Origin of the sequence: Micromonospora sp. DT46 (genome assembly GCF_049841735.1) — a bacterium.
In the GTDB taxonomy this organism is placed as follows: domain Bacteria; phylum Actinomycetota; class Actinomycetes; order Mycobacteriales; family Micromonosporaceae; genus Micromonospora; species Micromonospora reichwaldensis.
The window spans coordinates 457880-514264 of record NZ_JBNCKW010000002.1 but is presented as its reverse complement, the minus strand read 5'-3'; the positions used below and the strand labels follow the sequence as shown (position 1 = coordinate 514264).

Annotated in this window: 52 protein-coding genes and 1 pseudogene (2 of these 53 only partly in view); 30 read left to right on the top strand and 23 right to left on the bottom strand. The window is 73.8% G+C overall.

The genetic code is table 11. The features are described 5' to 3' along the window. On the bottom strand, positions 1–555 hold the 5' portion of the coding sequence (locus ACLQ20_RS06690; RefSeq protein ID WP_151453380.1) for a hypothetical protein. 255 nt of this gene lie to the left of the window's left edge; only the first 555 of its 810 coding nucleotides appear in the window; its start codon is at positions 553–555; its stop codon lies off the left edge, out of view. A 74-nt stretch (positions 556–629) separates the two neighbouring features. Between ACLQ20_RS06690 and ACLQ20_RS06685 the strand changes: the two genes are divergently transcribed. Together ACLQ20_RS06685 and ACLQ20_RS06680 are read left to right on the top strand one after the other, a co-directional pair. Then, entirely contained in the window at positions 630–1574 is a 945-nt protein-coding gene (locus tag ACLQ20_RS06685; RefSeq protein ID WP_327029667.1) for a Ppx/GppA phosphatase family protein, read from the top strand. Between the two features lie 89 nt (positions 1575–1663). After that, positions 1664–2470 (top strand): sugar phosphate isomerase/epimerase family protein, encoded by an 807-nt coding sequence (locus ACLQ20_RS06680; RefSeq protein WP_192581301.1) that lies wholly within the window; start codon positions 1664–1666, stop codon positions 2468–2470. 113 nt (positions 2471–2583) lie between these two features. Here ACLQ20_RS06680 and ACLQ20_RS06675 read toward each other — a convergent pair whose 3' ends face one another. From ACLQ20_RS06675 to ACLQ20_RS06665, 3 genes are read right to left on the bottom strand one after another with little or no spacing between them, the layout of a single operon-like run. Then, positions 2584–3156 (bottom strand): CGNR zinc finger domain-containing protein, encoded by a 573-nt coding sequence (locus ACLQ20_RS06675; RefSeq protein WP_151453382.1) that lies wholly within the window; start codon positions 3154–3156, stop codon positions 2584–2586. A 19-nt stretch (positions 3157–3175) separates the two neighbouring features. Beyond that, positions 3176–4342 carry a glutathionylspermidine synthase family protein gene (locus ACLQ20_RS06670; RefSeq protein WP_358120665.1) on the bottom strand — a complete coding sequence of 389 codons (1167 nt, stop codon included), beginning with the start codon at positions 4340–4342 and terminating at the stop codon, positions 3176–3178. Position 4343: 1 nt separating this feature from the next. Further along, the gene (locus ACLQ20_RS06665; RefSeq protein WP_225852019.1) at positions 4344–4613 is read right to left on the bottom strand and encodes a hypothetical protein; all 270 of its coding nucleotides are present in this window, start codon (positions 4611–4613) and stop codon (positions 4344–4346) included. Positions 4614–4744: 131 nt separating this feature from the next. Between ACLQ20_RS06665 and ACLQ20_RS06660 the strand changes: the two genes are divergently transcribed. Then, entirely contained in the window at positions 4745–5665 is a 921-nt protein-coding gene (locus tag ACLQ20_RS06660) for a proline dehydrogenase family protein (RefSeq protein ID WP_151453384.1), read from the top strand. A gap of 1 nt (position 5666) precedes the next feature. On the opposite strand, the gene ACLQ20_RS06655 is transcribed toward ACLQ20_RS06660, so the two are convergent. Further along, positions 5667–6065 carry a VOC family protein gene (locus tag ACLQ20_RS06655; RefSeq protein WP_327029664.1) on the bottom strand — a complete coding sequence of 133 codons (399 nt, stop codon included), beginning with the start codon at positions 6063–6065 and terminating at the stop codon, positions 5667–5669. 76 nt (positions 6066–6141) lie between these two features. Here ACLQ20_RS06655 and ACLQ20_RS06650 point away from each other — a divergent pair, with 76 nt between their 5' ends. The 8 genes and pseudogenes from ACLQ20_RS06650 to ACLQ20_RS06615 all read left to right on the top strand — a co-directional run bounded on the left by ACLQ20_RS06650 (position 6142) and on the right by ACLQ20_RS06615 (position 12731). Further along, the gene (locus ACLQ20_RS06650) at positions 6142–6939 is read left to right on the top strand and encodes an alpha/beta fold hydrolase (protein WP_132230795.1); all 798 of its coding nucleotides are present in this window, start codon (positions 6142–6144) and stop codon (positions 6937–6939) included. After that, entirely contained in the window at positions 6932–7510 is a 579-nt protein-coding gene (locus ACLQ20_RS06645) for a TetR/AcrR family transcriptional regulator (protein WP_327029663.1), read from the top strand. Before ACLQ20_RS06650 ends, ACLQ20_RS06645 begins: the two co-directional genes overlap by 8 nt. Before the next feature lie 602 nt (positions 7511–8112). Beyond that, entirely contained in the window at positions 8113–9384 is a 1272-nt protein-coding gene (locus ACLQ20_RS06640) for a hypothetical protein (protein WP_358120654.1), read from the top strand. 56 nt (positions 9385–9440) lie between these two features. Continuing rightward, positions 9441–9605 (top strand): annotated as a pseudogene (locus tag ACLQ20_RS06635) (ABC transporter ATP-binding protein); the annotation flags it as partial. Positions 9606–9879: 274 nt separating this feature from the next. Beyond that, the gene (locus tag ACLQ20_RS06630; protein WP_007465625.1) at positions 9880–10089 is read left to right on the top strand and encodes a helix-turn-helix domain-containing protein; all 210 of its coding nucleotides are present in this window, start codon (positions 9880–9882) and stop codon (positions 10087–10089) included. 216 nt (positions 10090–10305) lie between these two features. Beyond that, on the top strand, positions 10306–10407 hold the full coding sequence (locus ACLQ20_RS06625; RefSeq protein ID WP_007465623.1) for a 30S ribosomal protein bS22: 102 nt from the start codon (positions 10306–10308) through the stop codon (positions 10405–10407). Positions 10408–10527: 120 nt separating this feature from the next. Then, positions 10528–11601 carry an NAD-dependent epimerase/dehydratase family protein gene (locus tag ACLQ20_RS06620; RefSeq protein WP_151453389.1) on the top strand — a complete coding sequence of 358 codons (1074 nt, stop codon included), beginning with the start codon at positions 10528–10530 and terminating at the stop codon, positions 11599–11601. 272 nt (positions 11602–11873) lie between these two features. After that, on the top strand, positions 11874–12731 hold the full coding sequence (locus tag ACLQ20_RS06615; RefSeq protein WP_151453408.1) for a lysophospholipid acyltransferase family protein: 858 nt from the start codon (positions 11874–11876) through the stop codon (positions 12729–12731). Between the two features lie 72 nt (positions 12732–12803). Here the strand turns inward: ACLQ20_RS06615 and ACLQ20_RS06610 are convergent, their stop codons facing one another. The 3 genes from ACLQ20_RS06610 to ACLQ20_RS06600 all read right to left on the bottom strand — a co-directional run bounded on the left by ACLQ20_RS06610 (position 12804) and on the right by ACLQ20_RS06600 (position 15940). Continuing rightward, positions 12804–13679 carry an HAD family hydrolase gene (locus tag ACLQ20_RS06610; RefSeq protein ID WP_225852020.1) on the bottom strand — a complete coding sequence of 292 codons (876 nt, stop codon included), beginning with the start codon at positions 13677–13679 and terminating at the stop codon, positions 12804–12806. A gap of 126 nt (positions 13680–13805) precedes the next feature. Continuing rightward, a complete protein-coding gene (locus ACLQ20_RS06605; RefSeq protein WP_425854558.1) occupies positions 13806–14690 on the bottom strand; it encodes a DUF5667 domain-containing protein in 885 nt (294 codons plus the stop codon). A gap of 290 nt (positions 14691–14980) precedes the next feature. Continuing rightward, positions 14981–15940: an ECF subfamily RNA polymerase sigma factor, BldN family gene (locus ACLQ20_RS06600; RefSeq protein WP_151453392.1), complete on the bottom strand. Its 960-nt coding sequence runs from the start codon at positions 15938–15940 to the stop codon at positions 14981–14983. 554 nt (positions 15941–16494) lie between these two features. On the opposite strand from ACLQ20_RS06600, the gene ACLQ20_RS06595 reads away from it, so the two are divergent. The 3 genes from ACLQ20_RS06595 to ACLQ20_RS06585 are packed head-to-tail and all read left to right on the top strand — an operon-like array spanning position 16495 to position 19145. Continuing rightward, positions 16495–18228, top strand: a complete 1734-nt coding sequence (locus tag ACLQ20_RS06595; RefSeq protein ID WP_425854556.1) for an AMP-binding protein — start codon at positions 16495–16497, stop codon at positions 18226–18228. Beyond that, positions 18221–18472 carry a glutaredoxin family protein gene (locus ACLQ20_RS06590; RefSeq protein ID WP_121399981.1) on the top strand — a complete coding sequence of 84 codons (252 nt, stop codon included), beginning with the start codon at positions 18221–18223 and terminating at the stop codon, positions 18470–18472. Before ACLQ20_RS06595 ends, ACLQ20_RS06590 begins: the two co-directional genes overlap by 8 nt. Positions 18473–18494: 22 nt before the next feature. Next, a complete protein-coding gene (locus ACLQ20_RS06585) occupies positions 18495–19145 on the top strand; it encodes an HAD family hydrolase (protein WP_327029658.1) in 651 nt (216 codons plus the stop codon). Positions 19146–19251: 106 nt separating this feature from the next. Here the strand turns inward: ACLQ20_RS06585 and ACLQ20_RS06580 are convergent, their stop codons facing one another. Next, positions 19252–19905, bottom strand: coding sequence for a LuxR C-terminal-related transcriptional regulator (locus ACLQ20_RS06580; RefSeq protein ID WP_151453395.1), 654 nt, complete (start codon positions 19903–19905; stop codon positions 19252–19254). A gap of 24 nt (positions 19906–19929) precedes the next feature. Further along, positions 19930–21231 (bottom strand): sensor histidine kinase, encoded by a 1302-nt coding sequence (locus ACLQ20_RS06575; protein ID WP_151453396.1) that lies wholly within the window; start codon positions 21229–21231, stop codon positions 19930–19932. A 400-nt stretch (positions 21232–21631) separates the two neighbouring features. Here ACLQ20_RS06575 and ACLQ20_RS06570 point away from each other — a divergent pair, with 400 nt between their 5' ends. From ACLQ20_RS06570 to ACLQ20_RS06545, 6 genes are all read left to right on the top strand, one after another. After that, a complete protein-coding gene (locus ACLQ20_RS06570) occupies positions 21632–22402 on the top strand; it encodes a redox-sensing transcriptional repressor Rex (protein ID WP_151453397.1) in 771 nt (256 codons plus the stop codon). Next, complete coding sequence (locus ACLQ20_RS06565; protein WP_151453398.1) at positions 22399–23847, top strand: glutamyl-tRNA reductase; 1449 nt, start codon at positions 22399–22401, stop codon at positions 23845–23847. Before ACLQ20_RS06570 ends, ACLQ20_RS06565 begins: the two co-directional genes overlap by 4 nt. Then, the gene (hemC, locus tag ACLQ20_RS06560; RefSeq protein ID WP_151453399.1) at positions 23844–24839 is read left to right on the top strand and encodes a hydroxymethylbilane synthase; all 996 of its coding nucleotides are present in this window, start codon (positions 23844–23846) and stop codon (positions 24837–24839) included. Before ACLQ20_RS06565 ends, hemC begins: the two co-directional genes overlap by 4 nt. Then, a complete protein-coding gene (locus tag ACLQ20_RS06555) occupies positions 24836–26416 on the top strand; it encodes a uroporphyrinogen-III synthase (protein WP_151453400.1) in 1581 nt (526 codons plus the stop codon). The genes hemC and ACLQ20_RS06555 overlap by 4 nt, the downstream gene beginning before the upstream one ends. Positions 26417–26435: 19 nt before the next feature. Next, positions 26436–27419: a porphobilinogen synthase gene (hemB, locus tag ACLQ20_RS06550; RefSeq protein ID WP_358120637.1), complete on the top strand. Its 984-nt coding sequence runs from the start codon at positions 26436–26438 to the stop codon at positions 27417–27419. A gap of 771 nt (positions 27420–28190) precedes the next feature. After that, positions 28191–28757: a helix-turn-helix domain-containing protein gene (locus tag ACLQ20_RS06545; RefSeq protein WP_192581302.1), complete on the top strand. Its 567-nt coding sequence runs from the start codon at positions 28191–28193 to the stop codon at positions 28755–28757. A gap of 64 nt (positions 28758–28821) precedes the next feature. On the opposite strand, the gene ACLQ20_RS06540 is transcribed toward ACLQ20_RS06545, so the two are convergent. From ACLQ20_RS06540 to ACLQ20_RS06530, 3 genes are all read right to left on the bottom strand, one after another. Continuing rightward, positions 28822–32100: a lamin tail domain-containing protein gene (locus ACLQ20_RS06540; RefSeq protein ID WP_425854551.1), complete on the bottom strand. Its 3279-nt coding sequence runs from the start codon at positions 32098–32100 to the stop codon at positions 28822–28824. Between the two features lie 97 nt (positions 32101–32197). Further along, complete coding sequence (locus ACLQ20_RS06535; RefSeq protein WP_151453410.1) at positions 32198–33214, bottom strand: GNAT family N-acetyltransferase; 1017 nt, start codon at positions 33212–33214, stop codon at positions 32198–32200. 72 nt (positions 33215–33286) lie between these two features. Next, positions 33287–34918 (bottom strand): lytic murein transglycosylase, encoded by a 1632-nt coding sequence (locus ACLQ20_RS06530; protein WP_425854549.1) that lies wholly within the window; start codon positions 34916–34918, stop codon positions 33287–33289. A gap of 38 nt (positions 34919–34956) precedes the next feature. Between ACLQ20_RS06530 and ACLQ20_RS06525 the strand changes: the two genes are divergently transcribed. Then, on the top strand, positions 34957–35175 hold the full coding sequence (locus ACLQ20_RS06525; protein ID WP_151453404.1) for an FmdB family zinc ribbon protein: 219 nt from the start codon (positions 34957–34959) through the stop codon (positions 35173–35175). Positions 35176–35274: 99 nt separating this feature from the next. After that, positions 35275–38109: an ATP-binding protein gene (locus ACLQ20_RS06520; RefSeq protein WP_151453405.1), complete on the top strand. Its 2835-nt coding sequence runs from the start codon at positions 35275–35277 to the stop codon at positions 38107–38109. A gap of 79 nt (positions 38110–38188) precedes the next feature. Here ACLQ20_RS06520 and ACLQ20_RS06515 read toward each other — a convergent pair whose 3' ends face one another. Both ACLQ20_RS06515 and ACLQ20_RS06510 read right to left on the bottom strand, forming a co-directional pair. Beyond that, positions 38189–38725: a phospholipase gene (locus ACLQ20_RS06515; protein ID WP_151453406.1), complete on the bottom strand. Its 537-nt coding sequence runs from the start codon at positions 38723–38725 to the stop codon at positions 38189–38191. Positions 38726–38904: 179 nt separating this feature from the next. Continuing rightward, a complete protein-coding gene (locus ACLQ20_RS06510) occupies positions 38905–40569 on the bottom strand; it encodes a glycoside hydrolase family 10 protein (protein WP_151454950.1) in 1665 nt (554 codons plus the stop codon). Between the two features lie 311 nt (positions 40570–40880). On the opposite strand from ACLQ20_RS06510, the gene ACLQ20_RS06505 reads away from it, so the two are divergent. Then, on the top strand, positions 40881–42383 hold the full coding sequence (locus ACLQ20_RS06505; RefSeq protein WP_425854546.1) for an amino acid permease: 1503 nt from the start codon (positions 40881–40883) through the stop codon (positions 42381–42383). 126 nt (positions 42384–42509) lie between these two features. Here the strand turns inward: ACLQ20_RS06505 and ACLQ20_RS06500 are convergent, their stop codons facing one another. From ACLQ20_RS06500 to ACLQ20_RS06480, 5 genes are read right to left on the bottom strand one after another with little or no spacing between them, the layout of a single operon-like run. Continuing rightward, positions 42510–43526 carry a glycoside hydrolase family 43 protein gene (locus ACLQ20_RS06500; protein WP_425854544.1) on the bottom strand — a complete coding sequence of 339 codons (1017 nt, stop codon included), beginning with the start codon at positions 43524–43526 and terminating at the stop codon, positions 42510–42512. Continuing rightward, on the bottom strand, positions 43523–44413 hold the full coding sequence (locus tag ACLQ20_RS06495; RefSeq protein WP_425854543.1) for a carbohydrate ABC transporter permease: 891 nt from the start codon (positions 44411–44413) through the stop codon (positions 43523–43525). The genes ACLQ20_RS06500 and ACLQ20_RS06495 overlap by 4 nt, the downstream gene beginning before the upstream one ends. Positions 44414–44423: 10 nt before the next feature. Then, positions 44424–45389 (bottom strand): carbohydrate ABC transporter permease, encoded by a 966-nt coding sequence (locus tag ACLQ20_RS06490; protein ID WP_151454947.1) that lies wholly within the window; start codon positions 45387–45389, stop codon positions 44424–44426. A gap of 6 nt (positions 45390–45395) precedes the next feature. Then, positions 45396–46724: an ABC transporter substrate-binding protein gene (locus ACLQ20_RS06485; protein WP_327029649.1), complete on the bottom strand. Its 1329-nt coding sequence runs from the start codon at positions 46722–46724 to the stop codon at positions 45396–45398. Between the two features lie 57 nt (positions 46725–46781). Next, positions 46782–48296, bottom strand: a complete 1515-nt coding sequence (locus ACLQ20_RS06480; protein ID WP_425854540.1) for an alpha-N-arabinofuranosidase — start codon at positions 48294–48296, stop codon at positions 46782–46784. Between the two features lie 136 nt (positions 48297–48432). On the opposite strand from ACLQ20_RS06480, the gene ACLQ20_RS06475 reads away from it, so the two are divergent. Next, positions 48433–49440 (top strand): LacI family DNA-binding transcriptional regulator, encoded by a 1008-nt coding sequence (locus ACLQ20_RS06475; RefSeq protein WP_425854831.1) that lies wholly within the window; start codon positions 48433–48435, stop codon positions 49438–49440. Between the two features lie 29 nt (positions 49441–49469). Here ACLQ20_RS06475 and ACLQ20_RS06470 read toward each other — a convergent pair whose 3' ends face one another. The 3 genes from ACLQ20_RS06470 to ACLQ20_RS06460 form a co-directional block, all read right to left on the bottom strand. After that, positions 49470–50195: a methyltransferase domain-containing protein gene (locus tag ACLQ20_RS06470; protein WP_425854539.1), complete on the bottom strand. Its 726-nt coding sequence runs from the start codon at positions 50193–50195 to the stop codon at positions 49470–49472. 74 nt (positions 50196–50269) lie between these two features. Further along, positions 50270–50587 (bottom strand): hypothetical protein, encoded by a 318-nt coding sequence (locus ACLQ20_RS06465; protein WP_357579586.1) that lies wholly within the window; start codon positions 50585–50587, stop codon positions 50270–50272. 38 nt (positions 50588–50625) lie between these two features. After that, entirely contained in the window at positions 50626–52263 is a 1638-nt protein-coding gene (locus tag ACLQ20_RS06460) for an ABC-F family ATP-binding cassette domain-containing protein (RefSeq protein ID WP_425854537.1), read from the bottom strand. Between the two features lie 75 nt (positions 52264–52338). On the opposite strand from ACLQ20_RS06460, the gene ACLQ20_RS06455 reads away from it, so the two are divergent. The 6 genes from ACLQ20_RS06455 to ACLQ20_RS06430 form a co-directional block, all read left to right on the top strand. Beyond that, the gene (locus tag ACLQ20_RS06455) at positions 52339–53109 is read left to right on the top strand and encodes an ROK family protein (protein WP_151457175.1); all 771 of its coding nucleotides are present in this window, start codon (positions 52339–52341) and stop codon (positions 53107–53109) included. Between the two features lie 98 nt (positions 53110–53207). Beyond that, on the top strand, positions 53208–53576 hold the full coding sequence (locus ACLQ20_RS06450) for a tetratricopeptide repeat protein (protein ID WP_327029645.1): 369 nt from the start codon (positions 53208–53210) through the stop codon (positions 53574–53576). A 222-nt stretch (positions 53577–53798) separates the two neighbouring features. After that, positions 53799–54053, top strand: a complete 255-nt coding sequence (locus ACLQ20_RS06445; protein ID WP_007465523.1) for a Smr/MutS family protein — start codon at positions 53799–53801, stop codon at positions 54051–54053. Between the two features lie 93 nt (positions 54054–54146). Continuing rightward, positions 54147–55409, top strand: coding sequence for a sensor histidine kinase (locus ACLQ20_RS06440; RefSeq protein ID WP_151457177.1), 1263 nt, complete (start codon positions 54147–54149; stop codon positions 55407–55409). A gap of 35 nt (positions 55410–55444) precedes the next feature. Beyond that, a complete protein-coding gene (locus ACLQ20_RS06435) occupies positions 55445–56089 on the top strand; it encodes a response regulator transcription factor (protein WP_192581575.1) in 645 nt (214 codons plus the stop codon). 108 nt (positions 56090–56197) lie between these two features. Next, on the top strand, positions 56198–56385 hold the beginning of the coding sequence (locus ACLQ20_RS06430) for a hypothetical protein (protein WP_151457179.1). It continues 280 nt past the right edge of the window; the window shows 188 of its 468 coding nt (coding positions 1–188); the start codon lies at positions 56198–56200; the stop codon falls past the right edge of the window.

The following is a 56385-nucleotide window of genomic DNA, read 5'->3' as shown; positions in this document are numbered from 1 at the left end:
ACGCTTGACCCACTCCTGGTCGCGGCGGATCGGCAGCTGCCAGCAGACGTCGGGCTTGTATTCCAGCGGGTGCACCTCGTCGCGCAGCGCCTGCGCGTGCAGGGCGCAGCCGGCGCCGCCCGGGAAGCCGGCGTCGTTGAGGAAGACGCACGGCCCGTCCGCCTCCTGGGTGGCGGTGCGGCGGGCGGAGCTCTTGCCGTCGATCGTGTCGTTCTCGGTCCAGTTCTTGAACCCGCGCCGGAAGTGCTGCCACGTCGCCGGGGTCAGCCGCTTGACCGCGGCCCGGACCCGCTGCTCGTCCTCGGAGTCGGTGAAGAACGCGCCGTGCGAGCAGCAGCCGTCGGCGGCCCGGCCGGCGACGATGCCGTGGCAGCCCCGGCCGAAGATGCACGTCCAGCGGGAGAGCAGCCACGTCAGGTCGGCCCGGATGAGGTGGTTGTCGTCCGCCGGGTCGGCGAACTCGATCCACTCCCGGGGAAAGTCCAGGGGCACCTCGCGGCTGCGGGGGTCGTCCGGGTCGTCCACCAGCACACGGAGTTCGATCTGGCCTGTCACCCGGCCCAGCGTACGCCCGGTGCCCCCACCGGTCCGCCGAGCCGCGCAATCCGGTTGGCCCTAGTGTCTTCAGCATGCGACTGGGTGTCCTCGACGTCGGTTCCAACACGGTGCACCTGCTGGTGGTCGACGCCCATCACGGGGCGCACCCCTGGCCGGCGCACTCGGAGAAGGTCGTGCTGCGGCTGGCCGAGCAGATCGGCCCGGACGGCGCGCTCACCGAGGCCGGCGCGGACGGCCTGGTCAAGGCGGTCGGCATGGCCAGGGCGGCGGCCGTGGGGCTGGGCGCCGAGGACCTGATCGCGTTCGCCACCTCCGCCGTCCGCGACGCCACCAACGCCGCCGAGGTGCTGGCGCGGGTGCGCGACGAGACCGACGTACGCCTGGAGGTGCTGCCGGGTGCGGACGAGGCGCGGCTGACCTTCCTCGCGGTGCGGCGCTGGTTCGGCTGGTCGGCGGGCCGGCTGCTGGTGCTGGACATCGGCGGCGGCTCGCTGGAGCTCGCGGCCGGCATCGACGAGGACCCGGCCGTGGCGGTCTCCCTGCCGCTCGGCGCCGGCCGGCTCACCCGGGACCGGCTCCGGGTGGCCCCCGACAGCGCGGCGCCGCCGCCGGCCGAGGCGGTCGACGAGCTGCGGGCGTACGTCGACGGGCTGCTGGAACCGGCCGTCGCGCAGCTGACCGCGGTGGGCTGGGAGCGGCCGGTGGCCACCTCGAAGACGTTCCGGACGCTGGCCCGGCTGGCTGGCGCGGCGCCCTCCGGCGCCGGACTGTGGGCGCCCCGCCGGCTCACCCGCGCCGGGCTGCGCCAGGTGCTCGGGTTCATCCGGCACATCCCGCCGGCCCAGCTCGCCGAGCTGGAGGGGGTCAGCGCCGGCCGGGCCCACCAGTTGCTCGCGGGGGCGGTCGTCGCCGAGGCCGTGCTGCGCCAGTTGGACGTGGACGCGCTGGACATCTGCCCCTGGGCGCTGCGCGAGGGCGTGATCCTGCGCCACCTGGACCAGCTCGGTCCGGTGTGAACCGCGAACGGTAGACGGTCCGGTGTGATCTGGGCGGTTTGCGGTCTCTCGTCACGAGGTGTCGATCGACCCCGGCTACCCTCGATGGTGTGACTTCCCGCGTCCCCGTGCTCCTGTCCACGTCCTCGGTCTTTCCTGAGCGGACCGCGGCGGCGTTCCAGTTGGCCGCCGCGCTCGGCTACGACGGCGTCGAGGTGATGGTCTGGACCGACGCCGTCAGCCAGGACGCCGGCGCGCTGCGCGGGCTCGCCGAGCACTACGGCGTCCCGGTGCTCTCCGTCCACGCGCCCTGCCTGCTGGTCACGCAGCGGGTGTGGAGCCCCGACCCGTGGGAGCGGCTGCGTCGCTCCGCGGAGCTGGCGGCGACGCTCGGGGCGCCCACCGTGGTGGTGCACCCGCCGTTCACCTGGCAGCGGGACTACGCGCGCAACTTCGCCGACGGGCTCGCCACGATCGCCGCCGACTACCCCGACCTGCGCTTCCCGGTCGAGAACATGTACCCGGTCCGGATGGCGGGGCGGCAGTTCGTGCCGTACGTCCCGGGCTGGGATCCGACCGAGACGGGGTATGACTCCTACACGCTCGACCTGTCGCACTGCGCCGCCTCGCACACCGACTCGCTGGCGATGGCCGACCGGATGGGGGCCAACCTGGCCCATGTGCACCTCGGTGACGGCACGGGTGAGGGCCGCGACGAGCACCTGGTGCCGGGGCGCGGCACCCAGCCCTGCGGCGAGCTGCTCTCCTCGCTGGCCGGGCGCGGCTTCACCGGCTCGGTCGCCGTGGAGGTCACCACCCGGGGCGCGAAGAGCCGCGCCGTGCGGGAGGCCGACCTGCGGGAGTCGCTGGCGTTCGCCCGCCAGCACCTCGGCACCCCGTCCCCGGTCGACGCCTGACCGCCGCCCCGTGCCCGGTGGCCGCCCGGAGGGCCGCCGCCCCGTGCCCGGTGGCCGCCCGGAGGGCCGCCGCGCGTGCCCGGCCGGCACCGGAGGGCCGGCCGGGCACGGTGTCAGACGGTCGTGCTGAGCGATTCCTTGCTGTTCACGCCGGCCTGCTCGCCGATGGCCGCGCGCTTGCGGGCGCGGTGGGCGGCCACGTGCGAGCGGGTGGCGCAGCGTTCCGAGCAGAACCGCCGGCAGCAGTTGGACGAGGTGTCCAGGTAGACGTTGCCGCAGCGGTCGTCGGCACACACCCCGAACCGGGCGCTGCCGTACTCGCAGAGCCAGACCGACAGCCCCCAGGCGGCGCCGGCCAGGTATTCGGCACTCACCGAGGCGCCCCGGCTGGTCACGTGCATGTGCCAGTCGCTGGAGTCGTGCCCGGAGATGCGGGGCTGCACCGGGAACGCCTCCAGCAGCGCGTTGAGCTCGGTCACCGCCTGGGCGTCCCGCCCGGATGTGCCGTACTCGAAGACGTCGCGCAAGCGCTTCTGCGCCCGCCGGAATGTCGCGAGGTCCCGTTCCGCCACCTCGTCGCGCATCCACGCGTTGTCGTCGGGGAAGAGGGCCCGGAGGTCGTCGAGGTCGTCCAGGCGGGCGTTGACGAGGTCAACGCCGGTCCGGGCGTACGCGTCGAAGTTCACGCCCACAACCGTAGACGACTCAGGGGACCCGTGGCGCGTCGATGTAGTGCGGCAGGAACCGCGCGTAGCCGTCGGTGATGAGGCTCGCGCTCTCCCGCACCCCCACCCCGGCCGACTCGCCGTCGACGATCCAGCTGCCCAGCACCATCCGGTTGCCGGCGAACTCCGGCAGCGCCCGGAACTCCTGGTAGCACCAGCCCTCGTCGCCGTAGATCCCCGGGTTGGTGATCTCGGTGTCGCCCGTGACGATCCGCACCGAGCCGCCCTCGCGGCCGAGCAGCGGCTTGGCCACGTACTCGGTCATGCCGCGCGGCGAGTCGAGGTACGCGGGCAGCAGCAGCTCGTGGCCGGGGTACAGCTCCCAGAGCACGGCGAGCAGCGCCTTGTTCGACAGCAGCAGCTTCCACGCCGGCTCGATCCAGGTCGTCGGGGTGCCCGGCTCCAGCGCCAGCGGCCCGTACGGCTCGGCGAGCATCCACTCCCAGGGGTAGAGCTTGAAGCAGGTGGTGACCGGCTGGTCGGCCGCGTCGACGAAGCGGCGGCCGTCCCAGCCGAGCCGCTGGATCGGCTGGAGCGTGACCTCCAGCCCGGCCTGGCGGGCGGTCTCGGCGAGGTAGCCGGCGGTCATGTGGTCCTCGCCGGACTCCTCCTCGTTGGACCAGACCACGTGCACCCGGCGGTCGTGCAGCCCCGCGCCGATCTTCGCCCAGGCCTCGACGAGGCGCTCGTGCAGGCTGTTCCACTGGTCCAGCTCCGGCCGGGTGTGCTCCAGCCAGTACCACTGGATGATGCTCGCCTCGACCAGCGCGGTGGGGGTGTCGGCGTTGTACTCCAGCATCTTCGGCGGCCAGGTGCCGTCGTAGGCGAGGTCGAAGCGCCCGTAGAGGGTGGGCGGCGCCTCGCGCAGCGACCGGGCCACGGCCTCGGCCGCCCAGGCGGGGATGCCGAACTCGGCGTAGCGGTTGCGCGCGACGACGTGCTCGGCGGCGGCGACCGACATCCGGTGCAGCTCCTCGGTCGCCTCCTCCAGCCGCAGCACCTCGTCCAGCTCGAACGCGTACGCGGCGGTCTCGTCCCAGTAGGACATGATGCCGCCGTCGGGCAGCTCGGTGTCGACGTACACCAGGCCCTGGGAGCGGATCGTGGCGTCCCAGTCCGGGCGGGGGGTGACCGACTCCCGGCGCACCTCAGCCGCCGCAGGAGGCGAGGTGGGTGCCGAAGCCGCCCCGGTCGGGCACCGCCGCGGCGGCCGGCTCCGGCGCTGTGCGCCCGGCGGTCACCGTGGGCGCCCGCAGCGCCAGGGCCACCGTCTCGCCGCCGCCCACGGGGCCGAGGGCGCAGTCGTCATCGTCGTCGTCCGAGGACATGTTGCAGCCGGAGAGGGTGAGCGCGAGGACGGTGAGCGCGCCGAGCTGCACGGAGGCCGACCGGAGCCGGCGGCGGGGGCGTTGTTCCACGTCATCGTTGTAACCGATGGGGGCCACCGCCGTCCGCCCCCGGTCGGTGCCTGTGACGGTGTTGGGACCTGGCGACCGAGGCTGCGCCCGCTGCCCCGCGCGGGGCCACCGGCGGGCGTTACGCTCGGTCCATGCTCCGTACCGTCATCCTCGCCGCCTCCCGGTCACCCCAGGTCGAGCGGCTCGTCGCGACGGCCCCGTTCAGCCGGGACCTCGTCCGCCGGTTCGTCGCCGGCGCCAAGACCGACGACGCGTTGCGCGCGACCCGCGAACTCGTCGACGACGGTCTCGCGGTCACCCTCGACAACCTCGGCGAGGACACCGTCACCCCCGAGCAGGCCACCGCCACCCGCGACGAGTACGTCGGGCTGCTCCGGCGGCTCGCCGAGGCGGGGCTCACCCCGGCCGCCGAGGTGAGCGTCAAGCTGTCGGCGCTGGGCCAGATGTTCGACGAGCAGCTCGCCTACGACAACGCGCGGGCGATCTGCGCCGCCGCCGAGGAGGCGGGCACCACGGTCACCCTGGACATGGAGGACCACACCACCACCGACTCGACGCTGGACATCCTCGCCAAGCTGCGCAAGGACCACCCGTCGACCGGCGCCGTGCTCCAGGCGTACCTGCGGCGGACGGAGTCGGACTGCCGCGAGCTGGCCACGGCCGGTTCCCGGGTCCGGCTGTGCAAGGGCGCGTACAAGGAGCCGGAGTCGGTGGCCTACCAGTCCGCGCGCGAGGTGGACAAGTCCTACGTGCGGTGCATGAACATCCTCATGTCCGGCGACGGCTACCCGATGCTGGCCACCCACGACCCCCGCCTGATCGCCATCGGGGAGGACCGGGCCCGCTGGTTCGACCGCGGCCCCGAGCGCTTCGAGTTCCAGATGCTCTACGGCATCCGTCCGGAGGAGCAGGCCCGGCTGGCCGGCGAGGGCTACACCGTGCGCACCTACCTGCCCTACGGCGAGGACTGGTACGGCTACCTGATGCGCCGGCTCGCCGAGCGCCCGGCCAACCTGATGTTCTTCGGCCGGGCCGTGCTGTCGAAGAAGTAGGTCAGCCGTTCGACCAGCCCCGGGTGCTCAGCACCAGGCGGTAGCCGTCCGGATCGGCCACCGTCACCCCCCAGCGGTCCCAGTACGGGCCGGCGGAGACCCTCGTCCCGCCGGCCCGTTCCAGTTCCCGGACCAGCCCGTCGTCGACGGGGCCGTCGAGGTAGAGCACCAGCAGGTCCTCGACGGTCGGCGTCGGCGCGACGGCGTGCTCCCCGCCGACGAGTTCCAGGTGCCAGTGGTCGCCCGGCCGGCCGACCATCAGCAGGTCGTGCTCGCCCGGCGCCTCGGCGGCGGAGCGCCAGAGCACGTCGAGGCCGAGTCCGCCGACCCAGAAGCGTTCGGCGGCTGCCAGGTCGCGGCTCGGTCGGGCGATGCGCAGGTGCGTGGGGGCGAGCGACATGACCCGATCGTGCGACCTGAAGCCGATGTGAGGTCAAGCCTTGACGGCGCTGGCTAACTGCATTAGCTTATTGGTTATGACGGTTAGCTATGTGGAGCGGGACGGCGGGCGGATCGCCTACGAGGTGCACGGGCAGGGGCCGCTCGTCGTCCTCTCGCACGGCATGGGGGAGAACCGCGGCTCCTTCCGCCACCTGGTCCCGCTGCTCGTCGCGGCCGGGCACCGGGTGGCGGCGGTGGACGTCCGGGGGCACGGCGCGTCCAGCGCCGGCTGGCCGTCGTACGCCCCGGCGGAGGTCGGTGCCGACCTGCTCGCGGTGGTCCGCGACCTCGGCGGCGGACCGGCCACCCTCGTCGGCAGCTCGTCCAGCGCGGCGGCCGTGGTCTTCGCCGCCGCCGACGATCCCGCCCTGGTCAACGGCGTCGTCCAGCTCGCCCCGTTCGCCGAGGAGCCGAAGCTCAACCCGTTCATGCGGGTGGCCCTGGCCGCCGTGCTGCGCAGCCCCCGGCTGTTCGGGCTCTTCCACCGCACGCTCTTCCCGTGCGAGCGGCCCGCCGACGACGCCGCGTACCGCAAGGCCATGGTCGCCACCCTGCGCGAGCCCGGCCGGATGGCGGCGATGCGCGGCGTGATCGCGCCGGCCGACCCGCACTGGACCGCGCGGGCGCGCGAGGTCCGGCAGCCGGTGCTGGTGCTGATGGGCACGAAGGACCCGGACTTCCGTGACCCTGGTGCCGGGGCGCGGGCGGCCCGCCGGCTCTTCGCCACCGCCGAGGCCCGGATGATCGACGACTCCGGCCACTACCCGCACGCAGACCAGCCGGCGCGCACCGCCGCCCAACTCGCCGAGTTCCTGGCGGTCACCGGTGCCTAGGGCCGGGCTGACCCAGGCGAGCGTGGTGCGCGAGGCGGCCCGCCTCGCCGACGAGGTCGGCGCCGACCAGCTCACCCTCGCCGCGCTGGCCAACCGGCTCGGCGTCGCGCTGCCGAGCCTCTACAAGCACGTGCGAGGGGCCGACGCGCTCGCCCAGAAGCTCTCCGCGTTGGCCACCGCCGAACTCGCCGACGAACTGACCGCCGCCGCCGCGGGCCGGGCCGGCGGGGACGCGCTGCGGGCCGTCGCCACCGCCTACCGGGCGTACGCGCACCGGCACCCCGGTCGCTACCCGGCCACCCAGCGGGTCCCGGACCCGGCCGACCCGGAACACGTCGCCGCCGGCGAGCGGGCCGTCGGGGCGATCCGGGCCACCCTGCGGGGCTACGGGCTCGACGGCGACGACGCCGTCGACGCGACCCGGATGCTGCGTAGCACCCTGCACGGGTTCGTCTCGCTGGAGGCGGCCGGCGGCTTCGGCATGCCCCGCGCTGTCGATGCCACGTTCGACAACCTGGTCGCCGCGCTGGACGGCGCGTTCCGGTCCTGGCCCCGCGCGGACCGCCGCTGACGGCCCTGGGTCCGCTGCCGCTCTTCCCGCTGGAGCCGGCCGTCGGCGGCCGGTGGGGCTGACCCTGGACGCGGCGACGCCCGGCCGAGGTGGGCGGCCGCCGTCGCCGTGCCGCCGTCTGCTGCCGCGCTCCGGGCTGCCAGGCGGCGTGGCTCGCCGGGCCGTGGTCGCCCGGCCGGCCCGATGGTCGTACCCTTCGGCGGGTGACTGACGGGCAGCCCGGAACGGACGGCCGACCGGTGACGGACGGCACGCCGGCCGCCGCGACAGAAGAGGCCGGGCCCGCTGACGGCCCCGAGCCGGCTGACGGGGCCGGGCCCGCTGATGGGGCCGAGTCCGCTGACGGCGCTGAGCCCACTGACGGCGCCGGGCCCGCTGTCGAGGCCGGGCCGGCTGACGGTGCCGAGTCCATCGCCGAGGCCGAGGCCGAGATTGAGGCCGAGCCCGCCGAGAGGGCCGAGCCGGCTGGCCCCGCCGAGCCCGCCGAGAGGGCCGCGCCTGTAGAGGGGGCCGAGCCCGCCGAGGAAGCCGCGCCCGCTGAGAGGGCCGAGCCCGCTGACTCCGCCGGGACGGCCGCGCCCGCCGCGCCGGCCCTTCCGGCGGTGGGCAGCGAGCGGTCGTCGCGGCGGATCCGGCCGCTCGGGGTGGCGCTGGCGGTGGTCGTACTGCTGCTGGCCTGCGGCCTGCCCGCGGCGCTGGTGGCCGGCCTGGTGCGTGCCGGTGACCCGCCGGGGCCGGGGGCGTCCGCCGCGCCGGCCGACGACCCCGCCACCGCGGCCGCCCGCCGGCTCGGCGAGCGGATGACGGCGGAACTGGCCCGGCAGTCCGCCGCCCTGCTCGGCGGGGACCGCACCGGGTTCCTGGCGGTTGCGGAGCCGGTCGCGCATCCGGACCTGCGCCGCCGGTACGCCGCGCTGCGCGCGCTGCGGGTGACCGCCTGGCAGGCCGGCGCCAACGGCCTGCCCACCCCGGTCGAGGGCCGGCCCGGCGAGTGGCGGTTGCTTGTCGAGTTCCGCTACTGCTTCGTCACGCCGGACTGCCGCACCAGCCGCGTGCTGACCGGCACCCGGTGGCGGGAGGGGGAGCGGCCCCGGCTGCTCGCCGTGGAGCCGTCCCGGTCCGCCGAGACCGGCACCCGGCCCTGGGAGGTCAGCGCACTGGCCGTGGCCGTCGGTCGGCGTACGCTCGTGGCCACCACTCCCGCCCTGCGCAAGGAACTGCCCGACCTGCTGGCCCAGGCGGAGGCCGCCGCCCGGGTCGCCGACACGTACGCCGTGGGCGGCCGCACGCCGGACCGGTACCGGATCTTCTACGCGGGCCGGGGCGAGTGGCAGCGCTGGTACGGCGGCGGCCGGCCGAAGTGGACGGGTGGGTACGCGGTCACGGTCGGCGGCGGCCACCACGAGGTGGTGCTCAACGCCGACGGACTCGTCGCCGGCGGGGTGGACGACCTGCTCCGGCACGAGCTGACCCACGCCGCGTCCCTGCCCGAGCGGGGCTACCCGGGCAAGGGCACCTGGTGGCTGGTGGAGGGGCTGGCCGAGTACGCGGGCGCCGACGGCGAGCCGATCGACCGGTACGCGGGACTGGACGAGGTGCGGCGCCTGCTCGGCGGCGGCTGGGACGGCCGGCTCGACAGCCTCAGCCCGGCCGACGACGCCCCCGCCGACCGGGTCAGCGGCAGCTACGGCGTCTCATACCTGGCGGTCCGGCACCTGGTCGACCGGTTCGGCCCGGAGCGGCTGCTCGCCTTCTTCGCGGCCGTGGTGCACGAGCGCACGCCGGTGGACCAGGCGGCCGAGCGGGTCCTCGGCGAACCCTGGTCCGCCCTGCACGACGAGTGCGTCGGGTACGCCCGGGCCGTGGTCGGCTGACGGGCCGGGCGGCGCCGTGGCCCCCGCTGGCGCCGGTCCGGGCGGCCCCCGACATTCATGATCGACCGCTGTCGGGCCGCGCCGGGCGACCTGACACACTGGTGCCCGCTCCCAGCGCGGAGCCCCGGTCCGCGTCCGGAAGCGGCCCGGGGCACCCGTCCGGTGGCTCCGGTGGCGCCGCCGGAGCCACCGGACGCCTTCCGCGCGGCGGCCCGCTTCCGACCGTCGGGGCGGCCACGTGCGTCGGGCAGCGTCCCGACCGTCCCGGACCGGGCGGCGTGTCCCGGGCGGGGACCGATCGGACGCCGGGCGCAACAGGTTCGACAACGAACCGACCGGTCGGGTGGACACCGGCGAGAATCATGATCAGTTGTACGAAGGGATCGCGCCGGTCACAGCCGTCCCGCTACCGTACTGGTAACACGCGCGTCGCCGGTCCGGGCGGGACGAACCCGTCCGGTGGCACGCGCCGGGCATGGGATTGGTCGGTGAGCCATGGCCGGGTCGCAGTCCGACGGACGGCTGTCGGAGGTCAAGTTCCTCACCGTCGCCGAGGTGGCGACGGTGATGCGGGTGTCGAAGATGACGGTCTACCGCCTGGTGCACAGCGGTGAGCTCACCGCTGTCCGGGTCGGCCGGTCGTTCCGGGTGCCCGAACACGCGGTGCACGAATACCTGCGGGGCGCCTTTCAGGAAACCGCCTGACCCTCCCGCGGGCCGTCGTTCAAGCACGACGTAACGGGCATCGACGGGGGCGCGTTGGTCCTGCTGACGCTCTCCGGCTACCCTGGACCCCGACCGTGACCGCAGGTGCGCCCTGCCGCTTACCCCGCTGGTCCGGTCCGTTGTCCGCAAGCGGTCGCCGACGCCACACCGTGGCGTCATCCGGTCGCCCCGCACGTTGCATCGAAAGGCTTTCGTATGGGCTCGGTGGTCAAGAAGCGCCGCAAGCGCATGGCTAAGAAGAAGCACCGCAAGCTGCTGCGCAAGACCCGCGTCCAGCGTCGCCGTCTCGGCAAGTGACCGGGGCCGGGTCCCGGCCCGGCTCCCGTCGTCACTTGCCAACTGTCGACCCCCGGAGGCTCAGGTGATCACGCCGCGGATTTCCCGGTTCGATCCCTCCTGCCGGGGAAGGTGCGCGACATGACCCCCGGTGGCACCACAGGTGCCCCGGGGGTCGTCGTCGTCACCGGGGTCAGCCGGTACCTCGGCGCGCACGTCGCGGCCCGGCTCGCGGCCGACCCCCGCATCGAGCGGGTCATCGGCGTGGACCAGCCCGAGCCCGGCGCCGAGTTCTCCGACCTGCTCGACCGGGTCGAGCGCGTCCGCGTCGACGCCGGCTCGCTCGGCGGCCTCCTCGCCGACCTCGACGTCGACGCGGTGGTCCACCTGGCCCTGGTCACTTCGCCGGATCCGCAGCACGGCGGTCGCTCGGCGATGAAGGAACAGAACGTCATCGGCACGATGCAGCTCCTCGCCGCCTGCCAGCGCGCGCCCCGGCTGCGCAAGCTCGTGGTCCGCTCCTCGACGGCCGCCTACGGGGCGTCGTTCCGCGACCCGGCCGTCTTCACCGAGGAGACCGAGCCGCGCGAGGTGCCGCGCGGCGGGTTCGGCCGCGACATCCTGGACATCGAGGGGTACGTCCGCGGCTTCCGCCGCCGCCGGCCCGACGTCACCGCGACCGTGCTGCGCTTCGCGCCGTTCATCGGCTCGACCGCCGACACCACCCTCACCCGCTACTTCTCCCGGCCGGTGGTGCCCACCGTGTTCGGGCGGGACCCCCGGTTGCAGTTCCTGCACTTCGACGACGCGCTGGAGGTGCTGCACCGGTCGATCGTCGAGGACCATCCGGGGACGTACAACGTGGCCGGGCCGGGCGTGCTCTCCCTGTCGCAGGCGATCCGGCGGGCCGGTCGGGTGGCCGTGCCGGTGCTGGAGCCCGGCCTCTCCAGCGCCGCCGCGATCGCCCGCAACCTCGGCTTCGGCCGCTACGGCCTGGACCAGGTCGACCTCTTCGTGCACGGCCGGGTCGTCGACACCAGCCGGCTGGAGCGGGAGTACGGCTTCACGCCCCGTTCCACCGCCGCCGCCTTCGACGACTTCATCCGCGCCCACTACGGCGGTGTCGTCGTGAACCGGGACCAGTTGGCCGTCGCGGAGCAGCTTGTGCTGGACGGGATCCGGCAGGTCCGGGCGGCCGTACGGGAGGGCTCGTGAACGGGCCGGAGGAGCGGCGCGACGGCCGCTACGACGTACCGCTGACCGTGCCCGCGCCGGACGCGGAGCCCGCGCGGGCGAACGGACACCATTTCGGCACCCCCGACGAGCCCGACACCTCCGCCACCGACGAGACGGTCGCGCACGACGCGCCGGCCCCCGCCGACGAGCCCGACCCGGCGGCTACCGACGAGCCGGCCGCCGCCGTGGCGGACCCGGCGCCGGGCGGCACGGGACCGAACGGGGCCGCGCCGGCCCCCGCCGGGCCGGCGGTGGAGGACCGGCCCGGCGACCACTGGGACCGCAAGGTCGCCAAGGGCCTGGCGTTCCTGCGTCGTCGGCTCTCCGGCGACTACGAGGTCGACGAGTTCGGCTTCGATCCCGAGATCACCGACGCGGTCTTCCACCCGCTGCTGCGGATGCTCTACCGCGACTGGTTCCGCACCGAGGTCACCGGCCTGGAGCACGTGCCCACCGAGGGCGCCGGCCTGGTGGTCGGCAACCACTCGGGCACCGTGGCGCTGGACGCGCTGATCCTCTCGGCCGCGCTGCACGACCAGCACCCGGCCCGCCGCTACCTGCGGCTGCTCGGCGCCGACCTGGTCTTCCGGATGCCGGTGGTCTCCGAGCTGGCCCGCAAGACCGGCGGGACGGTCGCCTGCAACCCGGACGCCGAGCGGCTGCTCGGCAACGGCGAGCTGGTCGGCGTCTTCCCCGAGGGCTTCAAGGGCATCGGCAAGCTCTACTCCGAGCGCTACAAGCTGCAACGCTTCGGCCGGGGCGGGTTCGTCTCGGCGGCGCTGCGCACGGGCACCCCGATCGTGCCGGTCGCCATCGTCGGCGGCGAGGAGACCTATCCGATGCTCGCCGACATCAAGCCCCTGGCGCGGCTGCTCAAGCTGCCCTACTTCCCGGTCACGCCCACGTTCCCCCTGCTGGGGCCGCTCGGCGTGGTGCCGCTGCCGAGCAAGTGGCTGATCGAGTTCTGCCCGCCGATCCCCACCGCGCACCTGACCGACTCCGCCGATGATCCGCTGGTCGTGTTCAACCTCGCGGACCAGGTGCGGGAGACCATCCAGCAGACCCTGCACCAGTTGCTGGAGCGTCGCCCGGACCCGTTCGGCCCCTGACCGATGCGGGCGGCCCGCGTCGCTGAGGGCGCGGGCGGTCGGTGCCGCTGACGGCGCGGGCGGCCCGAGCCGTCAGCCGTCGCGGCGGCGCCGGTGCAGCGCCAACCCGGCGCCGACCGCCCCGGCGACCAGGCCGGCCGCGGCGGTGGACGGTACGGCGATCTTGACGGCGCGGCGGCCGGTGCGGAAGTCGCGGACGTCCCAGCCGCGCTGCCGGGCCTCCTTGAACAGGGCCGCGTCCGGGTTCACCGCCACGCCCCGGCCCACCATGGAGAGCATCGGCAGGTCGTTGCACGAGTCGCTGTAGGCGGTGCAGCGGCGCAGGTCCAGCCCTTCGACCGCGGCGAGCTGGGTGACGGCCTCCGCCTTGGCCGGGCCGTGCATCAGGTCGCCGACCAGCCGGCCGGTGTACGCGCCGTCGACGATCTCGGCGACCGTGCCGACCGCGCCGGTCAGGCCCAGCCGCGCGGCGATCACCCGGCCGATCTCCACGGGCGCGGCGCTGACCAGCCAGACCCGCTCGCCGGCGTCCAGATGGCGCTGGGCGAGCTGGCGGGTGCCGGCCCAGATCCGGGGCGCCATCAGCTCGTCGAAGATCTCCTCCGCGAGGCGCTCCACGTCGTCCACCCGCCAGCCCTCGACGAAGGCGAGGGCGGCCTCCTTGGCCTGCGACATGTCGCCGGCGTGCTCGGTGGCGAGCAGCCGGAACCGCAGCTGCTGCCAGGCGAACCGGGCCAGGTCCGCGGTGGTGAAGTAGTCGCGCGCGGCGAGGCCCCGGGCGAACCAGTAGATCGACGCGCCCCGCATCATCGTGTTGTCGACGTCGAAGAAGGCCGCCGCGGTCGGATCGGGTTCCGGGGGCGCGAGGGGCGCGAAGTCGGTCTCCGCCCAGCCGGCGGTGTGACCGTGGGCGTCGGTGCTGACGGTCACCTTGCGGCTGCGGACCACGCGACCTCCCTCCGCTCGACCGGCGCGACATGTGCTTCCGCGAGGGTAGCCGGGCGCGCGTGGCGGCCGGCCGTCCATGGGGAGAACTGTGGCGCGGACGTCTCGGCCGGTCCGGCCGAGGCCGGGTCAGCGGTCGCCGGGGCAGGTGGCGGGAGCCGGGCCGAGGGCGTCGCTGCCGACGGGTGCGGGCCCGCCGCAGGCGATGGCCGCGCGCAGCGCGTCGGAGCGCTTGCGGGCCGCGTCGAGCAGGGCGAGCGAGCGGCGGGTCCGGTCGCGTTCGGCCCGGCTGGCGTCGTCGAGGAGCCCGCCGACCGCCCGGCGCTGGCCGGTGAGGAAGGAGTTGACCGCGTCCAGCGCCGCCGGGTCCGAGCGCTGCGTCGCGGCGGTGGTCAGCAGGCGTACGCCCTGGCGGGTGTCGGCGTCCATGTCGTCCAGCACCGCACTGAAGCCGTCCTCGTTGCCGCGCAGCGCGGCCGCCTCGGCGAGCCGGGTACGGGCGAAGTCCAGGAACAGTTGGCCCCGGCTGACGTCGGAACTGGCCAGCGCGAGCTGGGCGCGTTCGGTGGAGCGCTTCATGCCGTACAGCGCGTCGCCGGGGACGGCGTTCTCGCTGGCGGCCGAGATGCCCGAGAGGGCGACGGCGCCGGCCGCGACGCCGACCAGGATGGCGCCCCGGGCGCGGGCCCGGCGGGCGGTCACCGCCGGCAGCAGCCGGTTGCGGCCGGCGTCGGCGGGGGAGCGCCGGGACGACGGCTCGGTGGTGACGGCGGCCGGGGCACCGATGCCCTCGCGTTCGGCGGTGGCCAGGAGCATGGCCCGCAGCCCGGTGCGGAACTCCGGGTCCACCTCCACGGCGGGCGGGGCGGCGGGCAGCCGCTGACCCACCGCGACGAGCGTGGCCAACTGGTCGTCGGCCCGGGAACGGACGTGGTGTCGCCGGCCCCCGTTGGCCTCGTCGAGAAGCTGCGCGAAGCGCTCCGCGCGCCGACGGGAGAAGAGGTTGCTGTCCACCGCGGGCACCTCCTCTCGCTGGTCGCGGCCGGTCGGCCGCTGTCTTCGACAGCGACCGGTGACGGCGGGACACCACGGACGAAGGTCGTGGCCGGCCGCGCTGCCGGACCTCGGGGGCCCGGGGGATGCCGGGGCTACCACCGGTCGCACCCGGAGAAACGGTCCGCACCGGACATGGGTTACGGGGCCGGCGGAGGCGAAATCACGGAAAGTGATCGCTGTCACGGGGTCGCGACGCCACGGACCTGCCCGTACATCGCATCGATGCACGGCGTTCTTCCTGCCCGGGACTACGGTTGGAAGCCGTCCGGCAGCAGCCGGGCCAGCGCTCGTACCGCGCGGTACTGGAGGGCCTTGATCGCGCCCTCGTTCTTGCCCATCGTGCGGGCCGTCTCGGCCACGGAGAAGCCCTGCAGGAAGCGGAGCACGATGCACTCCTGCTGCTCCGGGTTGAGCTGCTTGACGGCGCTGAGCAGGGCCACGTTGGTGATGTGCTCGACGACCGCCGCCTCCGGGCTGCCCTCCGGGCCCCGGTCCTCGCGGTCGGCGTCCAGCACGTCCCCGGTGGTGACCTCCAGCCGGTAGCGGCCGGACTTGAAGTGGTCCGCCACCAGGTTCCGGGCGATGGTGACCAGCCAGGCGCCCAGGTCGCGGCCCTGCCAGGTGAAGCTTCCGATCCGCTTGAGGGCGCGCAGGAAGGTGTCGGAGGTGAGGTCCTCGGCGAGTTGCCGGTTGCCCACCCGGAAGTAGACGAACCGGAACACCGTGTCGACGTACCGGTCGTAGATCAGCCCGAACGCCTCGGACTCGCCGGCCTGGGCCCGCTCGACCAGCCCCCAGACCTCGGTCGCGGGGTCGGACGGGTCGGGCCGGCTGGGGAAGCCCGTCGAGGTGTTGACCGGCGCGGCGGCGGCCGGCACCGCCGGGAGCACGGCCGTCTCCGCGCCCGACTCGTCGGGCGCCTTGGCCGGTTCCGTGGTGCGGCGGCCCTGCGCCGGCATGGTGGGCCGGGCGGGGACGGCGACCCGGCCGCCGGCCGACTTGGCGTTGCCGCCCGGTGTCGCGGAGCGGGGCGGCGGTTCGTTCTGGTGTGGCCGGCTGCGCGTCCGGCTCGACGTGCCCTCCCCCCGGACGGCGAGGCTGCCCGTGTCGTCCAGCGGACCCCGGGCGGCGGGCCGTTCGTTGAGCTGGCCGCGGATCACCGGGTTGGTCAGGCCGGCCGGCCGTTCCGCGTATCCGAAGGTGGTCACCGCGCCGCCTCCGTCCCGCCGGCCGACCACGCCGGTCGGCGCGTCGCCGTCGTGGCCCGGCCCGATGGGCCGGGCAGGGCTGGCTCGGGGTGTGCCGACGGGCGGCAGATCCCCTTGAGGTGCTGGTCCAATGCGCTCACAGGCACGGGGGCCTCCTCGGGCTGAGGGGTGTCGACTCACGGCAAATGGGGTGAGCCGACCCGAGTGATGATAGGGCCAACGTCACCCACGCGTGGCAAGTCCGTTACACAGGGCGGAAGTATTTCCCTCCGCGCCGCACACCTGGCGGACCGGTTGTCCGTCGTGTGCGGTTGACTTTCGGATTGCCGCGTGGTTGCGAAAGAAATTCCAGGTCAGCGCGCGTGTCGCGGGATCGGGCGGGTCAGCGGCGCGGATGTCGACCCAGGACCGTCCGATGCGCCCGACGCGTCCCGGCGTGTCTTGTGGACGGGACTGGTCGCGTCCCGCCCGTGCCCACCGGTCGTCCCGTCGGTGGGACTCGTCCGGGCCGCCGTTCCCGCCGACCGGGGTGTCCCCTCCGGCCTCCGGCGGGCATGGCCCACAGGCCCCGCGCTGTGCCAGACTCAGCCACCGTGCAGGACGCAACCGACAGCTCCGCCTCGACCCTCGTCGAGCGGCTCCACTGGGCGGCCGCCGCCCACGGCGACCGACCCGCGCTGCACTGGCGCGATCGGACCGTCACCTGGTCCGAACTGGACGCGTCGGTGACGGCCACCGCCCACGCCCTGGCGGCCCTGACCGGGGCGCGACCCGCCGGGTCCGACCCGACGCCGGGAGCCGCCGACCCGCACCCGCCCCGGATCGCCGTCGCGCTCGGCAACTCGCCGGACTTCGTGGTGAGCTGCCTGGCCGCGCTGCGCGCCGGGCTGGTCGCGGTGCCGGTCAACCCCGGCCTCACCGCCCCCGAGCTGCGGCACGTGCTGGCCGACTCCGGCGCCTCGGTGCTGATCGGCACCGAACGGGTACGCGAACTGGTCGCCGACGCCGCCGGGGACCTGCCCGCGCTCGTCGCCGTGCACACCGCGCCGCTGGTGGCCGACGCCGGTCAGCCGTTCCCCGACCGGGGCGGCGACGACCTGGCGCTGCTGCTCTACACCTCCGGCACCGAGGGGCGGCCGAAGGGCGCGATGCTGACGCACCGGGCGCTGGCGGCCAACCACGAGCAGGTCGGCCGCATCGACCCGCCCGTCGTCGGCCCCGACGACACCGTGCTGCTGGCGCTGCCGCTGTTCCACGCGTACGGGCTGAACGCGGGGCTGGGCGCGGTCGTCCACCATGGCGCGACCGGGGTGCTCGTCGACGACCTCGGCTCCGACGCGGGACTGGCCGTGATCGCCCGGCACCGGGTCACCGTGCTGGTCGGCGTACCGTCGATGGTGGCCGCCTGGTCCACGGCGGACGCCGCCGCCCTCGCCGCGGCGATGCCGTCGGTCCGGGCCGTGGTCTGCGGCGCGGCGCCGCTGGAGCCGGCCGTCGCGGCGCGCTTCGCCGAGGTCGCCGGCCGCCCGGTGCACGTCGGGTACGGCCTCACCGAGACCGCGCCGGTGCTCACCTCCACCCTGGTCGGCGGGGAGCCGAAGCCCGGCTCCATCGGCCGGCCGCTGCCCGGCGTCGAGTTGCGCCTGGTCGGGACCGATGGGGCCGACCTGTGGCGCGACGGCGTGGCCGAGCCGGAGGACGACGCCGACGAGCTGGACCTCTCCGACGTCACACCCGGCACCGACCCGGGCCAGGTCGTGGTGCGCGGGGCCAACGTCTTCGCCGGCTACTGGCCGGACGGCCGGGGCGGCCCGGACGCCGACGGCTGGTGGCCCACCGGCGACGTGGCGTACGCCGACTCCGACGGCGACCTCTTCCTGGTCGACCGGATCGGCGAGCTGATCCTGGTCAACGGGTTCAACGTGTACCCGCACGAGGTCGAGCTGGTGCTCTCCGCGCACCCGGGGGTGGCCGAGTCGGCGGTACTGGGTGTGCCGCACCCGCGGACCGGCGAGACTGTCCGGGCGTACGTGGTGCCGGCGCCGGGGCGTCCGGTGACCGGTGAGGAGCTGCTCGCCCACTGCGCCCGCAACCTGGCCCGGTTCAAGTGCCCGACCGCCGTCGAGTTCGTCGACGAGTTGCCGCACTCGGTGATCGGCAAGGTGCGCAAGACCCTGCTCCGGACGGCGTCGTCCCCGGCGTCCCCGGTGCCGTCCCCGGCGGCGTCGCCGGAGACCCGCCCGCCGGCCCCGGCCGGCGCCAGCACGACGGAGGAGACCGATGCGTGAGCCCCGACTCACCCTGATCACCCGCCCCGGCTGCCACCTCTGCGACGAGGCGAAACTGGCGCTGGACCGGGTGGTGGCGGTCACCGGGGACCGGTGGACCGAGAAGGACGTCACCGACGACATCGAGCTGGAACGCGAGTACGGCGACAGGCTGCCCGTGGTGCTGCTCGACGGCAAGGAGCACGGCTACTGGCGGGTGGAGGAGGAGCGGCTGCTGCGGGACCTGACCACGCCGCAGCTGTGACGCCAGGCGTTAGGGTGCTCCGATGACCCCGGCGCGCAACCACCTGGTGTGGGACTGGAACGGCACCCTGCTCAACGATTTGAGCCTGGTGGTCGCCTGCACCAACGCCGCCTTCGCCAGCGTCGGCGGGCCCGCCGTGACCGCCGACGAGCACCGGGTGCGGTTCCGCCGGCCGATCGCCGACTACTACGCCGAGGTGCTCGGCCGGGCGGTCGACGACGACGCGTTCGGCCGGCTGGACCGGATCTTCCACGACGCGTACCGCACCGGGCTGACGACCTGCGAGCTGGCGCACGACGCCACGGTCGCGATGGCCGCCTGGCCGGGCAGCCAGTCCCTGCTGTCGATGTGGTTCCACGAGGAACTGGTGCCGACCGTGCACACGTACGGGCTCACCGGGCACTTCGTCCGGGTGGACGGGTTGCGGGCGAGCGTCGGCGGCGACCGCAAGGCCGAGTCGCTCCGGCGGCACCTGACGGAGCTGGGCGTGGACGGCCGGGACGCGGTGCTGATCGGGGACTCCGTCGACGACGCCGACGCCGCCGTGTCGGTGGGGGGCCGTGCCGTCCTCTACACCGGCGGGTTCACCGACGCGGCACGGCTGCGCGCCTCCGGCCACCCGGTCGCCGACACCCTCAGCGAGGCGGTCAGCCTGGCGGCCACGCTGCCCTGACCGGGCCGGCGGCCGTCCGCGCGCTCGCGGCAGACCGGCCTCCGTCCGCGCCCGGACGGCAGGCCGGCGGCCGGTCCGTGCGCTGGTGGCAGGGCCGGGCGGCGGGTCAGTTGCGCAGGTAGGCCAGCACGGCCAGGACCCGGCGGTGCTGCTCCGTGTCGGGCGGGAGCTGGAGCTTGGTGAAGATGTTCCGGACGTGCTTCTCGACGGCGCCGTCGGTGACCACCAGGGTCTTCGCGATCGCCGTGTTGGAGCGGCCCTCGGCCATCAGCGCGAGCACCTCGCGTTCGCGCGGGGTGAGCTCGCGCAGCGGGTCGTCGCGCCGACGCCGGGCGAAGAGCTGGCCGACCACCTCGGGGTCGAGCACCGTCCCGCCGGCAGCCACCCGGTCCAGCGCGTCGAGGAACTCGTCGATCGCGGCCACCCGGTCCTTGAGCAGGTAGCCGATCCCGCCTCCGCCGCCGCCGGTGGTGGCGAGCAGGTCGTCGGCGTACGACACCTCGACGTACTGGGAGAGGACCAGGATCGGGGTGCGGGGCACCAGGCGGCGGGCCTCCACCGCCGCGCGCAGCCCCTCGTCGGTGTGCGACGGCGGCATCCGGACGTCGACGATCGACACGTCCGGCCGGTGCGCCACCACCGCCACCACCAGCGCGTCGCCGTCGGCCACGGCGGCCACCACCTCGTGCCCGCGCTCGGTGAGCAGCCGTACCAGCCCCTCCCGGAGCAGCACCGCGTCGTCCGCGATCACGATCCGCATGTCCTGTTGTCTACCACGTACGGCTCACAGCGGGAGTTCCGCGCGGATCTTGGTGGGCCCGCCGGCCGGACTGACCACGGAGAGCCGGCCCCCGGCGGAGCGGATCCGGTCGGCGATGCCGACCAGCCCGTGCCCCTTGGCCAGGTGGGCGCCGCCCTGCCCGTCGTCGTCGACGTCGACCTCCAGCCGCCCGTCGTGCCGGGCCACGGTGACCTGGCACTCGGTCGCCCGGCTGTGCTTGGCGACGTTGGTCAGCGCCTCGGACACCACGAAGTAGGCGGTGCTCTCGACCGCCGGGTCGAGCCGGCCGGCCGGGTTGGCCAGTTCCGGGTCCACCCGCAGCTCGATCGGGATCAGGCCGCGCCCGGCCAGTGCCGCCAGGGCGCTGGGCAGTCCCCGGTCGACCAGGATCGGCGGCGCGATGCCCCGGGACAGGGCGCGCAGCTCGGCGAGCGTCTCCCGGGTCTGGGTGACCGCCTCGTCCAGGGTGCGCCCGGCGGCCCCCGGGTCGGTGGCGAGTTGCTGGCGGGCCCGGCTGAGGTCCATCGCGAGCCGGACGAGGCGCTGCTGCGGGCCGTCGTGGATGTCCCGCTCCAGTCGGCGCAGCGCGCTCGCCTCGGCGGAGACGGCGGCCCGCTTCTGCTCCTCCAGCACGGTGATCCGGTTGCGCATCTCGGCCACGCCGGTGAGCAGGGCCCGACCGAAGCCGGCCTGCAGCAGCGCGCAGCCCCGGGCCACGATCGGCAGGGTGATCAGGAAGAACAGCCCGATCGCGGTGTGCAGCCCGATCCGGACGACGGTCGAGTCGCCGAGGCCGAGGAGCTGGGGGAGGCCGACGTCCTCCGGGTCGCCGTGCGGCAGCGTCCAGTCGTACGCCCAGTAGAGGGTGCCGGCGACGGCGCCGGCCCACCAGACCAGCGTGACCACGAAGGTGACGATGGCCACGATCAGCTTGAGGATGCCGTGCGCCAGGTCGAGCCAGGACTGCGCGTCCCCCATCGGCACGAAGATCCGCCGCCAGGCGCTCGCGCCGGGCTCCGGGAGCCGGTACTGGGGGCGGATCCGGGCCTGGTGGAGCACGGTGGGCAGGCGGAGGCGCTCGATGTCGGCGAGGCCCCGGGCGGCGTAGAGGGTGCCGCTGAGGATCGGCAGGCCGATCACCGTCACGACCAGCCCCAGCCCGGCGGCCAGGCCGACCAGCAGGACGACGAAGCTGGCCAGGGCCAGCGGGAGGCCCAGCAGCACGTAGCCGGAGTCCAGCAGGAGCTGTCGGGAGATGGTCGGCGCCGGCACGGGCTGATCGGCGGCGACGGGTACGGCGGTCATGTCAAGAGGCTAGGCAGCGCGGGGCCGCCGACCCATCCCGTCGGCCCGCCTCTGCGGCGTAGGGCTGGCCCTACCGTGACCGGATCGTGGGCGAGCCGTGGGCCGCGCGATTGGTCAGAGAAGTCGTAATTGAGCAATAATCGGCGCTACCGGCACCATCGCCACCGCCCGGAGGCCGGGCGGTGGCCGGCGGCGGCCACTGGATCGATCTTGCGGAATGGAGGGGCTGGTGAAGCCGCGTCGCGAGCTATCAAGATCGCGATTTGTGCACGCGTTCACAAGCGCCTACTCTGTAGTTCCGACGCGCCCTGCTAGCACAGCCGGCAATCTCGGTCGCCAGCGGGGATCCCGAAACGGCCGGCCGCCCGAGTTGGCCGAGGATCGCACCGCACGGAGTCTCATGAGTCAGCACCGTCACCCTGGCGCGCCCGGCCGAGCCGGTGCCGTACCGGCGCTCCCGGATCTGCCGGAGGCGACCGTCGCGCGGCTCCCGGAATACCTCCGTGCCCTGCACAACCTCGCCGAAACCGGCCACGAGACCGTGTCCAGCGAGGGGCTGGCCAGCGCCGCCGGCGTGAACTCCGCGAAGCTCCGCAAGGACCTCTCGCACCTCGGCTCGTACGGGACCCGTGGCGTCGGCTACGACGTGGCGCTGCTGGTCGACCAGATCGAGTACGTGCTCGGGCTCACCCAGCGGCGGGCCGTCGCCCTGGTCGGCGTGGGTAATCTCGGTCACGCCCTCGCCGGCTACGACGGCTTCGCCAGCCGCGGCTTCCGGATCGCCGCCCTCTTCGACGCCGACCCCGCCCGGGTCGGCGAGGAGATCAGCGGGCTGGTCGTCCGGCACATCGACGAGCTGCCCCGGGTCGCCGTCGAGGAGGCCATCGCCATCGGCGTGATCGCCACCCCGGCCCCGGCCGCCCAGGCGGTGGCGGACCAGCTCGTGGCCGTCGGTGTGACGAGCATCCTGAACTTCGCCCCGTGCGTACTCTCGGTTCCGGAGGGGGTCGACGTGCGCAAGGTCGACCTCGCGATCGAGCTGCAGATCCTGTCCTTCCACGAGCACCGCAAGGCATCGCTGACCGCGCTGCCCGCCACCGGTGGGTCCGCCCTGACCGCCCTGCCCGGGGGGCTCGCCGTCACCGACCCGCAGGAGGCGATCGGCACGTGAAACTGCTCGTCGTCGGCGCGTCCTACCGCACCGCTCCCGTCGCCACGCTGGAGCAGCTCGCGGTCGGCCCCGCGGACCTCACCCGCACCCTGGACCGCCTGGTCGCCCAGCCGTACGTGACCGAGGCCGTGATCGTCTCCACCTGCAACCGGGTGGAGGTCTACGCCGCCGTGTCCGGCTTCCACGGCGGCCTCGGCGACATCTGCGCGGTGCTGGCCGACCAGGCCGGCTGCCAGCCCGCCGCGCTCGCCAACCACCTCTACGTGCACTTCGACGCCGCCGCCGTGGACCACGTCTTCCGGGTCGCCGCCGGGCTCGACTCGATGGTCGTCGGCGAGGCGCAGATCCTCGGCCAGCTCCGGGACGCCTACCATTCCGCGACCGGGGCCGACACCGCCGGGCGGCTGCTGCACGAGCTGATGCAGCAGGCGCTGCGGGTCGGCAAGCGGGCGCACGCGGAGACCGGGATCGACCGGGCCGGCCAGAGCGTGGTGACCGCCGCGCTGGAGCTGGCCGCCGGGCACCTCGACGGCGACCTCGCCGGCCGTCCCGCGCTCGTGGTTGGCGCGGGCGCGATGGGGTCGCTGAGCGTCGCCACGCTGTCCCGGCTGGGCGCGGGGCCGCTCACGGTCACCAACCGGGGCGCCGACCGGGCCGTCCGGCTGGCCGAGGCGTACGGGGCCAGCGCGACGCCGATGGCGGAGCTGACCACCGTGCTCTCCACAGTGGACATCGTAGTGGCCGCCACCGCGGCCACCGAAGCGGTCCTCACCCGTGACGTGGTGACCCGGGCGCTCGCCGGGCGCGACCCCGGCCGGGGGCCGCTGGTCCTGCTCGACCTGGCCGTGCCGCGCGACGTGGAGGCCGGCGTCGCCGAGCTGCCCGGCGTCGAGGTCATCGACATCGACCGGATGGCGACGCTGCTCGCCGACGGGCCCGCCGCCGCCGACGCCGCCGCCGTCGAGCGGATCGTGGCCGGCGAGGTCGACGCCTTCCTCACCTGGCTGCGCGGCGCCGACGTGGCGCCCACGGTGGCCGCCCTGCGTGGCCGCGCCGACGACGTGGTCGGCGCCGAGCTGCGCCGGCTCGCCCAGCGCCGCCCGGACCTCACCGACGACCAGCGCGCCGAGGTGGCCCGGACGGTGCACCGGGTGGTGCAGCGGCTGCTGCACCAGCCGACCGTGCGGGTGCGCCAGTTGGCGGCCGAACCCGGCGGCGACCAGTACGCGGCCCTGCTGCGCGAGCTGTTCGACCTCAAGGTGCCGCAGACATCCCCGGTCGACAGCGTCCCCGACATCGTGGCCGGCGACGCCGCGCCGCCATTCGGCCTCGCCGACCTTCCGCCGCCGTTCGGCCTCGCCGACGTCCCGCCGCCCGTCGGTCACGCCGACAATCTGCCGTCGACGGGTTCCGCCGACGTCCCGCCCCTCGGAGGTGAGCGATGAGCACGCCCCTGCGCCTCGGTACCCGGGGCAGCAAACTGGCGATGGCCCAGTCCGGCCACGTCGCGGAGGCCCTGACCGCCGCCACCGGCCGGCCCGTCGAGCTGGTCGAGGTGGTCACCGCCGGCGACCGCTCGTCCGCGCCGGTGCACCGGCTCGGCGTCGGCGTCTTCGTTTCCGCCCTGCGGGACGCCCTGACCGCCGGCACCATCGACTTCGCGGTGCACTCCTACAAGGACCTGCCCACCGCGGCGGCGGCCGGGCTGCACATCGCGGCGGTGCCGATGCGGCAGGACCCGCGGGACGCGCTGGTCGCCCGGGACGGCCGGACGCTCGCCGAGCTGCCCTCCGGCGCGACCGTGGGCACCGGAGCGCTGCGCCGCATCGCCCAGCTGCACGCCCTCGGGATGCCGCTGGAGGTCACCCCGATCCGCGGCAACGTCGACAGCCGCCTCGCGCGGGTGCTCGGCCCGGAGGCCGACCTCGACGCGGTCGTCCTGGCCCGGGCCGGGCTGGCCCGGCTCGGGCGTACCGACGTGATCACCGAGACGCTCGACCCGATGCTGATGCTGCCCGCGCCCGCCCAGGGCGCGCTGGCGGTGGAGTGCCGGGCCGACGACACGGACCTGGTCGAGCTGCTCACCGTGCTCGACCACGCACCGTCCCACGCCGCGGTCACCGCGGAACGGGCGCTGCTGGCCACCCTGGAGGCCGGATGCTCCGCCCCGGTCGCCGCCTACGCCGTCGTCGCCGAAGGCGAGCCAACCGGCTCGGGCGTCGAGGGTGACTTCGTCCAGGAGATCTATCTGCGCGGGGCGGTGATCAGTCCGGACGGTACGAGAGACCTCCGGCTGTCCCGCACCGGAACGCTCGCCGACGCGGCGGAGATCGGCAAGGCACTCGCCGCCGAACTCCTCGACCTCGGCGCCGACTCGATCCTCGGCCACGATGGACACGCCGGCCCGGGGACCCAGCAATTTGGGAGCACAGAATGACCCGCACCCGTAAGCCCGTAGGCCGCATCGCCTTCGTCGGGGCCGGTCCCGGCGACCCGGGCCTGCTGACCCGCCGGGCGCACGACGCTCTGGTCGACGCCGACCAGGTGGTGTACGACCGGGGAGTCCCCGAGTCGCTGCTCGACGCCGTCCGCGCCCAGGCCAGGGAAGACGCCCAGTTCACTCCGGCGGAGGGCGCGCCGGGTGACGTGGCGAAGGTGCTGATCTCGGCGGCCCGTTCCGGGCTGAACGCGGTGCACCTGGTCGCCGGCGACCCGTTCGGCCACGATTCGGTCGTCAAGGAGGTGCAGGCGGTCGCGCGGACCGCCGCACACTTCGAGGTGGTTCCCGGGGTCGGCCAGGCCGAGGGGGTGGCGACCTACGCGGGCGTGCCGCTGCCGGGCGTACGGACGGCGGCCGACGTCGAGGACGTCAGCACGCTGGACTTCGACGCGCTGGCCGCAGCCGTCGGCCGGGGCTCGCTGGCCCTGGCCGTGGACGCCGGCGACCTCGCCGCGATCCGCGACGGGCTGCTCGCGGCCGGGGTGGAGGGCACCACCGGCGTCGGGGTGACCGGCGACGGCACCGGCGAGACGCAGTACACCACCACGTCGACCGTCGACTCGTTCGTCGCGGCGGCGCTCGGCTTCACCGGCCGGGTGGTCCTCACCGTCGGCGAGGGCGTGGGCCAGCGGGACAAGCTGAGCTGGTGGGAGAACCGGCCGCTGTACGGCTGGAAGGTCCTCGTGCCCCGCACCAAGGAGCAGGCCGGCGTGATGAGCGCCCGGCTGCGCGCGTACGGGGCCATCCCCTGCGAGGTGCCGACGATCGCGGTCGAGCCGCCGCGCACCCCGGCCCAGATGGAGCGGGCGGTCAAGGGCCTGGTCGACGGCCGGTACGCCTGGGTGATCTTCACCTCGGTGAACGCGGTCCGCGCGGTCTGGGAGAAGTTCGCCGAGCACGGCCTCGACGCCCGGCACTTCGGCGGCGTCAAGATCGCCTGTATCGGTGAGGCGACCGCCGACGCCGTCCGCGCGTTCGGCATCCAGCCCGAGCTGATCCCGTCGGGGGAGCAGTCCTCCGAGGGGCTGCTCGCCGAGTTCTCGCCGCACGACGAGATCCTCGACCCGGTCGGTCGGGTGCTGCTGCCGCGCGCCGACATCGCCACCGAGACCCTCGCCGCCGGGCTCACCGAGCGCGGCTGGGAGGTCGACGACGTGACCGCCTACCGGACGGTACGGGCCGCCCCGCCGCCCGCCGAGATCCGGGACGCGATCAAGTCGGGTGGCTTCGACGCGGTGCTCTTCACGTCCAGCTCGACGGTGCGCAATCTGGTGGGTATCGCGGGGAAGCCGCACGCCCGTACCGTCGTTGCAGTGATCGGGCCCAAGACGGCGGAGACCGCGACGGAGTTCGGCCTGCGGGTCGACGTCCAGCCGCCGCACGCCTCGGTCCCCGATCTGGTGGAGGCGCTCGCCGCCTACGCCGTCGAGCTGCGCGAGAAGCTCGCCGCCATGCCGGCGAAGCAGCGCCGTGGCTCGAAGGTGCAGGGGCCGACCGCCCTGAGGTTCCGGTAGTCGTAGCAGGAGGTCCGTGATGCCGTACCCCGAGATCCGGCCCCGCCGGCTGCGCCGCAACGCGGCCATCCGGCGGCTGGTCTCCGAGACCCGCGTCGACCCGGCCGAGCTGGTCGTGCCGATGTTCGTCAGGGAGGGGTTGACGGAACCGCGGGCGATCGCGTCGCTCCCGGGGGTGCTCCAGCACTCCCGGGACTCGCTCCGCAAGGCCGCGGCCGAGGCGGTCCAGGCGGGCGTCGGCGGGATCATGCTCTTCGGCGTGCCGGAGCGGCGGGACGCCACCGGCTCCGGTGGGATCGACCCGAACGGCATCCTCAACGTCGCGATCCGCGACGTCGTGGCGGAGGTGGGCGACGCCACTGTGGTGATGAGCGACCTCTGCCTGGACGAGTTCACCTCGCACGGCCACTGCGGCCTGCTCACCCCCGACGGTGGCGTCGACAACGACGCGACGCTGGAGGCGTACGCCGAGATGGCGGTCGCCCAGGCCGCCGCCGGGGTCGGTGTGGTCGGGCCGTCCGGCATGATGGACGGCCAGATCGCCGTGGTACGCCGGGCGCTCGACGCCGCGGGCCACCAGGACGTCGCCGTGCTGGCGTACGCCGCCAAGTACGCCTCGGCCTTCTACGGCCCGTTCCGGGACGCGGTGGAGTCGGCCCTGGAGGGCGACCGCCGCACCTACCAGCAGGACCCCGCCAACCTGCGGGAGTCGTTGCGCGAGGTCGAGCTGGACGTCGCCGAGGGCGCCGACATGGTGATGGTCAAGCCGGCCCTGCCGTACCTCGACGTGGTGTCGGCGGTCCGCGCGGCGGTGGACGTCCCGGTCGCCGCCTACCAGGTCTCCGGCGAGTACGCGATGGTCGAGGCGGCTGCCGCCAACGGCTGGATCGACCGGGAGCGGGTGATGCTGGAGACGCTCACCTCGATCCGCCGGGCCGGCGCGCAGATCATCCTCACCTACTGGGCGGTCGAGGCCGCCGGACTCCTCCGCCAGCGCTACTGACCCAACCCGCCCCAGCGCGACCCGCCCCGGCGCGGCGCGGCTTGGCCCAGTGCGGCGCGACCCGGCGCGGGCTGGTCCTGCCCGGCGCGGCCCGTTCGGGCGCGCCCTGATCCGGTCCGACCCCTTCGGTCTCCGACCCGGTCGGGGCAGCGGAGCGGGCCGGCTTCGAGTAGACGCCTGCTCCGCATGTCAGAATTCCTGACAGTAACGCTGAGTACTCGACCTGCGCCCCGGATCCCACCGCCCTCCGGACGCTTTGCTCTGCATTCCCATATGCGCCAGTAACCCATAGTGCCTGTTGCGTATGGGGATGCAGAGCAAAGGGCGTGCAGAGGTTCGTCGCTCCTGAGGAGGGCCCACACGGAAGTCGCTGGTCATGGCGTTGTGGCCGTCAGCGATGGTGATCGAGGGTCGTTCAGGGCCGGATTCTCCATCACTTAGCGTAGGCAGCTGCGGAAAGACCGCTCCTGTTACAGCGCGTTACTGCCTGGCTGAATGCGCCCAGGGGTGTGGGGGAAGGACCGGTCGTCGGTTTTCCACAGGTGGCTGAGTTATCCACAGGCGCAGCGGGCGGGATTGCGGGAGAGGCATCGCAGCCGGGAGCGTGACGGGATGACCGAGCTTCCCGCCCAACCGGAAACTGACCGGGATCCCGACCGTCCGGCTGGTTCCGACCAGTTGTCCGGTGCCGCGGGGCCGTCGGGTGCCGTCGGGCCGTCGGGCGGCGTTGGGCCGTCGGGTGCCGTCGGGGCGTCGGGCGGCGATCAGGCGGTGGGTACCGATCAGGGGGCGGGATCGCGCGAGCCGCCCGTGCTGCTGACCGAGCCGTTCGACACCCCGTGGCCGGCTGCGGGCATCGTCCGGGCGGTCCGGCGGCATGCCAGCCTCAGCCAGCGGGAGCTGGCCCGGTGGGCCGGGGTGAACCATTCCACCGTCGGGCGGATCGAGGCCGGCCGGATGGTGCCGAGCATCCTGCTTCTGCGCCGCATCATCGGGGTCGCCGGGTTCCGGCTGGCCGTCGTCGACGAGTTCGGGCGGGTGTTGAAGCCGATGCGGGACTGGCAGGACACCCGCGACGGGGCGGGGCGTCGCTACCCCTCGCACCTGGACACCATTCTCGACCCCGAGCCGGGCGAGTGGTGGGCGGACATCTACGGGCTGGCCCGCCCGCCGGAGACGTTCTACCGCGACCGCCGGGTCCGCGACGCCATGCGGCGGCGCAGCCAGTGGGAGGTGCGGGTGGCGAAGTACCGCAGCGTGCCCCCGCCGCCGCGGGTGCCTCCACCACCGCGCGTGCCCCCGCCGTCGCGGCTGCCCGGCCCGGGCTTCCCGTGGTGAGCGGACGGCCCGCCGGCCAGGACGTTCCTGGGCGGCGGGCCGTCGGGTGGGCTCCGGTGTGACGTCAGTCGTCGTCGGTGATGGTGCCCACGGCGAGCGGATCGGCCAGCCGCAGGCCGGGCACCCCGGCCACGACCAGGTTCACCTTCTCGTCGGCCTCCCGCTTCCGGTCACCGCGTACGGTCACCGGGAAGGCCAGCGACGTCTGCCCGGCGGCCAGGACCTTGCAGCCGACGTACGGGTCGTAGTCGGCGCCCGCCTGGGCCGTGGTGCCGTAGGTGGCGGCGCAGAGCAGCACCGGCTGGGACAGCGGGCGCGACACCGTGACCGTGTAGGTCAGCGGCCGGGTGCCCCGGTCGCCCTCGACCACCGACGCGTCGCCGACGCTCAGCGACGCGCGGGAGCGGAAGCGGGCCACCTGCGGGTCGTGGTCGCTGGAACCCCGGCTGCCGTCGGCCGCGTGGTCGGCCGGCCAGTCGGCGTTGACGTGCGCGGCCCGCATCTGCACCAGGTCCCGGTGCAGCGCGCCGTTCACGAACAGGTGGTCCAGCGTCTGCGCCTGCCCCTCGAAGCTGTACGAGTAGGCGGACGACGGCGCGTCGGCGAGCAGGTCGTCCCACAGGTTGCGCATGCCCGCCTCGTACAGCGGCCCGAGCTGGTCCGACGGGGTGGGATCCGCCGCCGTCGCGATGGGATCGTCGGGGCGGGGGAAGACGTTCAGATCCCCGCCGTAGACCACCCGCGCGTGCGGGTCCGACGCCTCGATCGCGGTGACGATCGCGGCCCCGTACGCGGCCTGCTCCCGGCGCTGCCCGACCCGGCTGTCCGGCCCGGACGAGTAGTGGTTGCTGGCGGCCCAGAGCGTGTACCGCTCGGCGGAGCCGGGCGCGGCGGCGACCGTGAACTTGCCGAGCTGCGGCGCGCGGGTGAAGACGTTGTTCCCGTCCTTGCCGGTGGACGTGTCCACGTCGTCCGGAAGCACCGCGTTGAGCGCCTTCGGGTTCTGCACGTCCGCGTTGCCCGGCAGCGCCGCCCCCCGGTACTGAACGGTCGGCGCCGAGCCCAGCAGCGGGTCGCCGGCGGTGGGCGCCGCCAGCGACACCCGGTCGGTGCGGAACAGGAACGCCGCGGTGATGCCCCGGGCGTCCGCGCCGGTGCGGTCATACGCGGCCTGGTAGGCCGGGCCACCGGCGGCCGTGATGGCCAGCGCCAGGTCCTGGAGGCTGTCCGGCGCGCCGTCGGCGTTGTCCGTGCTGCCGCAGACCAGCTCGGTGCCGGAGACCGAGCAGATGTCCTGGTCCTCGGCCTCCTGCACCAGGATCAGGTCCGGGGAGTGCAGGTCGGTGGTGATCTGGTCGGCCAGCGCGACGAGCTGCTCGCGGTACTCCTGCTCGCTGCCCGGGACGTAGTCGAACGGCGGACGCACCCCGGTGCAGCCGGCGTTGCCGGCGAAGTCGCAGCCGTCGAACGGGTCGTCACGGTAGTCGTACAGGTTCTCGACGTTGTAGGTCGCGACCGCGACCTCCTCCGACCGGTTGGCCGGCTTCGGCGGGTTGTTCGTCGACGGGTCGGCCCCGCCCGTGAACGCCACCGCCTCGACCTGCACGCCGTACTTTTCGAACGAGTAGTACAGCCCGCCGACCGCGTCGGCGGTCAGCGTGTCGAAGGTGCGCGCGGGCGGGAGCAGCGTGGCGCTGTCGCCCGTGGTGCCCTTCACGCCCATGCTGCCGAGCAGGACGCGCTGCCCGTTGCCGTCGTCGAAGCGGCGGCCCGGGTCGTTGTCGAGCGGGTGCGCGTCCCGGAACACCCGGCGGGCGTACGGGTCGGCGCGGTCGAGCAGCGGGTCGTCCCGGTCGATCACGAAGATCTCGGCGTCGGCGGTGGAGGCGAAGACGTTGCGCCCGCTCACCGCGCCGCTGCCGGCCCGTACGCGCAGCCGGGCGCCCTCGTGCCGCTCGAAGAAGCGCTGCGCCGCCGCCACCTCGACCGGCGGCACCGCGTCGGTCACCTGGACCTCGGCGTTCACGTCCACGCCGGAGGCGACCCGGCGCACCAGCGACGCGCCGGAGAGCTGGGTGAAGTTGAAGTACTCGGAGACCCGGGCGCGCAGCACCACCTCGTCGCCGACCGTCGGCACGTAGCCGCCGATCAAAGAGGTGAACGAGCCCATGAAGACGAAGATGCCGTCCGAGCTGGTCGGGTCGCCGTCGGTGGCGTCCCTACGGCTCTGCAGGAAGAACCCGTGCTGGTCGCGGCCCGACGAGTCGCGCGCGAGGGTCCGCTGGGTGATCACGCCGCGTACGTCGTACAGCGTGCTGCTGGTCCCGTTGCCGGAGACCGGCGCGAGCGGCGACCGGTCGGCGGGGCCGGACTCTGCGTCGGTGGTCGGGCCCTGCACCTCGCCGACGGTCAGCTCCCGGGTCACCTGCACGGCCAGGGTGCAGGTGGCGGTGCCACCGTCCGTGTCGGTGGCGGTCAGCACCACGGTGTACGCCCCGGCGGCCAGGTCGGGGCTCGTGGCGACCGTGGCGCGGGCGGTGCCGCCGACCGCGTCGGCCGGGGTGACCGCCGAGCGGCTGACGGAGCCGGCGGCCGGGGTCGGGTCGACGGAGGTGACCGCCAGGTCGACGATGCGGTCGTCCGGGTCGGTGGCGGTGACCTCCCGGGTGGCCGCCGTGCCGACCGAGGTCACCAGCGCCGGGCCGCAGGTGAGCGTGGCGGGCGCGTCGACCGGTCCGCCGCCGTCGACGACGTGCGCGCCGAGGCCGTCGAACGTGTCCACGGGGAAGCCGGCCCACTGCGCGGCCGGGTCGAACGCGTCGGAGGGGTCGGTGTCGCCCGAGGTCACGGCGGCCGACCGGCGCAGCGTGTTGTCGGCGGTGCTGGTGACGCCGGTGCCCCACTCGGTGCCCGGGTCGACGCCGACCTGGCCGATCGAGTCGAGCACGATGCCGCCCCGACGCAGCACGATCGCGTCGTCGCCGTTGAACAGGCTGGCACTGGTGGTCTGGTCGGCCCGGTCCAGGATGCCCGGCGCGGCCGAGGCGGCGGCGAGGACGAAGGCGTCGCCGGCCGCGACGGTGCCGGTGAGGGCCAGGTTCGTCGGCGTGGTGGAGCCGTTGAAGTGCAACTGGAGCTGGTAGCCGCCGGCGGCGAGGTCGACGGCGGCGCCGGTGCCGTTGAACAGCTCGATCGCCTTGTTGTTCGACGAGCCTTCGACGTACTCGGAGATGAAGAGTTCGGTGGGCGCGGCGCTGGCCGCGGTGGGTGCGACGCCGACAGCCGCGACGGTCACGGCGGCGGTGGCGGTCGCGAGCGCGGCAAGAGTGCGGCGCGGGCGCATGAGGCCTCCACGATGGGTGGATGGGGAACTAACGCACGTTAAGGGTCGGTGCTGACCGCCGTCCATCCCCCACCGGACAGTTTCGTGAACGTTCCGGTCAGCGTCCGGCGTCGAGGCGGTGCACCAGCTCGGCCACGTCGATGCTGTATTCGCACCACTCGCGGTCCGGGCGGTAGCCCAACTCGGCGTTGACCTTGAGCATGGCCTCGTTGGCCTGCGCGTTCCACGTCTGCACCTCGGTCAGCTCCGCCTCCGCCGAGCGCAGCTCCATCAGCATCCGGGCCTTGATCGCCCGGTCGATGCCGTAGCCCCGGTGGTCCTGCACGACGATGGTGTCGTACTGGTCGGCGCGGGTGGGATGCTGGACCGGCACGACCACCTCGGTCAGCCCCGCGACCTCACCGGTCTGCTCGTGCAGGGCGAGCACGATGTAGGGCTTCATGCCCCGCCGGTGCAGGCAGTCCAGGCTGTCGCGCAGCCGCTGCGGGTCGTAGGAGCTGGGGCGCAGCTCGCCGTCCTCGACGTCGCGCACCTCCGCCTTGGCCCGCGCGTACGTCTCGATCAGCTCGTCCGGCGGGCCGCCGGGGTGGAACTCCAGGTGGTAGCCCGCGCCGATGCCGGTGGCCATCTCGGACAGCTCGGCCCAGTCCACCCCGGACAGGTCCAGCACGCTGCGGGTCTCGACGTACTCCTTCGAGAAGCCGAGCGACTCGTAGAAGGCGACGGCCGGCGTGTCGCCGACCACCTCGACCCCGATCGACTGGAAGCCCTCCTGGTAGACCCGCCTGGCGGCGGTCAGGACGAGGTCCCGCCCGAGGCCCGTGCGCCGCTCCGCCGGGTGCACCAGCACCTCCAGCACCCCGATGTCACCGAGCAGCAGCACGTGCACGTGGCCCAGGATCGCCCCCGGGCTGCCGTCGGCCGCCGGCTCCGCCTGGGCGACCCAGGAGATCCGCCGCTCGCCGGGCATCACCTCGGCGAGGTATTCCCGCATGGAACTCTCCCGCCACGGCGGGTCCTGCGGCAGATCGGCCGCCAGGACCGCGTTCAGCGTGTCCAGCAGCGACGCGATCTCGACGGACGACGCGGTCCTGGGGTCCCACTCGCGCACCATCACCCGTCTAGCTTGCCGCTAACCGCTGCCCGGGGGAAGTGTCCAGTTCTCCAATGTATGCAGACGATCACTTCACGTGCGGCTCGCCTGTCCGTACCGGTTGGCGGTGTCGTAGACATCCTGGGCGTACCGGCGGACGTCGTTGTAGGACAGGATCGCGTTCCACCAGTCGGCGGGGATGGTCAGGTTCCGGCCGCCCTTGCAGAGGTAGTTGCCGGCGGCGAGGGCGGCGTCGTCCAGGTCGTGCGGGTCCTTGACGCCGTCGTTGTCGGCGTCGGCGCCGATCTCCTGCCAGGTCGTCGGGATGAACTGCATCGGCCCGACCGCCCGGTCGAGGACCGGGTCCTTGTCCATCACGCCGCGGTCCGTGTCGGGGATCCGCATCCGGCCGCCCTGCCCGTCGAGCGGCAGACCGATGATCTCGGGCAGCGCCTTGCCGTCCTGGCGGAGCGTCGCGTTGTTGGCCTGGCCGTGCCCCGACTCGACGAACCCGATGGCCGCCAGGGTGGTCCAGCTCAGCCCGCAGCTGCGGTTGGTCTGGGCGAGCACCACCTCCGCGTAGCCGTACGCCTGCACGGCCACCGGCGAGATGCCGACCTTCGGCCCGACCTGGGCGGCCCAGCCGGCCAGCGCGTCCGACGGCCGGCCGGTGACCCCGCCGGGGAGTGGACCGGGCGGCACCGTCCCGCCGGGCAGCACCGTTCCGCCGGGCAGTGGCGTCTGACCGGGCAGCACCGTGCCGCCGGGCAGTGGGGTCCCGCCGGGCAGCGGCGCCTGCGGAACGGTGGTCGGCGCGGTGGAGGTGGCGTCGACCGCGACCGGACGGGGTCCCCGGGCCGTCGCGGGCACCAGCAGCGCACCCGCCGCAGCCGTCGCCGCGACCAGGGCGAGCAGGAACACCCCGGGCAGGGTGAGTCGCCCGCTGGGCCGCCGCGACCAGTCCCGGGTCGCGCGGGCGGCGCCCATCGCGACGCGGTGCGGCGGCCGGCGTACGGCGTGCGCGAACTGCACCCGGCGGCGCCGGGGCCCGGTGGCCGGTTTCGTGGCGGGCACGTCGACCTTCGTCTTCGCGAGGTCGCCCGCGCCCGTGGCCGACGCGGCGCCGGCGTCGTCACCGGTCTTCGCCCCGGGCCCGGTCGTGGAGGCCCCGGCCGCGCCGCCGGCCTTCGTGTCAGGGCCGGCTGCGGTTCCGTCGTCCGGCTTCGCGGCCGTGGCGGCGCTGTCGCCCGGCTTCCCGGTCGTGCCGGCGCTGTCGTCCGGCTTCCCGGTCGTGGCCGGCTTCGCGTCGGCGGCCGGCCCGTTGCCCGACTTCGCCTCTTCCGCCGACTGCGCCTCTTCCGCCGGCCTCGCCTCTTCCGCCGCCTTCGCTTCGGCGGTGGGCTCGGTGACCGGCCTGGTGCCGGTGGCCGGCTTCGCCTCGTCGACCGGCTTCGCCTTCTCGGCGGTGGCCTCGGTCGCCGGCTTGGCCTCGGTCGCGGGCTTCGTCTCGGCGGTGGCCTCGGTCGCCGGCTTGGCCTCGGTAGCCGGCTTCGTGTCGCCGGCGGCGGTGGATCTCAGCCAGGGGCGGCGGGGACGCGGCAACCGCGTCGCGGGTTCGGGCGCGGCGCCGGAACCGGCGAGCGGCCCGTCGATCGGTGCCGCCGGCCGCAGGGGCCGAAGGGTCGTCCTGTCCTCGCCGTCCACCACAAGTTGAGTATCACCCATGTCCCCCCGTACGTCAGGACCGGTCGTACCCTGGTGCCATGCCCCGGTACGAGTTCCGTTGCCGCGCCTGCGGCGACACCTACGAGGTCAACCGCCCGATGTCGCAGGCCGCTGAGCCGGCGTCCTGCCCGCAGGGGCACACCGACACGGTCAAGCTCCTCTCCACCGTCGCGGTCACCGGCCGGGGCGGCGGCGCGGCCGGTGGCGCGCCGGCGCCGGCCGGTGGGGGTTGTTGCGGCGGTGGCTGCGGCTGCTGACCTGCGGGCCCGCAGTCGGCTCCGGCCGACCGTTCTCACGATGCGTGATGGTCCGGTATCAGGCAGCATGAGTCCGACGTCACGGGCGGAGGTTCCACCATGTCGCCACGGATCCACCTTCCGAGCGGGTTGGTGACCTTCGTCTTCACCGACATCGAGGGCTCCACCCGGCTGGCCCAGCTGCTCGGCCCGGACTACCGCCCGGTGCTGCGGGAGCACCGCCGCCTGCTGCGCCGCACGATCGCCGCGACCGAGGGCGCGGAGCTGCTGACCGAGGGGGACTCGTTCTTCCTCGCCTTCCCCGACGCGACGGCCGCGCTGACCGCCTGCCTGACCGCGCAGCGGGCGCTGGCCAGCCACGAGTGGCCCACCGCCGAGGCCATGCCCCGGGTCCGGATGGGGCTGCACACCGGCTGGGCGGAGCCGCGCGACGGCGAGTACGTCAGCCCGGAGGTGCACCGCGCGGCCCGGATCGCCGCGGCCGCCCACGGCGGCCAGGTGCTCTGTTCGGCGTCGACGGCGCGGCACGCGGAGCCGCTGCCGCCCGACGTGTCCCTGCACGACCTGGGCCTGCACCGGCTGCGCGGCTTCGACGACCGGGAGCGGCTCTTCCAACTGGTCGCGCCCGGCCTGGAGCGGCAGTTCCCGCGGCCCCGCACCGCCGACGCGTCCGCGCACAACCTGCCGACCCCGGTCACCTCGTTCGTCGGCCGGCACGCCGAGCGGACCGAGCTGAAGCAGCTGGTGGAGGCGCACCGGCTGGTCACCGTCCTCGGCGCGGGGGGTGCGGGCAAGACGCGGTTGGCCGTGGAGCTCGCCGTCGACCTGGTGGAGTCCCATCCGGACGGTGTCTGGTTCGTCGACATCGCCGCGGTCACCGACCCGGGTCTGGTGGCGTTCGAGGTCGCCGCCGTGCTCGGTCTGCGTCCCGAGCCGGGCCGCCCGATGGTCGACACGCTCGTGGAGTACGCGGCCGCGCGCCGGATGCTCGTCCTGCTGGACACCTGCGACGCCCAGCCGGCCGCCTCGGCCGACGTGATCTCCCGGCTGCTCGCCGGCGGGGTGGGCGTCCGGGTGCTCGCCACCAGCCGGGAGTCGTTCGGCCTGCCGGGCGAGGTGGTCTGGCGGATCCCGTCGCTGTCGGTCGACCCGCCGGTGGACAGGGCGGAGAGCGACGCGGTCGCGCTGCTGCTGGACCGGACGGCGGCGGCCCGGGGCGGCCGGCCGCCGGATCCGGGCGAGTCGGCCGACCTGCGGCGGGTGGTGCGTCGGTTGGACGGGCTGCCGCTCGCCATTGAGCTGGCCGCCGCCCGGCTGCGGGTGCTCTCCGTCGGGCAGCTCGCCGAGCGCCTCGACGACGTGCTGGGCACCCTCGACGCGGGCCGGGAGGACCCTGACCCGCCGGTGGAGCCGGACCGGCCGGGCGGTCGGCCGGACACGGTGGACCTGGTGGCGGCGGCCGTGGGGATGGTGCCGCCCAGCCCGGCCGTCCGGGCGGTGCAGCGTTCCGCCACCGAGCGGCACCTGACGATGCAGGCCACTGTCACCTGGTCGTACCGCACGCTGGGGCCGCGCGCCGCCCGGTTGCTGCGCTGGCTGGCGGTCTTCGCCGGCCCGGTCGACCTGGCGACGGTGGAGTGGCTGCTCGGCGACGACCCGCTCGATCCGCTCTCGGTGCTGGTCGACAAGTCGATGGTGCTGGCGGAGCCGCATGCCTCGGGCAGCACCTACCGGATGCTCGACCCGATCCGGGCGTACGCGGCGCGGCGGCTGGCGGAGGCGGGGGAGGAGAGGTCGGCCCGCAACCGGCACGTGGCGTGGTCGACGCACGCGCTGGAGCGCGCCCACCTGGGCCCGGACGGGCGGCCGGTGACCCTGTCGCTCTACGTCCTCGACCCGCTCGCCGGCGAGCTGCGCGCCGCGCTGCGCTGGTGCGCCACCGGCGGCAGTGCCCGGGCCGGCCTGCGGCTGGCCGGGGGCCTCGACCAGTGGTGGCGGGAGCGGGGCCTGGCCCGGGAGGGGCGGCTCTGGCTGTTCCGGCTGTACGGGCGGATCGCCGAGACGGGGGAGCGGATCCCGGACGCCGAGCTGGCGGCGGCGTACCACATGCACTCGCTGCACGCCGGCGCGGACGGCGAGTTCGCCGAGGAGCTGCGCTACTCCCAGCGGGCGGAGGCGGCGGCCCGGCAGGCGGGCGACGCCGGCCTGCTCGCCCGGGTGCTCGCCGGGCGGGCGGCCCCGTTGGTCGACATGGGACAGTTCGCGGAGGCGGAGCGGATCTGCCGCGAGGTGATCGACTGGGCGTCCGGCCAGGAGGTGCTCGGCGACGCGCTCTTCGGGGTGTTCAGCCTGGCCGAGCTGCTCTGGCGGCGGGGCGCCCTGGACGAGGCGGCCGAGCTGCTGGGCGCGGCCCGCCCGGTGGAGGCGGCCCGCCCGGTGGAGCGGGGGCGGCGCTCGGTCGACATGCTGCTCGGGATGGTCGCCCTGGCGCGCGGGGACCTGGTCGCCGCGCACGAGCATCTCCAGGTGGCGCTGCGCTCGCGGATGAGCCACGGCTTCCACGGTCGGGCCTGCGACACGCTGAACGCGATGGCCGTGCGCTGCGCGGCAGGCGGTGACGGGCTGACGGCGGCCCGCCTGTTCGGCGCGGCGGGGGCGACCCGGGCGAGCATGCGCTGCGCCCCGGGCATCTACGGCGGGTACTGGGCGCAGCGGCAGGGGGAGCTGCGCCGGGAGCTGGGCGACGCGACCTTCGACGGCGCGTACGGCGAGGGGACCGAGCTGGGCTTGGAGGAGGCGGCGGCGTTGGCCCTCGCCGTCGAGCATCCGGACCTGGCGGTCGGCTCGGCGAGGTTCGGCGCCGGTCACGCCCGTGTGGCTCCCCGCCAGTCCGTCGCCCCGGACCGTCGCCGTCACCACACCGGCCACGCCTGACAGCGGGGTGGGACCCGCCGGTCGGGGTCCGCGTCATCGGGCTGGCCGGGGACGCGAACCCCTGGGCGTACGGGCGCGGTCAGCGCAGGGCGGCGCGGCTCTCGGCGTCGGCCTTCATCCGGGCGGCGCGGTCGATGTCGGCCTGCTGCACGGCGGCGAGCGAGCCGAAGGCCTTGACGGCCTGGTAGTACGTCCAGGCGAGGCTGGTGCAGGCGGGCCGGACGGCGGCGTTGTACGTGGCGCAGACCCGCTTCAGGTCGGCGTAGAAGGCGTCGTCGAGGCGGGCCTTGTTCGCGGAGAACCGGCCCATCGCCTTGTAGTTGCGGTAGCCGAAGTCGTGCCGGTAGCAGGAGAGGTTGAACGTGAAGCCGAGCGGGTTGTCCGGGCTCGACGAGCAGTAGTCGGTCGACCAGTTGAATCCGTACGCCGCCCAGGCGCCCTGGTTGAGCCGGCCGGAGTTCCAGGAGTTGTAGCTGGAGGCGCTCGTCTGCGTCCAACTGGAGAGGACGGACAGCTTCTGCGAGGTCGTGACGGCGGCGGCGGGGGAGGAGACCCCGAAGACGAAGAGCATCGTGAGCGCGGCCGAGGCGAGCAGGGTGGTGAGGCGTTTGGGCACGGGTACCTCCGCGGGGGATGGGCGGGCGGGACGGGGGTTACCGGCGGGTCACCGGAGTGCCGAACAGTGTCGATCATGAATGGGTCCGGGGGATGCGGTGCCCACCGACATTTGGTGACAGGCGTCGAAACAGACGAATGCCCCGGGCGCCAGGGGCACCCGGGGCATTCGGTGTCACGTCAGCGGACGAAGGCCGGCGGGCTGGCCGGGCTCTCGTTCGCCAGTCGGTCGAGCGCGGTCACGTAGTAGGTGTACCGCTTGCCGGCCTCGGCGGTGGTGTCCACCCAGGACTGCGTACGGCTGTCCGCGTCGGCGCGGACCGTGTCGACGAGGTGCGCCGCGTCGGCGAAGTCGCACCGGCCGGCCAGGCCGGTCCCGTCGAAGCGGTAGACCGCGTACGACGTGGCGGTGCCGAGCGGGCCCACGCCGTTCGCCGGCTGGAGCCAGTTCAGGCGGACCCCGTCGGACTGCCGCGCGGCCTTGGTGACCACCGGCATGAGCAGCGGCTTCTTCGGCAGGTGCGTCATGGTCGGGATCAGCGCCGGGCGGGAGTAGTGCTCGGCGGCGTAGATGTCGGTCGCGCCGAGCCGGTTGGCCCGCACCTGCACGGCCGAGAAGTGGACGTTGCCCAGGACCTCCGGGTACTGCCGGTTCAGCGTCAGGTGGTTGGACAGCTCCTGCGGGTTCATCCAGAAGGAGCCGTAGGCCGGGTCACCGCTCTTGTAGTCGGCCTGCCCGATGTAGAGCTGCACCCGGGTGCCCTTGACCACGTCCGCCCACCACGGCACCAGCCGGGTGTAGTCGGCGGCCGGGTACTGGCCCATGTACCAGTAGAGCTGCGGCACGATGTAGTCGATCCACTCCTCCTTGACCCACTTGCGGGTGTCGGCGGAGATGATGTCGTACGACTGGCTGCCGGTGGTGTCCGAGCCCAGCGGGTCGGCCGACTGGTTGCGCCAGATGCCGAACGGGCTGACGCCGAACTTCACCCACGGCTTCTCGGCCTTGATCTTGGCGTTCATCTCCTGGACCAGCAGGTTGATGTTGTCCCGCCGCCAGTCGGCCTTGTCGGTGAAGCCCCGGTTGTGCGCCGCGAAGGTGGCGTCGTCGGGCACCTGGTGGGTGCCGCTCGGGTAGGGGTAGAAGTAGTCGTCGAAGTGCACGCCGTCGACGTCGTACCGCTTGACCGCGTCCATCATCGCGGTCTGCACGAACTCGCGGACCTCGGGGATGCCGGGGTTGTAGTAGAGCCGGCTGCCGGCGACCCCGGCCGGCGGGTAGGCGAAGGTCCACTCGGGGTGCTCGCGGGCCGGGTGGTTGGGCGCGAGCTGGTTGATGTCGGCGCCGGCGCCGCCCGGGGCGGGCATGGAGACGCGGTACGGGTTGAACCAGGCGTGGAACTCCAGGTTGCGCTTGTGCGCCTCCTCGACCACGAACTTCAGCGGGTCCCAGCCCGGGTTCTCGCCGCGGACCCCGGTCAGGTACTCCGACCAGGGCTCGTGGGGCGAGGGCCAGAACGCGTCGGCGGTCGGCCGGATCTGGACGACCACGGCGTTGTGGTTGAGCCGCTCGGCGAGGTCGAGCAGCTGGCGGTACTCGGCCTGCTGCGTGGCGACGCGGTCCGGCGACGTCTGGGACGCCTTGCTCGGCCAGTCGATGTTGACGACCGAGGAGATCCACATGGCCCGGAACTGCCGCTTCGGCGTGGCCGGGTCGGTGACGCAGGTGGTGGTGGAGGCGGCGGTGGTCGCCGCGTCGGGTGCCGCGCTCGCCGGGGTGGCGGCGACGAGCGCGCCGAGCAGTGCGGCGGCCAGCCCGGCGGCTCCGAGCCGAGTTGCCTTCATGCGGTGTGTCCCTTCGTTGGGGCTCCCGTGTCAGGGGTTCATCGCGGCGCAGACGGCAAGATTCGCCGTTGACATTCTGCCGCTGGTAGGAAATTTTCACACCTCACGGGCTCTGCGCAAGAGTCTGGGCGCGATCGATCCGTCCGTCCACGCCGGCTCCCCCTAGTGGCCGGGCTCACGGGACGCGCCGTGGCGGAGCGCACACGGGGGGTGCTGGCCCGAATGGCCCGAGACGTGGGGATTGAGGGGGGTCCGCCGTGGGTAGCATCGCCGGTCACCGGCCGCCACCAGGGTGGTCCGGACGGTGGGAGGTGACCACGGTGTCCGTGCTGCGTACCAAACCGATCGGGGACGTGATCGCGCAGAGCGAGGCCGACGGCGAGAACGGCGGGCCCGGCCTGAAGCGCCGGCTCGGCGCCCGTGACCTCACCGGGTTCGGCATCGGCATCGTGATCGGCACCGGCATCTTCACGCTCACCGGCATCGAGGCCCGCGACAGCGCGGGCCCTGGCGTGGTGATCTCGTTCGGCATCGCCGGCCTGGTCGCCCTGCTCGCCGCCCTCTGCTACGCCGAACTGGCCTCCAGCGTGCCGACCGCCGGCAGCGCCTACACCTACGCGTACGCGACCATGGGCGAGATCGTCGCCTGGATCATCGGCTGGGACCTGCTGCTGGAGTTCGCCCTCGGCGCGGCGGTGGTGGCGCGCGGCTGGTCCGGGTACCTGGCCGAACTCGTCGGCCTGCCCACCGCCTGGTTCGGCGAGGAGGGCAGCGTCGTCAACGTCGGCGCGATCGGCATCGTGCTGCTGCTCGGCGTCGTGGCGATCGTCGGCATCCGCGAGTCGGCCCGGGTGACCAACCTGCTGGTGCTGGTCAAGGTCGCCATCTGCGTCTTCATCGTGGTCGCCGGCCTGTTCTTCGTGAAGGCCGCCAACCTCACCCCGTTCATCCCGCCGGCGCAGCCCGCCGACGGCAGCGAGGACGGCATCAAGCAGCCCGTCACCCAGGCGCTCTTCGGCCTGGAGCCCTCGGTGTTCGGCTTCGTGGGCGTGCTCAGCGCCGCCGCGGTGGTCTTCTTCGCGTACACCGGCTTCGAGGCGGTCGCCAACCTCGGCGAGGAGACGAAGCGGCCCCGCCGGGACCTCACCCTCGGCCTGCTCGGCACGCTGCTGATCTCCACGGTGCTGTACATCGGCGTCTCGCTGGTCGTGGTGGGCATGGTGCCGTACGACCAGATCGACCGGGGCGCCCCGATCGCGGCGGCCTTCAACGCGGTCGGCGCCGAGTGGGCCGGCATCCTCGTCTCCATCGCCGCCGTCGCCGGCCTGACCAGCGTGATCCTGGTCGACCTCGTGGCCATGGGCCGGATCGGCTTCGCCATCAGCCGCGACGGGCTGATCCCGCCGTCGATCGCGAAGGTGCACCCGCGCTGGGGCACCCCGTACCGGATCTCGGCCGTCATGACGGTGGCGGTCGCGCTGCTCGCCGGCTTCCTGCCGCTGTCGGCCCTGGCCGACCTGGTCAGCATCGGCGCGCTCGCGGCGTTCGTGATCGTCTCGATCGCGGTGCCGGTCCTGCGCCGCAAGCGCCCGGACCTGGACCGGCCGTTCCGGGTGCCGTTCTCCCCGGTGCTGCCGATCGTGTCGGCGCTGGCCTGCTTCTACCTGATGCTGAACCTGTCGGTGGAGACCTGGCTGCGGTTCGCCGCGTGGATGCTGCTCGGCGTGCTGATCTACTTCGGCTACGGCTACCGGCGCAACCGTCTCGCCCGGCGTTCCTCGTCCCCGGACTCCCGGGAACCGGCTTCCGTCTGATCCGGCTGGTCGCGGTATGGGGTTTCCGGGGAGCCCGGCCCGCTCCGGGCGGTCAGGCTTGATCCCTGCGCGGGCCGGGCTCCCCGGAAACCCTGTGGTGGTCGCCCTCCGCCAGCGACCTGGCGCTCAGGGTTTCTGCTGCGGCCCCGCCGTCGGGCCCTTGACGACGGGCTTGCCGTCGTTCCAGACGACCTCGTCGAGCCAGACCTGGCGGCCCGGGTCGACGGTGCCCTCCTGGCCCGGTGGCCAGGCGTGGTAGAGCAGCCAGGTGCGCCCGTCCTCGACCACCATCGAGGCGTGCCCCGGCCCGGAGGCGACCTCGTTGGTCTTCAGGATCGGGTTCTCCGGGGCCTTCACGCAGGGCCCGGCGGGCGACTCGCAGATCGCGTAGCCCTCCGCGTACTCGGCCCGGTCGTAGGCGTTCGCGGCGAAGAACAGGAATAGCTTCCCGTCCTGCCGGTGCAGGAACGGGCCCTCGATCAGGGTGCCCTCCCACGGCTCGGTCTGCTTCAGCAGCTTCGTCGGCTCGCCGACCAGGCGCAGCCCGTCGTCCGAGAGGCGCTGCGACCAGATCCAGGTGTCCACCCCGATGGCGTTGCCGTCGTTCTTCCACAGCAGCCAGAGGCTGCCGTCGGCGTCGCGGAACGGGCTGGCGTCGATCGCCCCGCCCAGCTCGGCCTGGCAGATCAGCGGACCGGTCGAGTCGTCCCGGTACGGCCCCTGCGGCGCGCTCGCCACGGCCCGCCCGACGCACTGCCGCCCCGACTCGCGCCCGGCGACGGTGTAGTAGAGCGCGAACCGGTCCGGGGCCAGCTCGATCGCCTCGGGCGCCCAGGTCTTCCCGGCGTCCGCCCACGCCGGCAGTTCCGGCAGCGCGTCCCCGGCCGGGGTCCAGTCGACCAGGTCCGGGGAGGTGAGCACCGGGACGTTGCGGCCACCGGCGTTCGTGTGGAACAGGTACCAGGTGTCGCCCACCCGGATCGCCTGCGGGTCGGGCGCGTCGGTGCGTACGACCGGGTTGGTGAACATGCGCGCGTCGTCTCCCGTGCTCGAAGGTCCTTCTCCACCACCGCACCCGGCGACGAGCAGCGCGGCGGCGAGCACCGCCGCCGCGCCGCGCCGCCGGGTCGTCCCGACCGTCATCCCTTCAGCCCGCTGCGGGAGACGCCCTGGATGATGTGCCGCTGGGCGAGCACGAAGAGGATCAGCACCGGCACGCTGGCCAGCACCGCCCCCGCCATGATCACCGGATAGTCGGTGACGTAGGAGCCCTGGAGCAGGCCCAGGCCCGGCGGCAGGGTGAGCGTCTCCGGGCTGAACAGCACGAAGATCGGCCAGAGGAAGTCGTTCCAGTTGGTGAGGAACGACAGCACCACCAGCGTGGCCAGCGCCGGCCTGGACAGCGGCAGCACCACCTTCCAGAAGATCTGCCACTGGTTGGCCCCGTCCAGCACCGCGGCCTCCTCCAGCTCCCGGGGCAGGGAGAGGAAGAACTGCCGCAGGAAGAACACCCCGAACGCGCTCGCCGCCCCGGGGACGATCACCACGCTCAGGGTGTCGATCCAGTTCAGCTCGTCGACGATCAGGAAGTTCGGGATGATCAACGAGGTCGGCGGGATGAACAGCGTCCCGACGATCAGCGCGAAGAGCACCCCGCGACCGCGGAACCGCATCCGGGCCAGGGCGTACGCGGTCATCGAGGCCGTCGCCACCACCAGCAGCGCGTGCGCGGTGGCGGCCAGCATGCTGTTGGCGAACCAGCGCAGCACGGGGTTGGCGGTGTTGTTCAGGATCTGCTCGTAGCCGTACCCGGAGATCGGGTCCGGCAGCCAGGTCGGCGGGATCTGCTGGGCCCCGGTGTAGGTCTTCAGCGAGGTGATGACCATCCACACCAGCGGCAGCAGGAAGACCAGGGCGAGCGCGACCAGGGTGGCGTAGAGCGCGGTCCGGCGCAGCGCGCCCCCCGGGGCGCGGCCGGTCGCCGGGGCGTCGGCGGGGGCCGGCGCGGGGGCGCGTGTGGGCGTCGTCATGGCGGTCCCCTCAGTCTTCCCGGTAGCGGAAGAGGCGGAAGTTGGCGATGCTCACGACCGCCAGCATCAGCGCGAACACGATGCTCATCGCGGCGGCACGGCCGGCGTCGTTGTCCCGCAGCCCCTCCTCGACGATGAACCAGACCACCGTGCGGGTCTCCGTGCCCGGCGCGCCCTGGGTGATCAGGAACGACTGGCCGAACACGTTCGCCGAGGCGAGCACGGTCGTGGTGATCACGAAGAGCAGCACCGGACGCAGCCCGGGGAGCGTGACGTGCCGGAACCGTTCCCAGGCGCTCGCGCCGTCCACCTTCGCCGCCTCGTACAGCTCCTGCGGGATGTCCTGGAGCCCGGCCAGGTAGATCACCGCGTTGAAGCCGGAGGTCCACCAGACGGTCACCCCGACCAGCGAGACCCAGGCCCACGGCACGGCCGTCACCCACGGGGTGTCGGCCGGCAGCCCGACCATCCCGGCGATCCGGTTGACCAGGCCCAGGTTGGCGTCGAGCAGGAACCGCCAGAGCAGGCCGATCACCGCCACGCCCAGCACGTACGGCGCGAAGTAGATCGCCCGGAAGAAGGTCCGGCCGGGGAACGAGCGGTTCAGCAGCAGCGCCAGCCCGAGCGGGACGACCACCAGCAGCGGCACCGCGAAGACCGTGAAGATCGCCGTCGCCCGGACGCTCTGCCACCAGTCGCCGTAGACGGCCGAGTCGCTGGAGAACAGCTCCTTGTAGTTGTCCAGCCCGACGAAGGGCCGGTTGGGCAGCTGGAAGTCCCACTGGTGCACGGAAAGCCAGAGACCGAGCAGGATCGGCAGCAGCCCGAAGACCCCGAACAGGAGCAGGTACGGGGCGAGGAAGAGGTACGGCGTCGCCCGCCCGGCCCGGCCCGCCCGGGCGCCGCCACGGGGGGCGTCGGCCGCCGGGGGCGGCGCGTCAGCACGCGCCGCCCCCGCCTCGATCACGTCCGCCACGGGGACTCAGCTCCCGTACTTCTTGCGGTTGTCCTCCAGCTGCTTGTTCGCCTTGGTCACCCCGTCGTCCAGCGCCTGCTTCGGCGACTTCTTGCCCAGCGCCGCCTCGTTGAACGAGTTGTAGAAGGTCGTCATGACCTCACCGAGGCCCGGGGCCGCCGGCGGGAAGGCCGCGTACTCCAGCTCGGGGGCGAGCGCGTTGACCTCGGCCAGCGCCTTGAAGTCGGCGCTGTCCCGCACGGCCTTGCGGGCCGGGACCTGGCCGCCCTTGGCCCAGTCCAGGGAGTGCTGGCTGAGCCAGTTGATGAAGACCTTCGCCGCGGAGACCTTGTTGGCGTCGTTGGCCCGCTGCTTGACGATCGTGAAGTTGTGCGAGTTGGCCCAGGCGGCCGGCTGCGTGCCGATCTGCGGCAGGGGCGCGACGCCCCACTGGATGTCGGGGCTCTTCTTGAGGTCGTTGATCTGCCAGATGCCGTTCCAGTTGAACGCGTTCTTGCCGCTCTTGAAGGCCAGGTAGTCGGCGTCCTGGCCGACGTTGGCCGGGGAGTGGCCCTGCTTGATCAGGTCGGTCAGCCAGGTGCACGCCTCGACGGCCTGGTCGGAGTTGAAGGTGGCCTTGGTGGCCTCGGCGTCGAAGACGCTGCCGCCCCACTGGTGCAGCAGTGAGTAGAAGGTCATGCCGCCGGTGAACTGGAACGGGCTGACCCAGAAGCCCTGCACCCCGGACTTCTTCAGCTCGGTCAGCGCGGCGGTGTACTCGTCCTTCGTCGTCGGCGGCTTGTTCGGGTCCAGGCCGGCCTTCTGCATGACCCCCTTGTTGTAGTAGAAGCCGAGGGGGTGCATGTCCAGCGGGATGCCGTACCGCTTGGAGTTGTAGAGCCCGCCCTTCCAGACGGTGGGGGCGAAGTCGCCCTCCGACAGCTCCAGGGTCTTGGCGACGTCGTCCAGCTCGGTGATCACCCCGCGCGCGGCGAAGGTGGCGAGCTGGTCCATGTGCATGACCGCGATGTCCGGGCCGGCGCCGCTGGAGGCCGCGCCGGGGAGCTTGTTGTAGTAGTCCTCCCACTGGTACGTGGCGATCGAGACGGCGATGTTCTGGTGCTCGGTGTTGAACTGGTTCACCAGCGCCTTGAAGATGTCGCCGTCGCCGCCGGTGAAGCCGTTCCACAGCTTCAGGTCCACCTTCGGGCCGGTGTAGTCCTTGCCGCCGTTGCCGGCCGCCGGGCCCGAACTGTCGTCGTCGCCGCCGCACCCGGCCAGGGTCAACGAGGCCGCGGCGCCGAGCCCGAGGCCGAGGCCGAGCAGGCGCCGCCGGCTCATTTCGTTCTGCATCATGAGGTTTCGCTCCTTGAGGGACGGGATGAAGTGTGCCTGCTCAGGACCGGTGCGGTGTCAGCCGCCGGTGGGGGAGAAGCGCAGCACGTTCCAGGAGACGGCCGGAAGGCGCACGGAGCACCGGCCGCCGTCGGTGGTGGGGTCGGGCAGCTGCCGGGGCGTCACCCGGTCGGGCTCGGCCTCGGTGTTCGTCGCCGTCGGGTCGTCCCCGGCGGCGAGGCTCAAGTGGGATCTACCGGACAGCCCCGGCAGCCCGCGCAGGTCGATGTCCAGGGGGAGGTCGTCCGAGCCCCGGTTGACCGCGAACACGGTCAGCTCGCCGGTCTCCTCGTCGTACACGGCGACCGTGTCGAGCACGGGGACCTCGCCGTACCGCTTCGTCTCGTAGGTCGGGCCGACCGGCTCGGTGCGCAGCACGGTGCCGCGGGCGTGCCGGGCGGTCAGCGCGAACGGGTGGAAGATGCTCTGCCGCCAGGCGGGGCCGCCGGTGCGGGTGCGGATCGGGGCGATCACGTTGGCGAGCTGGGCCTGGCAGGCCACCCCGACCCGGTCGGCGTGCCGGAGCAGGGTGATCAGCAGGTCGCCGACCACCACCGCGTCGACGGCGGTGAAGTCGTCCTCGATCAGCGCCGGTGCCTCCACCCAGCCGCGCCGGTCCAGGTCGGCCTGGAGACGGGACTGGTACCACACGTTCCACTCGTCGAAGGAGATCTTCAGCTTCCGCCGGTGCCGCTGCTTGGCGGCCACGTGGTCGGCCGTGGCGACGACCTCGCGGATGAAGTTGTCCATGTCGACGGCGGACGCCAGGATGCTGGCCCGGTCGCCGTCGGAGGGGTCGTAGTAGGTGTGCGCGGAGATGTAGTCGACGTGCTCGTAGGTGTGCTCCAGCACGGTCGCCTCCCAGGAGGCGAAGGTGGACATCGTCCGGTTGGAGCTGCCGCAGGCCACCAGGCTGATCGACGGGTCGATCATCTTCATGGCGCGGGCGGTCTCGGCGGCGAGCCGGCCGTACTCGTCGGCGGTCTTGTGGCCGACCTGCCACGGGCCGTCCAGCTCGTTGCCCAGGCACCAGAGCCGCACCCCGTACGGCTCCTCGGCGCCGTGCTTGCGGCGCAGGTCGGACAGCTGGGTCCCGCCCGGATGGTTCGTGTACTCCAGCAGGTCGCAGGCCTCCTGCACGCCCCGGGTGCCGAGGTTGACGGCCATCATCGGCTCGACGCCCGCCTCGGCGGCCCAGGTCATGAACTCGTCGAGCCCGAAGGCGTTGGTCTCGACGGTCTTCCAGGCCAGGTCGAGCCGGCGGGGGCGGTCACCGACCGGGCCGACGCCGTCCTCCCAGCGGTAGCCGGAGACGAAGTTGCCGCCCGGGTAGCGGACCACGGAGACGCCCAGTTCCCGGGTCAGCTCCAGCACGTCGCCGCGCAGGCCGCGCGGGTCCGCGGTGGGGTGCCCGGGCTCGTAGACCCCGCCGTAGACGCAGCGACCCATGTGCTCGACGAACGAGCCGAAGAGCCGCCGGTCGGCCGGTCCGACGGCGAAGGCTGGGTCGATGGTGAGCTGCGCGGTCCGCAAGGGGGTGCCACCTTTCCTCGTTGCCGGTCCCGGGTGACCGTGGTCACCTGGTGCTCCTGGTTTGTACAACGTTGTAAGCAACGTTGTAAAGAGGCCCCTACGCGGTAAAGTGCGCCCCATGGGGGAGGGCGACGTGGTGCGGCACAGGCTGAAGGACGTGGCGGAGCGCGCCGGCGTGTCGGTGAAGACCGTCTCCAACGTGGTCAACGGCTATGTGCACGTCCGGCCCGACACCCGGGCCCGGGTCGAGGAGGCCATCGCCGAGCTGAACTACCGGCCCAACCTCTCCGCGCGCAACCTCCGCAAGGGGCGCACCGGGATCATCGCGTTCGCGGTCCCCGAACTGGACATCCCCTACTTCGCCGAACTGGCCCGGCACGTCGTCACGGCCGCGGCCGAGCTGGGCTGGACGGTGCTGATCGACCAGACCGGCGGCGGTCGGGAGCAGGAGCGGGCGGTCGCGTCGGGCATCACCGAGCACCTGATCGACGGGCTGATCTTCAGCCCGCTGGCGCTCACCGCCGAGGACCTCACCGGGCTGGCCGGCACCCCGCTGGTGCTGCTCGGCGAGCGGGTCGACCACGGTCCCGCCGACCACGTCGGGATCGACAACGTGGGCGCCGCCCGGGAGATCACCGCCCACCTGGCCGGTCTCGGCCGGCGCCGGATCGCCGCCATCGGCTCGCAGCGCACCCCCGAGGGGGCCAGCGCCCGGCTGCGGCTCGCCGGCTACACCGCGGCGATCGCCGACGCCGGCCTCCCGTACGACGAGCGGCTGGTGGCGCCCGCGACGGCCTGGCACCGCGCGGACGGCGCCGCCGCGATGCGCGGCCTGCTGACCTCCGGCGTATGCCCCGACGCGGTCTTCTGCTTCAACGACACCCTCGCCCTGGGCGTCCTGCGCGCCCTGCACGAGGCGGGCCTGCGCGTCCCCGAGGACGTGGCGGTGGCCGGTTTCGACGACATCGAGGACGGCCGCTTCTCCGTGCCCACCCTGAGCACCATCGCGCCGGACAAGGAGCGCATCGCCCGGCTGGCGGTGGAACTGCTCGCCGGCCGGATCGACGGCGACCGCACCGCCCCGCCCCGGGAACTCTCGGCCCCCTGGCGCCTGGCCCCCCGCGAGAGCACCCTCGGCCGCTGACCCCCACCCCCGCTGGCCGGGGGTGGCGCTCAGTCGAAGAAGCGGGCCAGGTGGGCGGGGGTGGGGCCGTCCGCGTCCGGGGGCAGCGGGGTGAGGTCGGCGAAGATCGAGGCGCCGTCGCAGCCGACGTGCAGGGGATACCAGCGCGGGATGCCCGGCGGGCGCTGGAGGCAGACGCCCTTGAACGTCTGCACGTCGAGCAGCCGGACGTGGGTCGGGTCGGCGACGGCGTTCACGTGCCGCCACCACGGGCTCATCACGTGCAGCACGCCGCCCGGCCGGAGCGCCCGGTGGCACTCGTCGACCAGCGGCAGGAAGTCGATCAGGTGCTCCAGGATGTGCACCGCGAAGAAGACGTCCACCGAGTCGTCGGCCAGCGGCAGCGAGCCGGACAGGTCCGCCACCGCGTCCACCCCCGGGGCCGGGAAGATGTCCAGCCCCAGGTTGCCCGGCCACTGCTTCGTGGCGCCACAGCCCAGGTCGACCACCACCGGGTCGCGCCCGCCGACGCGTACGCGGCACCAGACGCCGAGCACCCCGGCGAGCCGGCCGACCCGGTCCCGGACCAGGCGCAGCTCGTCCTGCCCGGCGACCTCGCCGCTGAGGTGGGCCACCCCCCGGTCGAAGCGCACCTCGACCGCGAGGTCGCGCAGCCGGTCGTCGTGCCGGGCCTGGTCGGCCCAGGCCTCGGTGAGGAATCCGTCGACCGCCCGCAGCCGCTCGGCCGAGGGCGGATTCTGTGCCAGCGCGACCATCCGGGCCACCTCCCGCCGGCCGATACCCGGATCCCCGCCCGTTATGCCCCGGACGCCCCGAGCAGGGCGGGCGGTCAGCCGCCGATCGTCCGCCGGGGGCGTCCGCCGCCGCGCATCCGCTGCCGGGGCGGCGGGGCGGCCGCCTTGGGCCGCTTGAGGTGGTAGCGGTGCAGCTCGCTGTTGCCGGGCATGGACGGGTCCTCGCTCATCGCGACCAGCTCCCAGCCCTGGTCACCGGCCCGGTTCAGATGGGCCAGCGCGGTGTCGCCGTAGGGCGTCACGTCGACCATGGAGCCGTCGGGGCCGTACCAGACGAAGACGATCTCCCAGCCGATGTCGGTGGTGGCCGCCTGGCGGCGGCGGACCAGCAGCGCGTACTCCCACTTGAGCATGGGGTCATTCTCACCCGCCGCGAGCGGGTCGGCACGGATCAATCCTCGGCGATCCGCCCGGCGGCCACCCGCAGCCGCCGGTTCGTGGTCACGGCGTCGAGCATCCGCCGGTCGTGGGTGACCAGCAGCAGCGTGCCCGGGTAGCTGGCCAGCGCGGACTCCAGCTGCTCGATGGCGGGCAGGTCCAGGTGGTTCGTCGGTTCGTCCAGCACCAGCAGGTTCACCCCGCGCCCCTGGAGCAGCGCCAGCGCCGCCCGGGTCCGCTCGCCCGGCGACAGGGTCGCCGCCGGCCGCAGCACGTGCCCCGCGCGCAGGCCGAACTTGGCCAGCAGCGTCCGCGCGTCCGCCGGCGACAGGTGCGGTACGGCGGCGCCGAACGCGTCGATCAGCGGCACGTCGCCGAGGAACAGCCCACGGGCCTGGTCCACCTCGCCGACCACCACGCCCGGGCCGAGCGCGGCGTGCCCGGAGTCGAGAGGGAGCCGGCCCAGCAGGGCGGCGAGCAGGGTGGACTTGCCGGAGCCGTTGGCCCCGGTCACCGCCACCTTGTCGGCCCAGTCGACCTGGAGGGTCACCGGGCCGAGGGTGAAGTCGCCCCGGCGTACGACGGCGTCGCGCAGCGAGGCCACGACGGCGCCGGCGCGGGGCGCGGCGGCGATCTCCATCCGCAGCTCCCACTCCTTGCGCGGCTCCTCGACCACCTCCAGCCGCTCGATCAGGCGCTCGGTCTGCTTGGCCTTGGCCGCCTGCTTCTCGGTCGACTCGGCGCGGAACTTGCGGCCGATCTTGTCGTTGTCGGTGGCCTTGCGGCGGGCGTTCTTCACGCCCTTCTCCATCCAGGCCCGCTGGGTGCGGGCGCGCGCCTCCAGGCCGGCCCGGGTGTCGGCGTACTCCTCGTAGCCCTCCCGCGCGTGCCGGCGGGCGACCTCGCGCTCCTCCAGGTAGCCCGCGTAGCCGCCGCCGTAGTGCCGGACCTGCTGCTGGTGCAGGTCCAGTTCCAGCACGCGGGTGACCGTGCGGGCGAGGAACTCCCTGTCGTGGCTGACCAGCACGGTGCCGGCGCGCAGCCCGGTGACGAACTCCTCCAGCCGCTCCAGGCCGGCCAGGTCCAGGTCGTTGGTCGGCTCGTCGAGCAGGAACACGTCGTAGCGGCTGAGCAGCAGCGAGGCCAGCCCGGCCCGGGCCGCCTGGCCGCCGGAGAGGCCGGTCATCGGGTGCTCCAGGTCGACCGTGAGCCCCAGCTCGGCGGCCACCTGCTCGGCCCGTTCCTCCAGGTCCGCCCCGCCGAGGGCGAGCCAGCGCTCCAGGGACTCGGCGTAGGCGTCGTCGGCGCCGGGCACGCCGTCGGTGAGCGCGGCCGTCGCCGCGTCCAGCGCGGCCTGCGCGGCGCTGACGCCGGTGCGCCGGGCCAGGAAGTCCCGCACGGTCTCGCCGGGCCGCCGCTCGGGCTCCTGCGGCAGGTGCCCGACGCTCGCCGTGGGCGGGCTGAGCGTCACGCTGCCGGCCTCCACCGGCAGAAGTCCGGCGAGGGTACGCAGCAGCGTCGACTTGCCGGCCCCGTTCGGCCCGACCAGCCCCACCACGTCCCCCGGTGCGACCACCAGGTCCAGCCCGGCGAACAGTGCCCGGTCCCCGTGCCCCGCGGCCAGCCCCTTGACGATCATCGTCGCGCTCATCAGTGCCCGACCCTATCCCGCCCCGATCACCCACCCTTGCTCCACGCCCCGGCACGCGCGCGGCACACTGCTCGGGTGGTGACCACACTGGCGATCGACTGTGGCGGCGGCGGGATCAAGGCATCCGTGCTGGACGAGGCGGGCACGATGCGCGCCCGGCCGCTGCGGGTGCCCACGCCGTACCCCCTGCCGCCGGCGCTCTTCGTGAAGACGCTGCTGGACCTCGCCGGCCGGCTGCCCACGGCGGACCGGCTCACCGTCGGCCTGCCGGGCATGATCCGGCACGGGGTGGTGGTCGCCACCCCGCACTACGTGACCCGCTCCGGCCCCCGGTCGAAGGTCGACCCGGGCCTGGTCGCCCAGTGGTCCGGGTACGACGCGCGGACCGCGCTCGCCGAGGCGTTCGGGGTGCCCGCGCTGGTGCTCAACGACGCCGAGGTGCACGGCGCCGGGGTGGTCGCCGGGACCGGCTGCGAGCTGGTGCTGACCCTCGGCACCGGGCTGGGCAGCGCGCTCTTCGACGGCGGGGTGCTCGCCCCGCACCTGGAGCTGTCCCACGCCCCGGTGCGCTGGAACACCACCTACGACACGTACGTCGGGGAGCCGGAGCGGCGCCGCCTCGGGGACGCGTTCTGGTCCCGCCGCATCCGCCAGGTCGTGGACGGGCTGCGCCCGGTGTTCCGCTGGGACCGCCTCTACCTGGGCGGCGGCAACTCCCGGCTGATCCGCCCCGAGCAGCTCGCCCGGATGGGCGACGACGTGGTGGTGGTCCCCAACACCGCCGGCATCGTCGGCGGCGTGCGCGCCTGGGAGCTGGCCGCCGGCCGGCACGGCGCCCCCACCTGACCCCGGCCCGCGCGGTGTCCCGGCCCCGGGAACAGTCGCGGTACGGCTGATGTTGTGCCAGCGTCGGGACAGTGGCGCGACACGAGGGGGTGGGTCGGATGGACCTTCTGGCCGAGTACCGGCGGGCGACCATGTTCTTCGAGGCCGGTGACCCGACCGGGGCTGCCCGGCTGCTCGAGCCGATCGTCGAGGCCGAGCCCGGCAACGCCTCGGTACGCCAGCTGCTCGCCCGCGCGTACTTCCACTCGGCCCAGCTCAACCGGGCCGAGGCGCAACTGCGGGAGCTGATCGACCGGGACCCCGCCGACCACTACGCCCACCACGTGCTGGGCCGCACGCTGGAGCGGCTCAACCGGCACGCCGACGCGCTGCGGCACCTGCGTATCGCGGCGGCCATGCACAGCGGCAACGACGACTACCGCACCGCCCTGGACCGGGTGCAGACCCGGGTCGAGGGCACCCGCTGACGGCGGACGAGGGCGGGGCAGCTCGGTGGAGCTGCCCCGCCCTCGCGCTCGTCACGGGGACGCGTAACGCCGAGCGCCGATGGTGATCAGGACGCCATGGACGTCAGAGTCGTCGGATGACGTCCATGACGTCCATGGCGTCCTGATCAGCGGTCGGTGCGCCGGCGGCGTCGGGCGGCCTACCATCGGCGTCATGGGACGTGAGCTGGCGGCGGGTGTGCGGTGAAGCTGAAGCTGGACCTGCACGAGATCTTCAACAAGGGCCAGGACATCGACCGGGCCCTGCGCGGGATCATGGACGAGGCCGTGGCGAAGAAGGCCACCCTCGTCGAGATCATCCCCGGCAAGGGCTCCGGCCAGCTCAAGAAGCGGGTGCTGCGCTTCCTCGACCAGAAGGACGTCAAGCAGCTCTACCACCGGGTCGAGAAGGACTCGAAGAACTTCGGCCGCCTCTTCGTCCACTTCCGCTGGAAGTAGGAGCTTCCGCTTCCCCGACCCACCCGTGGGCGGAAAGTCGGGCTGCCGACGGACGTACACCGATGCTTGCGACCACGCGGCACCATCCTGATCATGGAACTTCTACGGTGGCCGCTCCGCGTCGCGACCGCGACGCTGCTGTGCGGACCGCTGCTGGCGCTGTACTGGACGGATCCCTGGGAGCTGGCCTGTCTCGCCGTCACCGGGGTCCTGCACGTCGAGGTGGGACTGCGGCTGTGGCGGGAGCGTCCCGCCAACCGCATCGGGCCGTTGCTGGTGGTCTGTGGCCTGGTGTGGCTGCTGGACGCCTGGGGTCGCGTCACCCTGCCCGCCCTGTTCACCGCCGGCATGATGCTGAGCATCGTGCACGACCCGATGCACCTGCACGCCGGTCTCATCGTGTCGTCGGGCCGACTGCGGGGGCGGTGGGAGCGGCTCGTCGCCGCGGCCGGCTACGCGTACTGGCCGGTGCTCGTCGCCGGGGCCATGGTGGCCGGGACACTGAGCACCGGTCATCTGCTGCACCTGCGGGCGTGGTCCTATCCGCTGGTCGGCGTGTTTCTCGCCGGGCTGTTCATCGTGCGGTACCGCCGGGCCGACCGCGCCGAACGGCATGTGTACGCCCCGTTCTGGGCCGCGTTGGCAGTGAACGGCCTGTGCACGGCGATGCTGAGCACTGTCGCCTACGGCTCCGGGCACTGGCCGACCACGCTCTACGCCCTCGGTGCGGCGCTGATCCCGGTCGGGGCCGCGCTCAGCATGCACCGCGCCGAGCGCCGCCACCTGCTCCGGGCTCGCGACCGGGAGCGCCGCAGGGTGGAGCGTGACGTGCACGACGGAGTGCAACAGCGGCTGCTCGCCGCCGCAATGATGCTGCGGCAGGACGATCCCGCCCTGGTCGCGCGCGGCGCGGCGGAGGTCGAGCAGGCGATCGCCGATCTGCGCGACCTCGTCCGGGGCATGAACCCGGCGGCCCTGGTGTGCCACGGCCTCTCCGGGGCGGTGGCTGCCATCGCCGAGCGCGCCGCGGTCCCCGTCCTGGTCGACGACCGGGTCAGCCACCTCACGTTGCCCGAACCGGTCGCGGTCGCCGCCTACTTCGTCACCATGGAGGCGGTCACGAACAGCCAGAAACACGCCCGGGCGGGCCGGGTGTCCGTCACGCTCGCCACCAGCGGCGGCCGGGTCGAGGTTACCGTCCACGACGACGGGATCGGCGGCGCGCTCGCGGTGCCGGGTGGCGGGCTGCACGGCCTGCGCGAGCGCGTCGAGTCGTGCGGCGGGACCTTGCGGGTGTCGAGCACCCGGGGGCGTGGCACGGCGGTACGCGCCGTCATGCCACTCGCGGCGTCATGACCCGGGCCGTACCGGTCGCCGCTCGGGACGGTGGTGTGCGGGCGGTTCTGGCCGACGACTCTGTACTGCTGCGCAGCGGCCTGGCGCTGTTGCTTCAGCAGCACGGCATCACGGTCGTGGCCGAGGTGGGCGACGGCGAGCAACTGCTGGCCGCTGTCGCCGAGCACCAGCCGGACATCGCGATCGTCGACATCCGCATGCCGCCCAGCTTCACCGTGGAGGGCGTCCGCGCCGCGCTGGCCGTACGCCGTCGTCACCCCGGCGTCGCCGTGCTCCTGCTGTCCCAGCACCTGGAGCACCGGGAGGCCCTGGCCCTGCTCCAGCAGCCCGGCGGCGGGGTCGGCTATCTGCTCAAGGACAGGATCACCGACGTCACCGGGTTCGTCCGCGACGTGCGCAGAGTCGCGGCGGCGGGCACGGCGATCGATCCGATCGTGGTCGACCGGCTGTTGCGCCGCCCGCGCGTGTCGGTCGGTGTCGGCGCGCTGTCACCGCGTGAGCGGGAGATCCTGGCCCGGATGGCGGCGGGTCGGGCCAACCGGGGCATCTCCGCCGAACTCCACCTCTCCGAGCGCACCGTGGAGACCCACGTACGCAGCATCTTCGCCAAGCTCGGCCTGGCCGACGAGCCGGACACCCACCGGCGGGTGCTCGCGGTGCTGACCTTCCTGGCGGACTGACCGGACTGACCCCTGGCCGACAGCAATTACGTGCTCGCACTGAGGTGCCCCGACGTCCAAGTTCCTAGTGTTGATCTCCGTAACGGCAACCATTTCGAGGGGGACCACATGAGGTTCAAGACGGTTTCGGCCCGGTTCGCGGTGGCGGCGGCCGTGGCGGGCAGCGCGCTGGTCGGTGTGACGCCGGCACAGGCGGCGGCCACCAGCACGATCGTCTGCGAGGAGACCAAGCAGGTCGAGGAGGCGTCGTACGACGTCAACTCCGGCTGCTGGCTACAGTACGGCGACCGGGTCCA

Excerpts from the sequence above, each read along its gene's own strand:
- ACLQ20_RS06485 (WP_327029649.1), bottom strand. The coding sequence starts at position 46,724 with ATGATGCAGAACGAAATGAGCCGGCGGCGCCTGCTCGGCCTCGGCCTC.
- ACLQ20_RS06595 (WP_425854556.1), top strand. The coding sequence starts at position 16,495 with ATGGCCCACAGGCCCCGCGCTGTGCCAGACTCAGCCACCGTGCAGGAC.
- ACLQ20_RS06630 (WP_007465625.1), top strand. The coding sequence starts at position 9,880 with ATGGCCGGGTCGCAGTCCGACGGACGGCTGTCGGAGGTCAAGTTCCTC.
- ACLQ20_RS06520 (WP_151453405.1), top strand. The coding sequence starts at position 35,275 with ATGTCGCCACGGATCCACCTTCCGAGCGGGTTGGTGACCTTCGTCTTC.
- ACLQ20_RS06655 (WP_327029664.1), bottom strand. The coding sequence starts at position 6,065 with ATGTCGCTCGCCCCCACGCACCTGCGCATCGCCCGACCGAGCCGCGAC.
- ACLQ20_RS06570 (WP_151453397.1), top strand. The coding sequence starts at position 21,632 with ATGAGTCAGCACCGTCACCCTGGCGCGCCCGGCCGAGCCGGTGCCGTA.
- ACLQ20_RS06450 (WP_327029645.1), top strand. The coding sequence starts at position 53,208 with ATGGACCTTCTGGCCGAGTACCGGCGGGCGACCATGTTCTTCGAGGCC.
- ACLQ20_RS06625 (WP_007465623.1), top strand. The coding sequence starts at position 10,306 with ATGGGCTCGGTGGTCAAGAAGCGCCGCAAGCGCATGGCTAAGAAGAAG.
- ACLQ20_RS06535 (WP_151453410.1), bottom strand. The coding sequence starts at position 33,214 with ATGGTGCGCGAGTGGGACCCCAGGACCGCGTCGTCCGTCGAGATCGCG.
- ACLQ20_RS06460 (WP_425854537.1), bottom strand. The coding sequence starts at position 52,263 with ATGAGCGCGACGATGATCGTCAAGGGGCTGGCCGCGGGGCACGGGGAC.
- ACLQ20_RS06470 (WP_425854539.1), bottom strand. The coding sequence starts at position 50,195 with ATGGTCGCGCTGGCACAGAATCCGCCCTCGGCCGAGCGGCTGCGGGCG.
- ACLQ20_RS06530 (WP_425854549.1), bottom strand. The coding sequence starts at position 34,918 with ATGGGTGATACTCAACTTGTGGTGGACGGCGAGGACAGGACGACCCTT.
- ACLQ20_RS06495 (WP_425854543.1), bottom strand. The coding sequence starts at position 44,413 with ATGACGACGCCCACACGCGCCCCCGCGCCGGCCCCCGCCGACGCCCCG.
- hemB (WP_358120637.1), top strand. The coding sequence starts at position 26,436 with ATGCCGTACCCCGAGATCCGGCCCCGCCGGCTGCGCCGCAACGCGGCC.
- ACLQ20_RS06685 (WP_327029667.1), top strand. The coding sequence starts at position 630 with ATGCGACTGGGTGTCCTCGACGTCGGTTCCAACACGGTGCACCTGCTG.
- ACLQ20_RS06440 (WP_151457177.1), top strand. The coding sequence starts at position 54,147 with ATGGAACTTCTACGGTGGCCGCTCCGCGTCGCGACCGCGACGCTGCTG.
- ACLQ20_RS06650 (WP_132230795.1), top strand. The coding sequence starts at position 6,142 with ATGACGGTTAGCTATGTGGAGCGGGACGGCGGGCGGATCGCCTACGAG.
- ACLQ20_RS06510 (WP_151454950.1), bottom strand. The coding sequence starts at position 40,569 with ATGAAGGCAACTCGGCTCGGAGCCGCCGGGCTGGCCGCCGCACTGCTC.
- ACLQ20_RS06585 (WP_327029658.1), top strand. The coding sequence starts at position 18,495 with ATGACCCCGGCGCGCAACCACCTGGTGTGGGACTGGAACGGCACCCTG.
- ACLQ20_RS06580 (WP_151453395.1), bottom strand. The coding sequence starts at position 19,905 with ATGCGGATCGTGATCGCGGACGACGCGGTGCTGCTCCGGGAGGGGCTG.
- ACLQ20_RS06555 (WP_151453400.1), top strand. The coding sequence starts at position 24,836 with ATGACCCGCACCCGTAAGCCCGTAGGCCGCATCGCCTTCGTCGGGGCC.
- ACLQ20_RS06465 (WP_357579586.1), bottom strand. The coding sequence starts at position 50,587 with ATGCTCAAGTGGGAGTACGCGCTGCTGGTCCGCCGCCGCCAGGCGGCC.
- ACLQ20_RS06525 (WP_151453404.1), top strand. The coding sequence starts at position 34,957 with ATGCCCCGGTACGAGTTCCGTTGCCGCGCCTGCGGCGACACCTACGAG.
- hemC (WP_151453399.1), top strand. The coding sequence starts at position 23,844 with ATGAGCACGCCCCTGCGCCTCGGTACCCGGGGCAGCAAACTGGCGATG.
- ACLQ20_RS06540 (WP_425854551.1), bottom strand. The coding sequence starts at position 32,100 with ATGCGCCCGCGCCGCACTCTTGCCGCGCTCGCGACCGCCACCGCCGCC.
- ACLQ20_RS06620 (WP_151453389.1), top strand. The coding sequence starts at position 10,528 with ATGACCCCCGGTGGCACCACAGGTGCCCCGGGGGTCGTCGTCGTCACC.
- ACLQ20_RS06575 (WP_151453396.1), bottom strand. The coding sequence starts at position 21,231 with ATGACCGCCGTACCCGTCGCCGCCGATCAGCCCGTGCCGGCGCCGACC.
- ACLQ20_RS06500 (WP_425854544.1), bottom strand. The coding sequence starts at position 43,526 with ATGACGGTCGGGACGACCCGGCGGCGCGGCGCGGCGGCGGTGCTCGCC.
- ACLQ20_RS06590 (WP_121399981.1), top strand. The coding sequence starts at position 18,221 with ATGCGTGAGCCCCGACTCACCCTGATCACCCGCCCCGGCTGCCACCTC.
- ACLQ20_RS06660 (WP_151453384.1), top strand. The coding sequence starts at position 4,745 with ATGCTCCGTACCGTCATCCTCGCCGCCTCCCGGTCACCCCAGGTCGAG.